This window comes from Sulfitobacter sp. UBA1132, from assembly GCF_002311545.1.
GTDB lineage: Bacteria > Pseudomonadota > Alphaproteobacteria > Rhodobacterales > Rhodobacteraceae > Sulfitobacter > Sulfitobacter pontiacus.
In genome coordinates, this window is sequence record NZ_DCAN01000019.1 from 204,459 (window position 1) to 261,804 (window position 57,346).

Genomic DNA, 57,346 nt, shown 5'->3' on the forward strand with positions numbered 1-57,346 from the left:
GCGCCACCCCCCCGCCGGCATCGCCGTAGATACAAACGCGACGGGCCCCTATGCCGCCCGGGCGTCTGTGCAGGGGGTTGTCACGGGGGATGCGCCCGCGCTGGATTATGATGTCACGATCCCCAATCTGGGGGCCGTGGTGCCAAAACTGTCCGGCCCGCTGAATGTGACCGGTACCGCACAGCAGGAAAGCGCTGGTTGGCGGGTCAATACGAACGCCACCGGACCAGCGGGCACCCGTGCCACGATCGCGGGGCTTGTGGGCAGCGATGGCAATCTGAACCTTGACGTGAACGGGAACGCGCCATTGGGGCTGTCCGCCCCGTTCATTGCGCCGCGGAGCTTGCAAGGTCAGGCACGGTTCGATTTGACGGTGAACGGCCCGCCGGCACTTGGGTCGGTCAACGGGAGCATTCAAACCTCTAACGCGTCGCTGTCCGCCCCCAACCTTCGGGTGACACTTCAGGACATCGCAGCGGATATCCGGCTGGCCAATAATCGCGCGCAAATCGACCTTTCTGCGCGCAGCGCTGATGGCGGGCAGATCAAGGCGGGCGGGGCGGTGACCCTGACCGGATCACTGCCCGCCGATATCCAGATCGGATTGAACAACCTCGTGCTGATCGATCCATCGCTGTATCGCACGTCGCTTGATGGCACCCTGCGTCTTGCGGGACCGCTTTCGGGGGGGGCGAATATCAGCGGTCAGATCGACGTGGGCGAGACCGAGGTAAGCGTGCCGTCAACAGGTATGACCAGCATCGGCGATATTCCACAGATCGATTTCATCGGCGCGCCAGCAGACGTAGTTGCGACCCGTCGCAAGGCCGGTTTGACCGGTGCCGACGCGGGCACGGATCCCGCGGCAAGTAGCGACAGTGGGCCGGGGTTTGGCCTGAACGTCCGCATCAACGCGCCACGGCGGATTTTCGTGCGCGGCCGTGGTCTGGATGCGGAACTGGGCGGTAGCCTTTTGCTGACGGGATCGACCAATCGCATCATCTCGGCCGGTCGCTTCGACCTGATCCGTGGTCGTCTGGATATTCTTGGCAAACGGTTCGAGCTGGACGAGGGGGCCGTGCGCTTCCAAGGCGATCTGGTGCCCTATCTGAGGTTTGTAACCTCGACGACCACCAACACAGGCGAGGTTCGTATCGTGATCGAGGGCAAAGCCACATCGCCCGAGGTTTCCTTTGAATCGACACCCGATGCACCGCAGGACGAGGTGCTGGCGCAGCTTCTGTTTGGGCGAAACATCTCTGAAATCTCGGCGTTTCAGGCGCTGCAACTCGCCAGCGCGGTGGCGACACTTGCCGGACGCGGTGGCGCGGGGGTGATCTCTAACCTGCGCACAGGGTTCGGGCTGGACGATCTGGATGTGACCACCACAGACAGCGGTGCCACGGCTGTCCGCGCGGGTAAATACATTTCTGAGAATGTCTACACCGATGTGACCGCCGCCTCTGACGGGACAGCGGATGTGTCTATCAACCTTGATCTGACCAAGAACCTGACGGCGAAGGGGACGGTCGGGTCCGATGGGAACACCGGGATCGGTATCTTCTTTGAGAAGGACTATTGATCCGCTATTGAGCGCTTTGTTCTGCGGTTCAGCTCGGCGGGGGGGCAGCCCCCGTCCCGGCGATGCCGGGACATCCCCGGGATTTTGACCATTTGGAACGGCTTACGGGCTATTCCGTCAGCGGTGTAAAACGGCCATAGCGGCCTTGGTCATACATCAGGCCCGCAACGCTGTCATCTGGGTCATAAGCGGCGTGCGTGACCTGCCCGAGGATAATGGAATGGTCGCCCGCCGGATGCACGCCGTAGGTGTCACAGTGGAAGCTGGCGAGGCAGCCTGCCAGTGTCGGTGCGCCATTGGGGCCAACCGTCCAGTCGAATTGGTCGAACGCGTCGCCAGAGACAGCAAAGGCATCTGCCAGTGCCCGCTGACCGCTACCCAGAATATGCACAGCGAACTGCGCCGCGTTGGTAAATGCGTCATGACGTTTGGAACTGAGCGCGGGGGACCACTGCACCAGGGGCGGGTCCAGCGAAACCGAGGAAAAGGAGTTCGCGGTCATCCCCAATGGGCCATTCGCGGTCTGCACCGTCACAATCGTGACCCCTGTGCCAAAACGGCCAAAGGCGCGGCGTAGCTCGACTGTGGCATCGGGCAGGGGGATGAAGTGGTGCAAAGGATCAGCCATGCCGCAGCGGTGCCACGGGGAGCCGGATTTGTCCAGACAGCAAACCCCGGCCCGTTGCGGCACGCCCTCTGCGAGTGGCGATGGTGGCTGATAAAATCCGCTGTGTGGAACCGAATAGCGCCTGCCGTGTTGTTCCCCCACTGAGAGGCATGACTTCGAGATTTCGGACTGCCTGTCGGAGAAGGGGTGTTGGGATATGAGGTTCCAGCTACCGCCAACAGGCACCCGAATGCCGACGCTCACGACTGTTATTGGCGGGTTTCCCGCCGGAAGGATTAACTATGACACTGAACCGTTTTGCCCCCATCAAGTTGACTGTCGCAGCCCTTGTCACCGGCGCTGCTTTGTCCACGCCTGCACTTGCCGACGACGGCGAGACTGTGGACCACACCGAGGTCGGCTCGCTGAGCTGTGACGTTGGTGATGGCACGGGCTTCATCTTCGGGTCTACCCGTGAACTGACCTGCACCTTCAATCCCGTGCAAGAGGGTCTGGCTGACGAGACCTACATCGGCGACATCAAACGCTACGGCATTGATATCGGTAAGACCCAGAATGGTCAGATGTCGTGGTTGGTGCTGGCACCAACTGAATCCGAATATTACGAAGGCGGGTTGAACGGCGACTATCAAGGTGTTTCTGCTGAAGCCACTTTTGGTGTGGGCCTAGGTGCAAACGTCATGGTCGGCGGTTCCGAGGACACGCTGGCGCTGCAACCAGTGAGCGTCAACACGCAGAACGGCGTAAACTTTGCCATCGGCGTGGGTGAAATTACACTGCAGCGCGTCGAAGGCTAATTCAGGCCAATAGAGCGATATGCAGAAGGGGCACCATTTGGTGCCCCTTTCGCGTTATGTGGTCCTAGCGGTTCATCCGGTTCGCGATCAGATCGTCGACAACCTCGGGCTCTGCCAGGGTGGATGTATCGCCAAGCGTGCCATAGTCATTCTCTGCGATCTTGCGCAGGATGCGGCGCATGATCTTGCCTGAGCGGGTTTTGGGCAAGCCGGGGGCCCATTGGATCATATCGGGCGAAGCGATCGGGCCAATCTCCGAGCGGACCCAGTTGCGCAGCTCGGCCCGCAGGTCCTCGCTCGGGCTTTCACCGCTCATCAAAGAGACATAGCAATAGATGCCCTGTCCCTTGATATCATGGGGAAACCCGACGACCGCGGCCTCTGCCACCTTAGGGTGCGCGACCAAAGCGCTTTCGACTTCGGCCGTGCCCATCCGGTGACCGGAGACGTTGATCACGTCATCCACGCGGCCCGTGATCCAGTAATCGCCATCCGCGTCCCGGCGGCACCCGTCACCGGTGAAGTAGTAGCCCTTGTAGTCGCTGAAATAGGTCTGCTCGAACCGCTCGTGATCGCCCCAGACCGTGCGCATCTGGCCTGGCCAACTGTCAGCGATACATAGAACCCCCTCCACGTCATTGCCCTCGATCTCGGCACCGGTGGTGGGTTCAAGTACGACCGGTTTGATCCCAAAGAAGGGCTTCATCGCGGCGCCGGGTTTGGTGGCGTGGGCACCGGGCAGCGGCGTCATCAGGTGACCGCCGGTTTCCGTCTGCCACCATGTGTCAACGATGGGGCAGTTTCCTTTGCCCACAACGTCATTGTACCAATTCCAGGCTTCGGGGTTGATCGGCTCGCCCACGGTGCCAAGCAGTTTCAGGCTGCTCAGATCGCAACCGTCCACAAAGGCCCGCCCCTTGCCCATCAGCGCGCGAATGGCGGTCGGGGCGGTGTAGAATTGATTTACCTTGTGTTTTTCACAGATCTGCCAAAAGCGGCTGGCGTCGGGGTAGGTGGGCACGCCTTCGAACATGAGCGTTGTCGCCCCGTTGGCAAGCGGACCGTAGACGATATAGCTGTGGCCCGTCACCCAGCCCACATCGGCCGTGCACCAATAGACATCGCCATCGTGGTAATCAAACGTGACCTCGTGGGTCAGCGCGGCATAGACCAGATAGCCACCCGTCGTATGCACGACCCCTTTGGGCTGACCGGTCGAGCCAGAGGTATAAAGGATGAACAGCGGATCCTCGGCGTTCATCTCTTCCGGCGCGCAAGTGTCAGAAGCCTCTTTTTCAAGCGCGGTATAATCCACGTCGCGCGCATCATTCCATGCCACATCACCGCCAGTGCGCCGCACCACCAGACATTTGACCAATGGGTCGCAGCCTGCCAAAGCCTTGTCCGCGTTGGCCTTCAACGGTGTCGCTTTGCCCCCGCGGGGCGCATAATCTGCGGTGATTACAACCTTGGCGTCCGACCCCTGTACCCGTGCCGCCAGCGCATCCGGAGAGAACCCGGCGAAGACGATCGAATGGATCGCACCGATGCGCGCGCAGGCCAGCATGGCATAGGCGGCTTCGGGGATCATCGGCATGTAAATGATAACCCGGTCGCCTTTGCCGACGCCGATATCGCGCAGGATATTGGCCATTTTACAAGTCTGGGCATGCAGGGCGCGATAGCTGATGTGCTGCGCCTCTTCGTCCGGGCTGTCCGGCTCCCAGATGATCGCGGTCTGGTCGCCGCGCGTCTCAAGATGACGGTCGATGCAATTGGCGCTGACGTTCAGCGCACCGTCGGCAAACCAATTGATCTTGACCTGACCGAAAGTGAAATCGACGTCTTTGACCTTGGTAAACGGCTTTATCCAGTCGATGCGCTGCGCCTGCTCCAGCCAGAACCCTTCGGGGTCCGCGATAGAGGCATGATACATCGCGTCGTATTTCGCGGCGTTCACATGGGCATTGGCCGCCATGTCGTCGGATGGCGGATAGGTCTGTGTGGCGACGTTGGACATGGTTCCTCCCTCAGAACTCTGTTCGTTTTCTGCCGCTCGGACGCATAGGCGCGGCGGCTCTCCCTTGGCAGATCATAACGGGAAGTGAAAAGAAGGAAATAAGCATATGGAAACACGCGGTTTGTCTGTAAATATTTTTCCGTCTGCTGCGCGGACTAGTAAATTTCGCTGACAACCCTGCCAAAACCCTAGGAAACAGCACCGATTGCTTGTTAACGGGGCCGATCGCGCGCAGGGCATGGTTCCAAATGGTGAAAAATCCTCGCCGAAGGCTCCCACAGGGGCAATCAAGAGATATGTTCAGGGGTTGGCAGCAAGTTGCCCTAAGGATAGTATTTCGCCCAAGCGGGCCCCAAACAGCCCGCATAAGGGAGATATCAATGAACAATCTACTGAACGGCGCAGCTGTCTGCGCTTTGACTTTCGCTTTTGCCTCGCAAGCGGCCGCGACGGAATGGAACGCCTCTGTCTGGGGTAAACGTCGTGCCTTCACCGAGCATGTCGAAAAGATTGCCGAGCTTGTGTCCGAAAAGACCAATGGCGAATTCACCATCAATGTCAGCTATGGCGGTCTGTCCAAGAACTCCGACAACCTCGATGGTATTTCCATCGGTGCCTTCGAGATGGCGCAATTCTGTGCTGGTTACCACGCCGATAAGAACCGCGCGATCACCGTGCTAGAACTGCCCTTCCTTGGGGTTCAGAACCTTGAAGAAGAAGTTGCCGTATCCCGCGCTGTGTATGCACACCCCGCCGTGGCCAAAGAGATGGCACAGTGGAACGCCAAGATGCTGATGACCTCGCCAATGCCGCAGTACAATCTTGTTGGCACAGGCGAGCCTCGCGATACGCTGGAATCCTTTGACGGCATGCGCGTGCGTGCGACAGGTGGTCTGGGCAAAGCCTTCGAAACCGTGGGCGCTGTGCCGACCTCCGTGACCTCCTCCGAGGCATATAACGCAATGGAATCCGGTGTTGTGGATACCGTGGCGTTCGCGCAGCACGCACACCTGAGCTTTGGTACGATCAACAAGGCCGATTGGTGGACCGCGAACCTCAACCCCGGCACGGTGAACTGCCCTGTTGTGGTGAACATCGATGCCTATGAGGCCCTGTCGGACGCGGAAAAAGAAGCGCTGGACGGTTCTGTCGATGAGGCGCTGGATCACTATCTGGCGAACTATGGCGAGCTGCTGAACCGCTGGGACGCCGTGCTGGAAGAAAAAGGCGTCGAAAAAGTGATGTTCACGCCCGAAGTTCTGGCCGAGTTCAAATCCAAGGCAGCTGACCCTGCGCGTGAAGCCTGGATCAAGGACATGGAAGCCCAAGGCATCCCTGGCCAAGAGCTTTATGACCTGGTCGTCAAAACGCTTGAAGAAAAACGCGCGTCCAACTAATTGGCGCGAGGAGGGGGCTTGCCGATGCAGGCCCCCTTTGTTTGTACGATCTCCCTCCCACTCATTTGAAAGGAAAGCATCATGGCCGGTTCCTCCGCCGTGCTCGAAGACGGCAGTCTGCTTAGCCGTATCGACAAAGGGCTTTTACGCCTTGAAACCGTGTTTGCTCTGGTCTCTGGTATTGCCGTTTTCATGCTGATGGTGCTTGCCGTTTGGTCCGTTGGTGGCCGCAAGTTCTTTGGCACGCCGCTGGCGGGGTATGTGGACTGGATTGAATTCGCCATGCCGTTGATCGCGATCATGGGCATTTCCTATACCCAGCGGAACGGCGGCCATGTGCGCATGGACATCCTGATCGGCCAGCTTAAAGGCCGCGCGCTATGGGCCGCCGAGACATTCTCGGTCGTGCTGATCTTTATCCTTATGCTGGCGCTGATCTGGGGCTCTTGGGCGCATTTCCAGCGCAGCTTTGACTTCGCCGCCCCGATGTGGAGCCGTGACAGCTCGATCGATATCGGTCTGCCGATCTGGCCTGCGAAACTGATCGTGCCAATGGCCTTTACGGTGCTGGCCCTGCGGTTGCTGCTGCAGATCTGGGGCTATGGCCGGGCCTTTGTTTTGGGGTTGGAAAACCCCGTTGCCGTACCCTTGGTACAATCCGCGGCCGAACAGGCGATGGCGGAAGCTGAACATCTAGACGGGCGGGACTGATTATGGATCCTATTGAAATTGGCCTATGGGTCTCGGGCGGGCTGCTGCTTATGGTGGTGCTCGGTATGCGTGTGGCTTTCGCCGCGGCAATGGCGGGTCTGGTCGGCCTGATCTGGATTTTCTGGTCCAAGAAAGGCATGCAGTGGTCCGAGCTGGACTGGGCGCTGACGGTCGCGATCAAGACCGCGGGGCAGGTGCCACACTCCAAAGTGTCGAGCCAGACGCTAAGCTTGATTCCCACCTTCATTCTGATCGGCTTTCTTGCCTATTATGCCGGTCTGACCCGCGCCTTGTTCGAGGCCGCAAAACGCTGGATTGCTTGGCTGCCAGGCGGTCTTGCTGTGTCGACCGTCTTTGCAACCGCGGGCTTTGCAGCGGTTTCCGGTGCTTCGGTCGCGACGGCAGCGGTGTTTGCCCGTATCGCCATCCCCGAGATGCTGGCGATCGGGTACAACAAGAAATTCGCGGCGGGCGTCGTGGCGGCCGGGGGCACTTTGGCCTCGTTGATCCCGCCATCGGCGATCCTTGTCATCTATGCGATCATCGTTGAACAAGACGTGGGCAAGCTGCTACTGGCGGGCTTTATCCCCGGTGCGTTTTCGGCCATCGTCTATGCCGTGCTGATCGTGGGCATTGCGACCATCTGGAAAAGCGTCGGCCCCCCTGTAAGCGGCTTTACCTGGAAGCAACGGTTCGCGTCTCTCCCTGCCGCCATGCCGATCTTTGCGGTTGTGATCATCATTATTTTCTTTGTTTACAACCCTTTCGGCGACGCATGGGGCACCCCGACCGAGGGCGGGGCCGTGGGCGCGTTTATCGTGTTCCTGATGGCGCTTTATCGCGGCATGCGGTGGGCCGAGCTTAAGGACGCGCTGCTTGAAACCGCGAAGCTGACGGTGATGATCTTTACCATCATTTGGGGTGTTCTGATTTATGTTCGGTTCCTGGGCTTCGCCGATCTGCCGGGCGCGTTCGCCGACTGGATTTCGGGGCTTGAGGCCTCGCCGATCCTGATCCTCGTGTGCATCCTGCTGGCCTATGCGGTGCTGGGGATGTTCATGGATGCGATTGGCATGCTGCTTCTGACACTTCCGGTGGTCTATCCTGCCGTCATGGCGCTGAACGGGGGCGAGTTCGTCTCTGCCGCGGATAGCGCCTTTGGCATGTCGGGGCCGATGTGTGCGATCTGGTTCGGAATCTTGGTGGTGAAGATGGCAGAGTTCTGTCTGATCACGCCTCCCATTGGCCTCAACTGCTTTGTGGTTGCAGGGGTACGCCCTGACCTGAGCGTTCAGGACGTGTTCAAGGGCGTGACACCGTTCTTTATCGCGGATGCCGTGACAATCGCATTGTTGGTGGCCTTCCCGTCTATCGTGTTGTGGCTGCCCTCACTCGCTGGCTGACATGACTTCCTGATCCTTCATATCATCGGGTTTAACCTGCTCTGCGGACAGGAAATTCCCGATGGTATGGAGCGGTTCAAAGTTCTCGCAAACGACTTTGAACACCACAAGAAAGGGCACCGCGACCAATGCGCCGGGGATGCCCCATAGCCACCCCCAAAACACGACCGTTAGAAATACCGCGACGGTATTCATTTCCAATCGGCGACCGACCAGCCACGGGGTGATAATCTGCCCCTCTAAGAGGGTCAGCGTCAGGTAACCGATCGGGGCCAACATCGCATAACCGATGGTATCAAACGTCACGAGAGAGAATCCCGCGACCAAGAGCACCCCCGCAAACCCGCCGATATAAGGCAGGAAGTTCAGCATGAACGCCGCGATCCCCCAGATATAGGCCGACGGCAAGCCCAGCACTGTCAGATAGGTCCCGACTAATATGCCGAGCACGGCATTGATCGTGGCAATCGTCAGCAGGTAGCGCGACACCCGCTTCTCCACGTCATAGACCGTATGCAGCGCACGTTTCTTTTCCGTTAACGTCGGCATGGATTGCACAAGTTTTAAGTAAAACAGCTCGCCAGAGCCAAGTAAGAACAGCGCCAGAATCAGGATCACCGCCAGCGACGCCCCAGTTTTGCTCACCGTATCCATCGCGGTGTCGAGCAAGCCAGGTTGGCGCACGACAACCTCTTGCGGTTTGCCGCCGGTTTCGGTGCCCAGTTTCTCTACCTCTTCCGAGGCAGATCGCATCGTTTCAACCGCATTGCTCACGCCGCTCAGCTTTATCTGGATCTCGCGTCCCATTTCCGGAATCTCGTCGCTCCAGATCGCCACGGTGCCCGCGGACAGTAAAACCACGGCAGCAATCACCAAGCTCGTCGCGGTCACCAGCAAAAAGGCCGACACAGGATGCGGCACGCCGATGCGATAAAGCGCACGGCCCACGGGCGACAGGGTCAGGGCAAGCAAAAAACCCAGAACAATGGGCAATATCAAGTCCTTGGCGAAATACGCGGTGACGAAAAGGGAAATCAGGACCAGCAACTGAAGCGAGCGCCGGATTGAGGGCAGATGTTCCAAATATGGCTCCAGCAGTTGAAGGATTTAAACCTCAACGCCTTAGCGCGTGGAAAAGTTCACGGGTGTGTGAGCTTATATTGCGGCAGTGTCCAAACGCCCCTCGAAGGTTGCGCGCAACTGTGATGAGACTAGGAGGGTCGGGGAGAAATTATGAGCGGAACGATGAGCATATCCATTCACCCAATGTTAAGTGTTGCGCCCTATGCAGTGGGGCAAATGAAGTGCCAATGTGCTCGGGTCGGCTACTGATGGGGCGGTCAGCAGTCCTGGTGCTTGGCCTCGGCAGCCTTGTGGGTGTGCTATTTATAGGGTCGCTGTTGATTGGCCCGTCCAGCGCATCCATGGGCGACAGTTTGAACGCGTTGGTCACCGGGCAGGGCGGCCCGCTGGCCACCGTCATGCGCGAGATAAGGCTCCCGCGTGCGCTATTGGGCGTGATGATCGGCGGTGCTTTGGGGCTTTCTGGCGCTGCGATGCAGGGCTATCTGCGCAACCCCTTGGCGGATCCGGGGTTAATCGGGGTATCTGGCTCTGCAGCGTTGGGGGCTGTGCTGGCGATACAGACCGGATTGGCCGCGCTTGCAGCACTCGCGCTTCCCACAATGGCGCTTGGCGGTGCCCTGCTGGGGGTGTTGTTGGTGTTGCTGTTGGCAGGCCCTCGGGGCACGTCACTGGCGCTGATCCTCGCTGGTATCGCAATATCGGCCTTTGCTGCGGCATTGACCTCGCTGGTGCTGAACCTGTCGCCGAACCCCTATGCGGCGAATGAGATCGTATTCTGGATGATGGGCTCTCTGGCGGACCGGTCCATGACCCATGTCTGGATCGCGATGCCCTTTCTGCTTGGGGGCGGTGTCCTGTTGGCGACCCTCGGGCGTGGGCTTGACGCGCTGACCTTGGGCGAAGACGCGGCAGAGGCGATGGGGATCAACCTATTCCGGCTTCGCCTCACGGTCATTATCGGTACGGCGGCGGTCGTTGGTGCCTCTACCGCCGTGGCGGGGGCGATCGGGTTTGTGGGGCTGGTCATGCCGCACCTGCTACGTGGCTTTGTTGGCGCGCGACCGGGGGCGTTGCTATGGGCTGCGACACTTGGCGGCGCGGCGATGATCCTCGCATCGGATATCCTTGTGCGCCTTGTGGTGCCCGACCGTGATCTCAAGCTTGGGGTTGTGACGGCATTGGTGGGCGCGCCGCTGTTTCTCCACCTGATCTATCGCACGCGGAGGGAAGGGCTATGACCCTGCTATCACTACAAAACCTCTCCGTTCATCGGGGGCGGAAAACCGTTTTATCCGACATCAACCTGACCTTACGTGAAGGCGAGGTCGTAGGCCTGGTCGGGCCGAATGGTGCCGGTAAGACGACCTTGATGCGCGCGGCCCTGGGCCTGATCCCCGCTGAGGGCCAAAGTTCAATCGCCGCACTTGCCCCGCGCATGCGCGGCCGTGCCGCCGCGTGGATGCCCCAATCGCGCGAGATTGCATGGCCGGTCACGGTTGAAACGATCATCCGACTGGGCCGCACACCCCATCTACGGGGCGGGCAGAAAATACAGGCAGAAGATCAGGCTGCCGTAGATCGCGCCATTGTGCAGATGGGTTTGGACACCTTCCGCAATCGTCCCGCCACACAGCTATCGGGTGGGGAGCAGGCGCGCGTGCTGATCGCCCGTAGCCTCGCGCAAGAGGCACCCTTGCTTATCTCAGACGAGCCCACCGCCGGGCTAGACCCCGCTCATCAAATCGCCGCGATGGAAAGCTTTTCCAAAGCAGCGGGCCAAGGGCGCGGGGTGCTCGTCTCGCTTCATGATCTGGGATTGGCAGCGCGGCATTGCACACGGTTGATCGTGTTGCACAACGGCGCAGTTGTCGCAGACGACTTGCCACAGGCGGCGCTGACGACAGAGATTGTCGAAGCTGTCTTCGGCGTCACTGCGTTCAGCGAAGTCACCGAAAAAGGTTTTGTTTTCCAACCGCTTGAGGTCGTTTCTTAACTGCTGCTGTCCCGAGAAACACCGGGGATGTCCACGGCGATGACACCCAATGATCGCGCGGTGGCCAGTGCAAGAACGGGGCTATCGGGCCCGCCAGTGCTGATCTGATACGCCCGCATTGCCCGCCGTGTCGCGTCGTCGAGCTCTGAATTAATGGCCCCGCCATAGAACCCTCGCGCCTCTAACGCGCGTTGCAGCGTTGCGATCACGTCGGGCGTAAGCGCGCTGGTGCAGGGGGTCTCGAACCAGTTGTCCACACGGGGAGAGACGATCTTTTGCCGTGTTTCCGTGCGGTAGATCGGCAGCGACTGGATCTCGCCGGTAGAGCTGATCTGCGCCGGCTGCACCTGTACCTGCTCCGTCACCGTTTCGATCACTGCAGGTGATACGGTCCGCCCCCAACAGCTGCCCGGTGCAGCCCCTGCCGGGCCCTTGGTTGTCGCCTCGCGAACGCCAGGCTCGGGTGCCTCTGCGTCTTGGGAGGGGGCGATACACGCTCCGAGCGAGACGAGAACCGTACATGCGCAGGCAAATTGAATAAAAGGTCGGGAAAAATACTGCACAGCCGGGCCTTGCGGGTCAAAGGGTCCGTCGCAGGCTAGCGGCTTTTCGCAGCAATGCCTAGATGATAGGCCTATCGGGATGTGAATAATGCCATCCCCTTGCATGAGCCGTGAAAAGGGGCTGGCGAAGCCGCGGGCTGCTGTTTACATATGTCGAAATTCTAAATTCGAAGGGGCATTCAGATGGCCAAGATCACTTATGTAGAACACAATGGCACCGAACATGTCGTCGATGTGGCCAATGGCCTGACCGTCATGGAAGGGGCTCGTGACAATAACATTCCCGGGATCGAGGCCGATTGCGGCGGTGCCTGCGCCTGCTCCACCTGCCACGTCTATGTGGATCCCGACTGGGTCGAAAAAGTGCCCGCCAAGGACGACATGGAAGAAGATATGCTCGACTTCGCGTTCGAGCCCGATCCCGCCACGTCCCGTCTGACCTGCCAGATCAAGGTCACAGATGCGCTGGACGGCCTGCGCGTGAAAATGCCCGAAAAGCAGATCTGATGCGACGGCTGGCGCGACATATCTCGTCGCGCCTTTTGCCGATCGTTGCGGCATGCGTGATCAATGCGCTGCCCGCTTCAGCGCAAGACATCGCCCGCGCCAGCTTTGGTGATCCGACCACACGTTATGATCACGGCGTATTGGGCGATGCGATCGAATGGGGCAGCCTGACGCTGGGGTTGGCTGACGGCACCAGCCGCCGCATAATCTTGCCCCAAGTCCTTGTATTCGAAGACACATCGCCCCGGATTGCGGATCTGGATGGTGATGGCCAACCCGAAGTGATCGTGGTTGAAAGCCATCAGTCCAAAGGTGCGCGGCTTGCGGTTTATGGCGCGTCCGGGCGCATCGCGCAGACGCCTTTTATCGGGCGGAAGAAACGCTGGCTTGCCCCGATTGGTGCTGCGGACTTCACCGGCAATGGGCGGCTCGAGATCGCAATCGTCGTCACCCCGCATCTGTCCGGTTCGGTGCAGCTGCTCGCTTACGATAACAGCGGCCTCACCGTCATTGCTACGGCAGAGGGGTTCACCAACCACCGCATCGGTGATCCGGAAATCGCGGGGGGTATCCGCAAATGCGGCCCACACCCCGAATTGATCCTTGCGCAGATGCCGTGGCAGCACAGTGCGCCATCGCAAATGGTGGCCCTTCAGCTTGACGGCAAAACACTAAGCCCGCGAAGCTTCGACGTGCCCTTCACCGCCAGCAATACCGCCGCCGCCAAAGCCTGTACGCTCAACCCAAGCTGAGCACAGACTTGCTTCCAATTGGTTAAAAATCCTGGGGGTCCGGGGGCGAGCCCCCGGTTCATCGCGTCAGACCAGCAGGCCGCGCCCTCAGGACAGCGCACGCCAGCCGATATCGCGGCGGTAGAACCCGCCCGGCCAGTCAATCGCCTCGACCATCTCATAGGCGCGTGCCTGTGCCTCGGCCAGGGTGTCGCCGCGCGCCGTGACGTTCAGAACCCGCCCGCCGATGGCCGTAATCGCCCCGTCTTTCTTGGCGGTGCCCGCATGGAACACCATGTTGCGGCTGTCTTCGGGGAGGGCATCCAACCCTTTGATAACGCTGCCCTTGTCATAGCTTCCGGGATAGCCTTGCGCGGCCATGACGACGGTGACAGCGTGATCGTCGGCCCAGTTCACGCGGGCCTCGTTCAGGCGCCCTTCGGCGGCGGCATGCATCAGGTCAAAAGCCTGCGCGCCAAGACGCATCATCAGGACCTGACACTCAGGGTCGCCAAAACGGGCGTTGTATTCGACCAGACGGGGGGCACCGTCCTTGATCATCAAACCGGCATAAAGCACCCCTTGGTAAGGCGTGCCGCGCTTGGCCATTTCGGCCATGGTCGGGCGGATGATTTCTGCCAACGCACGTTCGGCGATCTCGTCGGTCAGCACCGGCGCGGGCGAATAGGCCCCCATGCCGCCGGTGTTAGGGCCGGTATCGCCGTCGCCGACGCGTTTGTGGTCTTGGGCTGTGCCAATCGGCAGCACGGTGTCGCCGTCACACAAAACAAAGAAGGACGCTTCTTCGCCGTCCATAAACTCTTCGATCACCACCTCTGCGCCCGCGTCGCCGAAGGTGCCGTCGAACATCGTATCGACGGCGGCCAGCGCTTCGGCATCGGTTTCGGCGATGATCACGCCTTTGCCTGCTGCAAGGCCGTCGGCTTTGATCACGATCGGGGCAGGGTGGTCGGCCAGATAGGCCCGCGCAGCGTCTGCGTCGGTGAAATGCCCATAGGCGGCTGTGGGGGCGTTTGCGGCGTCGCAGATCTCTTTCGTAAAGGCTTTGGAGGCTTCCAGCGCCGCGGCCGCTTTTGACGGGCCAAACACCAATACGCCGGCAGCGCGCAGATCATCGCCAACGCCTGCAGCAAGGGGGGCTTCTGGCCCGATGATGACGAAATCGATGTTGTTTTCATCGACAAAACCGACCACCGCGGCCCCGTCGTTGATGTCGAAACTGGCGCAATCCGCGATGGCGGCGATTCCGGCATTGCCCGGTGCCACGATCAGCTTGTCGCATTTAGGATTTTGCAATACGGCCCAGGCCAGGCTGTGTTCGCGCCCGCCGCTGCCCAGAATGAGGATGTTCATGGTTGCACTCCCTTGGCCTTGGTTGCTGCGCGTTCTAAGCTGGGACTGAGCCCGACACAAGATAAACACGGAAAGACACCGCTGATGGATCTGATCGACGACCCGCGCGAGGGGCAGAACAGCCCGGAATTCACCGTGACCGAGCTTTCGGGCGCGATCAAACGGGTGATCGAGGGCGAATTCGGCCATGTGCGGATTCGCGGCGAGGTGGGGCGTGTCAGCCGGCCACGTTCGGGGCATATCTATCTTGACCTCAAGGACGACAGTTCAGTAATTTCCGGTGTGATCTGGAAAGGCGTGTCAGCACGGCTTGAAACCCAACCTGAAGAGGGGATGGAGGTGATTGCCACGGGCCGCATCACCACCTTTGGCGGGCAGTCGAAATACCAGATCGTGATCGAGGATATCAAACCCGCGGGCATGGGCGCGCTGATGGCGTTGCTGGAAAAACGCAAGGCGGCGCTGGCGGCCGAGGGGCTGTTCGCCCCTGAACGCAAACGCCCGCTGCCCTACCTGCCAGAGGTGATCGGCGTCGTGACCTCGCCCTCGGGGGCGGTGATCCGCGATATCCTGCACCGTCTGCGCGACCGGTTTCCGCGCAAGGTGCTGATCTGGCCCGTCGCCGTGCAGGGGGCGAAATGCGCGCCAGAAGTCGCGCGCGCCATTGCGGGGTTCAACGCGCTGACCCCGGGGGGTGCCCTTCCACGGCCTGATCTGTTGATTGTGGCGCGCGGCGGCGGTTCGGTCGAGGATCTATGGGGGTTCAATGAAGAGATCGTGGCGAGGGCTGCCGCAGCATCCGACATTCCGCTGATTTCGGCGGTGGGGCATGAAACCGATACCACGCTGATCGACTATGTCTCTGACAAGCGCGCGCCCACACCGACGGCGGCGGCCGAGCTTGCGGTGCCTGTGCGCCATGAACTTGTCGCCCTGCTTGATGGGCAGGAGGCACGGATGACCCAAGCGCTCAGTCAGGGCCTTGCGCGCCGCGACCAGCGGTTGCGCGACATGGCGCGCGCTTTGCCCCGGCCCGACAGCCTGCTTGATGGTCCGCGCCAACGGCTCGATATGCGCGGCGCCCGTCTGGGTCCGGCGCTGACCGCGGGTGTGCAGAAACGCAAGGTGCATCTCTCTGACATCTCTGGCGCGTTGCGCCCTGCCATCCTGCGCCGCAGCCTTCAGGCAGAGCAACGCAGGCTGGCCGCCCTGGCCGATCGCTTCCGCCCCGAGGCATTGGGCCGCGAGCAAAAGCGCCGTCTTGAGGGTTTGATCGCCCGTTTCCGCCCCGACGCGTTAGAGCAGGACCGCAAGCGGAAAGAGGAAGCCTTTCAATCGCTTGCGCGGCGACTTTCAGATGCCGGGCAACGGCAGACCCAAGGCTGGCACAAACAGATTGCAGGGCTTGACCGTCTGCATGAAATGTTGAGCTATAAATCGACGCTGGCACGGGGCTACGCCGTGGTGCGCGGCGACGGGGGCGTGGTGACAACCAAGCAGGCGGCGCAGGATGCCTCGGCGCTCGAGATTGAATTTATCGACGGCAAGATGAAGATCGGCGGCGGGGCGGCCCCCAAAAAGACCCCCAAGAAAGCGCCCGAACAAGGCAGCCTGTTCTAGGTCTTAGACCCCTACCTTCGGGCCGAGGCAGGTGAAATCCTGACCGCTGTTTTGCGCCTCGTAAAGCTCGGTGGTGGTCGGGTCGTTTTCGAACTGCGCGATCAACCCGGCCGCCCCTTCGCGAAAGCGCCAACACTGGGGGGTCGGATTCTCGTCATAGGTAAAGCAAATCTTTCCCGTATCTTCGTACCAGCGGCCTGACTTGCATTCACCGTCCAGAAAGGACCATTCGACGCGCCGGTTGCTCAGATACCGCTCGGCACCGTAGGTCTCTCCGTTTTGGGCGTAGAACAGGGTTTTGCCCCGTGTATAGGCGTCAAATTCTGCCGCCGACATCATGGATTGCGCGGCCAGAGGGGAGGCCTGTGTCAGGGCGAGGATCAGGGCAAGCTGTTTCATAGCCGCAGCGTGCCAGAAACCCGAGGCGTGATCTAGTCTTGATCGCGAACCGGCTGCCAACGCGCAACACGGCGGTCCATCACCCGGTGCCACAGCGGTGGGACCAGCGCCAGCACAGCCATCACCGGCAGGGACCGCGGCAGCATCGGCATGGTGCCCGGTGTCAGCTCCAGCGCCGGAAAGGCGCGCGAGGGGCGCATGTGATGGTCCGAATGGCGCGGCGCATTCAACATCATCGCCGAGGAATACCACGCAGGCGCATTCCAACTATGCTGCGGGCCCACGGGCTCGGGCTTGCCATTTTCGGATGTTTTGCGGCGCAGGCCGTAGTGTTGCACATAGTCGGAAAGCAACAGCTGCATTTGCGCATAGGCCGCCAGCGCCAGCATCGCAACGACCCCGCGTATTCCGGCCACTGCAAAGCTGGCGGCGAGGGTGATCAACGCACCGGTGACATAGGTGACATAAGGGTGTGACAACAGGTGCCGTTTTCCACGCCGCTGCCGCGTATCAGCCCGCAGCCCAGCCATAAACTCGCCTTTTAGGGCGCGCAGGGCATAGGTATAGAAGCCTTCGCCCAATCTGGCCGAATTCGGATCATGCTCCGTTGCGACGTAGATGTGATGCACGCGCAGGTGGGCCGACACGTGATGCCCGTGCAAGAGGCTGCAATAAATCGCGGTGCCGATCCGTCGGGGCCATTTCGATGCGGCATGGATCAGCTCATGCGCGTTGGAGTTCGAGATCTGGCCAAGAAACAGACCAAGCCCGATATAAATCAACAGCTTGTCGGTCACGTTCAACGTGTCGCTTGCGCCTAGCGCCCAGACCCCAAGGGGTAAAAGTGTGAAATGCACAACGCCCAGTGTCAGGCTTAGGGCACGACCCGAAGAGTTTCGCACTGGCAGCCGGCGAGATAGCCTATCAAGGAAAAACACGACCACAGTGATCGACAGCAGCGCGATCAGGGGCCAGGGGCCGCCGCGTAGACAGGCGAGCAACAGAAATATCGCTGGGGTCAGGCTGGCGATGCTGTACCAGAACATAGGGCGGCTCCGCTGGGGATGCGTGTTTCTTATACGCGAAACGGCGCGTGAAAAAGGGCCTAGGTCGCCGCAGCTACCGCGTAAACTGCTGCGGATTGGTCGCTTTTACTCTGCGCAAGCTTATGCGGCTTTGATAGCGTGATGCACAAGCGATACAAAAGGGCAGCCCGATGGCGTTGGATAATCATGATACCTCAGATGCAAACGCACCGCGCAAAGGTGTGTGGAAATCCGGCAGGGGTAAGGGGCGCAGCCACACCAAGGGTCGCCAGCTGCAAGAGGACGCGTGGGATGAGGTGCGCGCCCTATTGGCGGATAAACCGCGACGTGCCGATCTGCTAATTGAGCATTTGCATCTTATTCAAGATAAATTCGGGCATCTTTCTGCGGCGCACCTACGCGCTTTGGCCGAAGAAATGCGCATGAGCATGGCCGAAGTTTACGAAGTCGCAACGTTCTATGCCCATTTTGACGTGGTGAAAGAGGGGGAAACACCACCGCCCGCGTTGACCATACGGATCTGCGATTCTCTGTCCTGCGAATTGGCCGGTGCGCAGGCGTTGAAAGCCGCACTGGAAGACGGGTTGGACGCGTCAGAAGTGCGTGTCGTGCGTGCGCCTTGTATGGGGCGTTGTGATACGGCACCGGCGCTTGAGATCGGGCATAACTTTGTCGACCACGCAACGTTGGAAAAGGTGAAGCAGGTCATCGCGGCAGGCGATACCCATGTGCATGTGCCCGACTACGAAGCTTTCGACGCCTATGTCGCTGGCGGGGGGTATGAGGCGCTTAAGAAACTGCGCCGTGATGGCGATTGGGAGGACGTGCAGCAAAACTTGCTCGACGCTGGTTTGCGCGGTCTTGGCGGCGCCGGTTTCCCGTCGGGCAAGAAATGGGGGTTCGTGCGGGATAACGCGGGCCCGCGCTATATGGCGGTCAACGGCGATGAGGGGGAGCCCGGCACCTTCAAGGATCGCTGGTACCTGGAACGCGTACCACATCTTTTCCTAGAGGGGATGCTGATCGCCGCCTGGGCCGTAGAGGCAGAGAAAGTGTTTCTCTATATGCGGGACGAATACCCGCAGGTGCTCGCGCTCCTTCGGACAGAGATTGCGGCGCTCGAGGCTGCAGGCATTGTTCCCGCAGGATACATTGATCTGCGGCGCGGTGCGGGGGCTTATATTTGCGGTGAAGAATCCGCAATGATCGAAAGCATCGAGGGTAAGCGTGGGCTGCCGCGGCACCGTCCCCCCTATGTGGCGCAGGTGGGTATCTTTGGTCGGCCCACCTTGGTGCATAACGTTGAAACCCTGCATTGGGTGGCGCGCATCTGCCGCGAAGGGCCCGAGGTGCTGAACAGCACGGAAAAGAACGGGCGCAAGGGCCTGCGCAGCTATTCGGTATCCGGGCGCGTCGCCAAACCGGGGATGTATGAACTGCCTGCGGGATCCACGATCACCGATGTCATCGAGGCTGCGGGTGGCATGGCCGACGGGCACCGGTTCAAAGCCTATCAACCGGGTGGGCCATCCTCGGGGCTGCTGCCCGCTGCGATGGATGACATACCACTCGACTTTGATACGTTGCAGCCGCACGGGTCTTTCATCGGCTCTGCCGCTGTCGTGGTGCTGTCGGACCAAGACAGCGCCAAGGCCGCAGCGTTGAATATGCTACGTTTTTTTGAGGATGAAAGCTGCGGGCAATGCACCCCCTGTCGCGTGGGCTGCGAAAAAGCCGTCAAGCTGATGCAGGCGGACCGCTGGGATAAACCCCTGCTGGAAGAGCTCTCGACCGCTATGGTCGATGCCTCTATCTGCGGGCTGGGGCAGGCAGCGCCGAACCCGATCCGCCTGGTGATCAAACACTTCGCGGACGAGGTTTAGAACGGGATAGACGTCTCTTCAAAGTGGGAATTAGTTCTGCACCACCAAGCAGGTGCACCCGGTCGCGCGCATCCTGTCGCATAGGCGCTGGGCGTCGGTGCGGGTGTTGCTGCCGTATTGTCCAAAGTAGAATCCCTTGCGGCGCGACACGCGGTTTTTCTTGAACAGGAAATCCAGACGCCGTCCTTTCACCGCGCTGCGACAGCTTGCTGTCTGGGCATTGGCTTTATCCCGCGCGCGGTCCTTGCTGGTCCCGAAGGATACCTGAACACCCCAGGGTTTGATCACCGGGGCAGGGGGTGTCACCTTTAGGGCGGTCACCCGGCGATTGCGCGCCATCTCGTAGCAGGCGGGCAGGAAAGCTTGCGTTATTGATAGCCGGAAATCGGGCGTCTTGGGCGGGGCATCGCGCCATTGTTCGGCGTCCAGACCGGTGATGATGGGGACATAGGCGACCGTCTCGGGGGCGAGCCCTTTGCCGTCCAGAAACCCCTCTGCACGTCGTTCGCCGCCATTGTAGCCGATCGCGGCCAGCCCTTCGTTCCCGTATTTCTGCGTCATTTCAGCAAGATACTGGGCAGAGTGTTCCAGTGCATCAGCAGGATTATATGGGTCTTTCAGCCCGCGCAGCGCTGCGGTGGAGGGGATGAACTGCGCAATGCCGCGCGCATTGGCATGGCTCAAGGCGTTTTGGTCAAACCGGCTTTCTTGCCAGATGAGCCGCGCGAAAAATCCGCTATCCAGCCCGTGCCGCTCGGAAAAGACCTTGATCGCGTTGCACGTGTCATACACGAAATGCGCAGGGCGGATGCAGTGGGCATGGCCCCATTTGGTGCTGGAACAGTAGCGTCGGTCCGGCTCGGCCTGCGCCGCCCCTGCCATCAGTATCACCCAGAGCACCCATAAAAACCGCATGCAGACTTGGTGCGCGACGGGCCCCTTGCTGTCAATTGCTCTTGTCGCCCTTCCATCCCGCCGGTCGAGCCTATAGATCATAGAAAACGCCTGACAATTCGGAGAGCGCGCTTGGCCTTTTTTCAAAAGCTGAAATCCAAAATGTTCAAATCCTCGTCCAAGATCGACGAGGGGCTTGAGGCGATTGTCGAAGATGGTGGGGCGACGGATACCCCTGAAACGGTGGATGAAGTTCCCGTCGATCAGGTGATGGATGCGCCGCAGGCCGCGGCCCAAGCATTGCCCGAAGCGGTGGATGATGAACCCGCACCGATGCCAGCGGATGAAGAGGATACGCCCGCGCCCGTGCCGCTGCGCGAGACGATGACCCCCGTGGCCCCCGATCTGGTGCCCGCCCCCCCCGAGCCTGCACCGGCCAAGCCCGGTCTGATGGGCCGCTTGATGGGACGCAGCGCCGCGGCACCTGTTGTGCGGCGCGTGCTGGATGACGAGATGCTCGAACAGCTCGAAGAGCTGCTGATCTCGACCGATATGGGCGTGGATACGGCCCTGCGCGTCACCGCGAATATGGCCGAGGGGCGCTTTGGCAAGCGACTGTCTGTGGACGAGATCAAGCGCCTGATGGCGATAGAGGTCGCGCGGATCATGGACCCGATCGCCAAGCCCTTGCCGATCTATGCCAAGACACCGCAGGTGGTGCTTGTGGTGGGGGTAAACGGGTCGGGCAAGACGACCACAATCGGCAAGCTGGCCAGCCAGTTTAAAGCCGCGGGTAAGAACGTAGTGATCGCCGCCGGTGACACATTTCGTGCCGCTGCCGTCGAACAATTGCAGGTCTGGGGCGACCGTGCCGACGTGCCGGTACTGACCGCAGGGCAGGGGTCGGACCCGGCGAGCCTTGCGTTTGACGCCATGACACAGGCGGAGCGTGACGGTGCCGATCTACTGCTGATTGACACGGCCGGACGCTTGCAGAACCGCGGCGACCTGATGGAAGAACTGGCCAAGATCGTGCGGGTCATTCGCAAGAAAGACCCGAGCGCGCCGCATAACACACTGTTGGTGCTGGATGCGACGACAGGGCAGAATGCGCTGAACCAAGTGAAGGTTTTCCAAGAAATTTCAGACGTTTCCGGTCTGGTCATGACCAAGCTGGACGGCACGGCCAAGGGCGGTGTGCTGGTGGCGCTTGCGGATAAGTTCGGGCTGCCGATCCATGCCATCGGCGTGGGCGAACAGATTGACGATCTGCAGCCCTTTGACCCGCAGGAGTTTGCGGATGCCTTGTTGGGGCTGGACCCGCAGTGACGCAGTATAAAGGTCCGGCGACATGACCGAATGGATCGCCCAGATCGAGGGCACAGCCGCCGGTCACCAAGCGGCGCTTTGGTTGGCGCTGGCTGCGGCCTTTTTGCATGCCGTTTTCGGCGCGCTTCAGAAAGGGCGGCATGATCCGTGGCTGACCCGCGGGGCCATCGACTTTTCCTATTGCCTGATGGCTGCTCCCTTTGCGCTGTTTGTCGTGCCCTGGCCCGAACCCCATATGTGGGTCATCTTTGCCGGGGCTTGGGCGATCCATATTGTGTACAAGCTGTTGCAGGCCTGGGCCTATACCAAGGGGGCCTATACGGTCGTCTACCCTGTGGTGCGCGGCACGGGGCCCTTGTTCACCGTGATCGGTGCATACCTCATTTTTGAAGAGAGCTTTTCGGGCGTTCAATGGCTGGGTGTGGCGGTGCTGGTGGCCGGTATCTTCGGGTTGGCGCTGTATAACTTTGTCTACCTCGTGTCCGAACGCGATACGCTGAACGCGGCCCTCGGGCTGGCAGTGCTGACGGGGCTTTTCGTGGCGCTTTATACCACATTCGACGCCTATGGCATCCGCGCGACGGACAACCCGTTTACCTTTTTGGCGTGGTTTTTCATGATCGACGGGCTGGTTATGCCCGTGATCGCCGCGCGCCGCTGGCTGCGGATGGAAGATCGCCCCGACCTTGGCCCGTTGATGACTCGTGGCGTGGCGGGTGGTTTTGTCGCCTTTTTCAGCTTTGGCTCGATCATGCTGGCGACCCGTCTGGACAAAGTGGGCGAGGCCGCCGTGCTGCGTGAAACCTCGACCGTGTTTGCGGCGCTGATCGGATGGTTGGTGCTGAAAGAAACCGTAGGCCCGCGCCGTATTGCCCTGATGGCGCTGATCGCGCTTGGTGCGGTGATCGTCGAAATGGGCGGATAACTGGAGAGCAAGATGAGCACGACACGCGAGATAAACCCTTTCGTCAAATCGGCGCTGGAATACGGGCCGGTGCTGATATTCTTTGTCGCTTATCTGCGCTACAAGGACGAGACCTTCACCCTGTGGGGCACCGACTACAGCGGCTTTATCGTGGTGACGGCAGCTTTTGTGCCACTGTTGATCTTGTCGACAGGCGCGCTGTGGGCGCTGACGGGCAAGATCAGCCGCATGCAGGTTGCCACGGTCATTCTGGTGACATTGTTCGGGGGGCTGTCGGTTTGGTTGAATGACGAGAGGTTCTTTAAAATGAAGCCGACCGCCATCTACCTTTTGTTTGCAGTGCTGCTGGCGATTGGTCTGGCGCGGGGGCAATCCTATCTCAAGTTCGTGATGGAAGAGATGATGCCTCTGAATGACGCCGGCTGGATGATCCTGACCAAACGGCTGATGCTATGCTTTTTCGGTCTGGCGCTCGCAAACGAGCTGATCTGGCGCTTTGCCAGCACCGAGACTTGGGTATATTTCAAGACCTTTGGGCTGACGGCGGCGGTGTTTGTGTTTTTCATGACGCAAGGGCGGCTGTTCCAGACCTATGGTTTGGAAAAAGACGAAAGCTAGGACGGGGGCCAGCCCCCGCTGCCCCGTATGGGGCAGCACCCCCGGGATTTACGGCCATTTGGAAGGCGGCTTGCTGTTAGAGTTGACGCGAGCCGGCGAGGGGCGTAGCAGATGACACGTGGCGATTTGATACCGGATTGCGGGCCACGGGCAGAGTAACCTGCCAAATTCCGCTAAAAGGTCAGGATGAAAGCCCCCTTTCGCTTGACCGCGTCTGGGGTTTTTTTACGCCCGCTGCACGGCGGGACAGGAAGGATGAGAGAATGAGCGTTGATTGGAAACCACGGACCAAGGCTGTTCACAGTGGCACCCGCCGCAGCCAGTATAACGAAGTGTCCGAGGCCGTGTTCCTGACACAGGGTTTTGTCTATGACAGCGCCGAACAGGCCGAGGCGCGGTTCCAGTCGCTGGGGGATGACGAGTTTATCTATGCCCGCTATGGCAATCCCACGGTGCGCATGTTCGAGGACCGGATCTCGGGGCTTTTGGGGTATGAGGATTGTTTCGCCTGTACCTCTGGTATGGCGGCGGTCAGCGGCGCGCTGACATCGCTGCTGAAAGCAGGCGATCACGTGGTCGCCGCGCGCGCGCTTTTCGGGTCGTGCCTGTATGTTCTGGAGGATATCTTGGCGCGTTTCGGGGTCGAGGTGACCTTGATCGACGGCACGGATAACGCGGCCTGGGATGCGGCCATTCGCCCTGACACGACCATGGTCTTCTTTGAGAGCATTTCGAACCCTACCCTGGAAGTCGTTGACATGCGCCATGTGGTGAAAGCGGCCCATGCCGTCGGCGCGCTGGTGCTAGCGGATGACGCGATGGCGACGCCGGTATTTTCCTATGCCAAGGAATGTGGTGCGGATATCGCCATTATCTCGACCACGAAACATGTGGACGGGCAGGGGCGTATGCTGGGCGGGGCAATTTGCGGCCCCAAGGAACTGATCCGCGGCCCCGTCGAAGCCTATATGAAGCACACTGGCGGCGCGATGAACCCGTTTACCGCCTGGACCCACCTCAAGGCGCTTGAAACCATCGACCTGCGTGTCCGTGCCCAAGCGGATGCCGCCTATAAGATCGCAGATGCGCTGAACGGGCACCCCAAGCTGAGCGCTGTGCGCTATCCCACACACACCAGCCATCCGCAGCACGCGCTCGCCACGTCTCATGCGCCGTCGGCGGGGACTGTCTTGGCGGTAGAGGTCAAGGGCGGCAAGGACGCGTGTTTTGCATTCCTTAATGCGCTCGAGATTATCACCATCTCGAACAACTTTGCCGATGCGAAATCCATTGCGACCCATCCGGCGACCACCACGCACCAGCGTTTGCCGGATGACCAGAAAGCTACGCTGGGGATCAGCCCCGGCCTTGTGCGCTTGTCTGCGGGGCTTGAGGACGTGGATGATCTGATCGCCGATATCCGTCAGGCGCTGGACACATTGAAGTGATCACTCGGGGGCTTTGCCTGCTTGGCTGGACGGAGCATTGGTAAAGCCCCCGATATCGCCTATGTAGGGGGCAACTTGCGAAAGGGCCTTGCTATGAATATCGCCGCGACAGTGATACCGGACCGTGATGATGCGGTTGCGGCACTTGATACGTTGCGTGCCTGGGCGCGCAAGGCCAGCGCCGCGGAGATTGAGACGCTGGACCCGTCGCTGGCCCGTCTGCTGCAAAGCGCCGAAAGCTACCCGCAGTTCAGCCGCGATTATCCCAGTGATTTTGCTGTGGGAGATAACTACAAGGCCACGCTGCCCGATCTGCAAAACGGCCCGTCGAGCCTGATCCGTGGTGCGAAACAGCAGATCCAGCATGTGGGGATATCGAACTTTCGGTTGCCCATGCGGTTTCACACCCGCGAGGGCAGCGATCTGACGCTCGAGACATCGGTCACCGGATCGGTCAGCCTTGAGGCGGATAAGAAGGGCATCAACATGTCCCGCATCATGCGCAGTTTCTATAAACATGCCGATGAGGTGTTCAGCTTCGAGGTGATGGAAGCTGCGTTGGATGATTATAAGTCCGACCTTGAAAGTTATGATGCTCGCATCCAGATGCGGTTCTCTTTTCCGGTGCGCATCGACAGCTTACGGTCGGGGCTGTCGGGGTACCAGTATTACGACATCGCGCTTGAGCTGGTCGAGGCCGAAGGTGCGCGCAAGAAGATCATCCACCTTGATTACGTCTATTCCTCTACCTGTCCCTGTTCGCTGGAGCTGTCCGAACATGCCCGTGCGACACGGGGGCAGCTTGCCACGCCGCATTCGCAACGCTCTGTCGCGCGGATCTCGGTCGAGGTGAACTGCGAGGAAAGCTGCCTGTGGTTCGAAGACCTGATCGACGCGGCGCGGCGCGCGGTGCCGACAGAAACGCAGGTGATGGTCAAACGCGAGGACGAACAGGCGTTTGCCGAGCTGAACGCCGCTAACCCGATCTTTGTCGAAGACGCGGCGCGGCTGTTCTGCGAGCAGTTGCAAGCCGAACCGCGGGTGCGTGATTTTCGCGTTGTGGCCAGCCACCAAGAAAGCCTGCACAGTCATGATGCGATCTCTGTTCTGACGCAGGGCGATACCTTTGCGGCTCAAAGCATCGACCCCAGACTGTTCAGCACGCTGTTTCACGTCGGCTGATGTTCGCACGGTTTTAGGGCAGTTACTCTGACATGTTTTCATTCTGCGCATTTATTGCGCGGAGGTTTGTGGTGCTTGCTTGAAACATGCACAAAGCCATGCTGCGATGCGGCATCTTCGGGATGCTGCTATGCAGAAACGTCGGTTCTCATTGGGGATTGCTTCGTTATATTAAGAGGCAGAACAAGGTAACCGGCAGAAATGCCAAGATAAATCGAGAGTTTATTATGGCTTACAACAGCACAATTTCGCAAAGCAACGTCCCCACCATCAAAGCTCCCTTCGCCGTCATCGGCGGGTTTTTTGCTGCCATCTGGAACGGTTTGATCGCAGCGGGTGCGAACTCGGGCCGGATGCGTCAGGTGACATTCCTGCAGTCCAAGACCGACGAAGAGCTGGCCGCGATGGGTATCAAGCGTGATGACATCGTGCACCATGTTTTCCGCGACACATATTACGTCTGATCGGTTTACAGGTTGAGTATTGACGGCCCGGGTGTGTCTTGCCCGGGCCGTTTTGCGTTTTACCGCAGGGCGTGTCCTTGACACCGGCGCGCCGCCGCGCCAACGCTGCGCAGATGTTGGATTTGCGCCCAGTTGGATATGTCATCGGCCTGTTGGTGTCGGTGCTTGGCATCGCGATGATTGTGCCAATGTTGGTCGATATTGCCGAAGGGCGCGGCCATTGGCCCGTCTTCGTCGAGGCCGGGCTGATCACCATGCTGGGGGGCAGCATGATCGCGCTGGCCTGTGCCAACGGGGTCAGGGAAGGGCTGACGATCCAGCAGACCTTTTTGCTGACGACGGCCGTGTGGCTGATGCTGCCGTTGTTCGGCGCGCTTCCGTTCATGCTGGGCGCGACAGAGGCGCGTTTCGTCGATGCGGTGTTCGAGGCCATGTCGGGCATGACCACCACCGGATCTACGGTGTTTTCCGGGCTTGATGATCTGCCCAAGGGGCTGTTGTTGTGGCGTGCGATCCTGCAGTGGCTGGGCGGCATCGGTATCATTGTTGTGGCGATGGTGTTCCTGCCCGAACTGCGCGTCGGTGGTATGCAGATCTTCAAGTCGGAAGCTTTTGATACCTTTGGTAAAATCCTCCCGCGGGCCGGGCAGATCGCCAGCCAGATCTCGGTCATTTATGTCTGGCTGACCTTCGCCTGTGCGCTGACCTATCTGACCTTGGGGATGAACGTCTTTGACGCGACGGTCCACGCGCTGACCACCGTGTCTACGGGCGGGTTTTCAAATTATGACGCCTCTTTCGGTACCTTTAGCGGCAATGCGGAATATGCGGCGTCGATCTTCATGGTGCTCGCGGCGCTGCCTTTCGTGCGCTATGTGCAACTGCTGAACGGCAACCCTTTGGCCCTGCATCGTGATCCGCAGGTAAAGGGTTTCTTGCTGACGATTGCGGTGCTGGTGGGGCTGATCTTTATCTCTATTCAGTCGGTCTTTCCGCATCATTGGGAGCAATCCCTGCGCGAGGCGCTGTTCAACATCACTTCAATCATTTCGGGCACGGGCTTTGCCTCGGTCGATTATATGACCTGGGGGCCGTTTCCCGTGGCGCTGTTTTTCTTTACGGGGCTGATTGGCGGCTGCGCGGGGTCCACCGCCTGTTCGATCAAGATCTTCCGCTATCAGCTGTTGTTCGCATCCATCCGTGCGCAGTTGCAGCGAATCCGGTCACCCCACGGCATCTTTACCCCGCGCTATGACGGTCGCCCGATCAGCGGCGATGTCATGATCTCGGTCATGTCGTTTTTCATGTTCTTCACGCTGACACTAGGGCTGGTGGCCGTGGCGCTCAGCATGACGGGGCTGGATTTCGTGACCTCGATCTCGGGGGCGGGGGCGGCCTTGGGGAACATCGGGCCGGGTTTGGGCAAGATCATCGGGCCGGCGGGCAATTTCAGCACCCTTAACGACACAGCCAAATGGATCCTGACCGCCGCGATGCTGGTCGGGCGGCTGGAGCTTATGGCGGTATACGTCATTCTGACATTCAAATTCTGGAGAGCATAATGAGCGCAGTACAAACCCGTCCTTTGGGGGCACAGATTTCTCATATGCTCAAGTCTCGCGGGGTAGAGGTGATCTTTGGCATCCCCGGCGTGCATAACCAAGAGATGTACCGCGGGATCGAGGAAGCAGGGCTGACCCATGTGCTGGCGCGGCACGAACAGGGGGCGGGCTTTATGGCAGATGGCTATGCCCGGGCCACAGGCAAGCCGGGGGTCGCCTATGTGATCACCGGCCCGGGGCTGTGCAATGTGATGACGCCGATGGGACAGGCCTACAGCGATTCCGTGCCGGTGCTGGTGTTGTCCTCCTGTCTGGATGAAACGGCGGCGCGGAAGGGGCAGCTGCACCAGATGAACGATCAGCGCGCGGCGGCGGAAACCGTGTGCGATTGGTCCGAAATGGCGCTGACGGCACCGGCGGCCTACCAGTTGATCGACCGTGCCCTGACCGAATTTGCCACCAGCCGCCCGCGCTCCAAGCATATTTCTGTTCCCATTCACCTGCTGGAGGCGGAGGCCGCCCCCGCGCACGCCCTTGCCGTCAGCGCGACCTTGCCGGCGGTGCCTTCTGCGCAGATCGACCTTCTGGCGGAAAAGCTGGCCGCAGCGCAAAAGCCGCTGTTCATCTTTGGTGGTGGTGCCGTTGGCATTCAGAACGTTGACGCCCTGCTGGCCCGCTGGCAGGCAGCGAGCCTGACGACCTATGCCGGACGCGGCATCGTCTCGCCCGGAGCGCCGCTGCATTTAGGCGCCTATCTCGCGCGAGAAAGCAGCGTGGATGTGATCGCGCAGGCGGATCTTGTGATCGCCGTCGGGACCGAACTGGCAGAGGTGGACCTCTGGCGCGATCATCTGGGGCATTCAGGTGAACTGGTGCGCGTTGATATTGATCCGTCGGTTCTGGCGGACCCGCAAGCGGCACCCTTTGCCATCCTTGGGGATGCGGTACAGGTAATGGCCGCGCTTGACGCTGCCTTGCCGGACGAACGCACAGCAGCGGGTTGGAATGCAGCCGAGGTGGCAGGCTGGCGCAAGCGCTGGCGGTCAGAAGTGGACATGGAGCGTCCGGGCATCCTTGCCGTGGTGGACGCGGTGAAGGCTGCGACGCCCGAAGGCACGATGATCTACTCGGACATGACCCAATTCGCCTATGCCGCGACAGAAGTCTGGGAAATGGATCGCCCCGGATATTGGCATCATCCTTACGGGTTCGGCACGCTTGGCTACGCAACACCTGCTGCGATTGGTGGGGCCATTGGCCGCCCCGGACTGCCGACCATGGCGATCATCGGGGATTATGGCTTTCAGTACACGGTGCAGGAACTGGGGGCTGCGGTAGAGCTGGGGCTGCCCTTGCCGATCATCCTGTGGGACAATGGCAAACTAGGCGAAATCGAAGACAGCATGACCCGCGCGCAGATCGCGCCAAACGCGGTCATCGCTCATAATCCCGATTTTTGCAAACTGGCCGAAGCTTATGGAGCCTATGCTGCGGCACCGAAATCGCTGGAGGAGCTGCCAGAGGTCCTGGCGCAAGCCTTTAAGGCCGACCGCCCGACGTTGATCTATCTGACGCCCCAGACCGCAGTCTGATCAAGGGCGCTGCCCGAGGCGGTTCAAACGACTGACCCCGATCCCCCGTTAAACGGGGGATCGGGTTTTTTTTATTCCCAACAGCTGACCAATACGGTCATGCCCTTGGCTTTTTCACGCAGGTCCTGCGGCTTGATCGTGGTGCTGCTGGCCGTGGTATCAACGGTGACACCGGCCTTTTGCGCAAGCTCTGCGATGACCTTGGATTCAACCGCAAAGGCGACATCTTCGGGCAATTCGCGTGCGCCATTGGCACGGGGCAGCAACATGCCCAAGACCCGCCCGTCACGATCCAGAATCGGACCGCCCGCGTCCCCGCTGCGGGCTTCTAGCGCGAGGCGGGCGATGTTCTCTTCGCCTTGCAGCCCACGCACATCGGCCAGCGTGCCATAGGTCACCGTCGCAGATCCAAGCACGCCTTCATAGGGGAAACCCGCAACCGCGATTTCGGACTGCAAACGGGGGGGCACGGTGTTGAACGCCGCCACATCCAATGGCGAAAGCGCTGCGCGGGGTTTCAGCAGGCTGATCCCGCTGGCCGCATCATCAACAACCACATCAAGCTCTGTCTCGTCGTCCAGTGTCAGACGACCACAGCTTTGCACCGCCTCGGATGTGGTGGCAACAGTACCGCGCCCATCAATGAAGAAGCCCGAGCGCGAGATTTTCGGCGACCGGATTTGCAGACCCGACACCAGATCGACAGCCTGACGGTCGCCCCCCCCCGCTGCGGCATCCAGCGTACCGGGCAGGCGGGTGAAGGATTTCGTCATCTCGGCAATTACGCGGCGGCGGCGGTCTTCGTCCCCGGCGGGCCAGATGAGGGTGAAGCCCTTGATCTCGCCATTCTGCAGCGACACCTGCGTCTGGCTGACGATGCGGCCGTTCTCGCCGATCAGCTCGAAACTGTCGGACTTCCGCTCGCGCGGGCCTTCTTCGGGGACGATTTCAAGGGTCTGCATGATGTCATACAGGCCAAAGAGCGTATCCTGATCGCCCGCCTGACTGATCAGCAGAACCCGCGCGTCGATGTCGCCGGTGCCATTGTAATGAGCGAAGGGGGGCTCGAACCGGTCAAACCCCACGATCTTGGTCGGCATCACCATCTCGATCCCCGCGTCGGCGTTGCGCACGACCTGCAGGCCCAGACCTTCGAGCACGGCGTTATATTGTTTCAGAAGGGCGGCGCGTTGCAGCGTTGTCAGCACGCCGGTGGCGTCATAGCCGTTGGCCCCTTGCCAATCGGCCATAGACCCCCGCGTACCCCGCCCGAAGGCACCGTCGATCGCGGCATTGTAAAACCCGGCCCACTTCAGCGCGACCTGCAGCTGTTCGCGCGCTTCGCGGTCAAGATCCCGTTCGCTGGCGCGCGCTTCGGCCAGGGTTTCGTCACGTGGTGGTTCTGGCAGGACGGGGACTTGCGTGGTTTCTGCTTCTGCGGTGGCGGTGTTCTCTTGCTCCAGCGCTTCGCTGGCGGGGGGCAGGGTGGTTTGCGTGATCTCACTGTCTGTCTGCGTATCGGTGGGGGATGCAGGTTCAACCGGTGCGATCAGCGGAATGTTCAGGACGTTCGCGCCCACGGGCCAGAACTGCTGCTGGAACCGTTCAGAAAGCTGGATAAAGCTGTCGCGCGGAATCACCCCGTCCCGGCGGTAGCGGCGCAACAACAGCTCTGCGTCATCACGGCGATAGGGGCCGACCGCGATTCCATACCAGCTGCCGCCCAAGGCAAAGCCGTTCACATCCTCAAGATTGGCGCTATAGGCACGTGCGCGATCGGTCGCCGCGGCCAGATTGGGCTGGGCTTCGACCTGTATCCAAACCACATCATCGGCAGACTGTGCAAAGGCAAACGGGGCAATAAACAAGGCGGCGATCAGGGCCGCAAACAGTCGCGTCATAGGTATGGGTACTCTCAAGGATTTAAACTTGCAGTAGATAAGCAGGAACCTGTGCAAAATACCATGCTTGAGACAGCGCAAATCATCACAAAGCTGCCAATTGACCCTACCGCGACAGCACCTTAGGAAAGGCGCGCAGCAGCAAAGGCAAAATCTTATGTCCGACCCGGTCCAGCGCCCCCGTTCATTTCAGGAAATCATCCTCGCCCTACAGTCCTATTGGGCGCGTCAGGGCTGTGCGGTCCTGCAACCCTACGACATGGAAGTCGGTGCGGGTACGTTCCACCCGGCCACGACCCTGCGCGCGCTTGGCACCAACCCTTGGGCCGCCGCCTATGTGCAGCCCTCGCGCCGTCCGACCGACGGGCGTTATGGGGAAAACCCCAACCGTCTGCAGCATTACTACCAGTTTCAGGCGCTGATCAAACCCAGCCCGCCCAACCTGCAAGAGCTCTACCTCGGATCGCTTGAGGCGATCGGGATCGATATGGCGCTGCATGACATCCGCTTTGTCGAGGATGACTGGGAAAGCCCCACTTTGGGCGCGTGGGGACTGGGCTGGGAAGTCTGGTGTGATGGCATGGAAGTGTCGCAGTTTACCTATTTCCAGCAGGTCGGCGGCCATGATTGCCACCCTGTATCGGGCGAGCTGACCTACGGGCTCGAGCGTTTGGCAATGTATGTTCTGGGCGTCGATCACGTGATGGACATGCCCTTTAACAGCCCCGACGCGCCGATCCCGCTGACCTATGGTGATGTGTTCAAACAGACAGAGGAAGAATACGCCCGCTGGAACTTTGATGTCGCCAATACCGACGTGCTGCTGGACCACTTTGTCGAGGCCGAGAACGAGTGCAAGGCGATCCTTGCGCAAGACGCCGTGGACCCCAAGACCGGCAAGCGCATCGTGATGGCGCACCCCGCCTATGACCAATGCATCAAGGCAAGCCACATCTTCAACCTGCTGGACGCACGCGGTGTCATCTCGGTGACAGAGCGTCAGGCTTATATCGGGCGGGTGCGCACCCTTGCCAAAGCCTGCGCTGACGCCTTTGTTCAGACACGGGCCGGCGGTTGGTCGGAAAACGCGGCATGAACGGTAAAATTGTAGGAGGCGTCATCTTGGTTGCAGCAGCCATTGCGGGTCTCGCGCTTTATTATCTACAGGTCTACGGCTATTATCACGAGGCAGCGGCACCGGATGAGGGCGTCTCGCTGGTGTCGATCTCCAGCAATGCGTCCGAGCCGATCCTGACCGACAATTTCCGCGCCATCGACGCCGACAGCTCGCCCATCCGCTACCGCGCATGTTTCGACACCTCGCTCAGCCTCGCCATGCTGTCCGAAACCTATGTCGTCAGCGACGAGGTCACGCCGCGCAATGCACCGGGCTGGTTCGACTGTTTCGACGCCAAGGCCATCGCAGAAGAGATCGAGGCAGGCACGGCGCTGACCTTTCTGGGCCAGAAGAACGTGCATTTCGGCGTAGACCGTATCGTTGCGATCACTTCGGACGGGCGCGGCTATGTCTGGCACGAGCTGAACGATTGTGGCGACAAAGCCTATGATGGCACCGTGGTGGGCGAAGCTTGCCCGGAACGCCCCGCCGACTGATCCGACCCGGATCGACCGGCCCTTTGACATAAGCGCTGTTTGCGCGACACATATTTAACCGCACCCAAGCGACACGCGGCCCCGAAAGGTACGAACCCATGCCCGACCTCCTGATAGAGCTTTTCTCGGAAGAAATTCCCGCCCGCATGCAGGCGCGCGCGGCGGATGATCTAAAGAAACTGGTGACGAACGGTCTGGTGGATGCGGGGCTGACCTATGCCTCTGCCGCGGCCTTTTCGACGCCGCGTCGCCTGACCCTGACCGTCGAAGGGATGCTGGACGCCAGCCCGTCGCTGGTCGAGGAACGCAAAGGCCCCAAGGCCGACGCGCCGGAAAAAGCCATCGAAGGGTTTCTGCGCGGCGCAGGGCTGACCCGCGACCAGCTGGAAGAGCGCGACACGCCCAAGGGCAAGATCCTGTTTGCCATGATCAACAAGCCGGGCCGTCCCGCAGCCGAGATCGTGGCCGAGGTGCTGGAAACCACCATTCGCAACTTCCCATGGCCCAAATCCATGCGGTGGGGCAGTGGCAGCTTGCGGTGGGTGCGCCCGTTGCATTCGATCCTGTGTATCCTGTCGGCTGAAGATGGCGCGCAGACCGTGCCCTTGACCATCGACGGGATCACCGCAGGCGACACAACGCGCGGGCACCGCTTTCTGGCCACCGATACAATCACCGTCAGCAGCTTTGACGATTACAGCGCCAAGCTGAAACGCGCGTTTGTCGTGCTCGACCCGGCAGAGCGGCGCGATACGATCTGGAACGACGCGACCAATATGGCCTTTGCCAACGGGCTTGAGGTGGTCGAGGATGCGGGGCTGCTGGCCGAGGTCGCAGGGCTGGTGGAATATCCCGTCGTGCTGATGGGGCAGATTGGCGATGATTTCCTTGGTCTGCCGCCCGAGGTGCTGCAAACCTCGATGAAAGAGCACCAGAAGTTCTTTTCCGTGCGCAACCCCAAGTCGGGCCGCATCGAACGCTTTGTCACCGTCGCCAACCGCACCACCGCCGACGATGGCGCGACCATTCTGGCAGGCAATGAAAAAGTGCTCTCTGCACGTCTGTCGGACGCCAAATTCTTCTGGGAAAACGATCTGCGCATCGCGCAATCGGAGGCCGGAATGCAGACCTGGGTGGACCGTCTGTCCAACGTGACCTTCCACAACAAGCTGGGCACACAGGCAGAGCTGATCTCGCGCATGGAAGCACTGGCTGGTGAGCTCGCCCCGATGGTCGGGGCCGACGCAGACGAGGCCCGCGCCGCCGCCCGTTTCGCCAAGGCCGATCTGTCGTCCGAAATAGTCTATGAATTCCCCGAACTTCAGGGCCTTATGGGCAGCTACTATGCCAAAGCCGCCGGCAAGTCCGAGGCCATCGCCGCCGCCGCCCAAGACCACTATGCGCCGCTGGGTCCATCCGACGACGTGCCAACCGCGCCCGTGTCTATCGCCGTGGCGCTGGCAGAGAAAATCGACAAGCTGACCGGCTTCTGGGCGATTGATGAAAAGCCGACCGGGAGCAAAGATCCGTTTGCGCTGCGTAGGGCGGCCTTGGGCGTTATTCGGATTTTGGTTGAGAATGATTTGAGTTTGCCTGTACAGCGCGCCCTAGTTGATGGCCTTTCAAATAGAGTTGATCAAGATATCGAAAGTAGGGTGTCGAAGCTGGCAGTGGAGCTAACAGAGAATTTTTCTGAGGTCGGAAGTGTACTTGCTGAGTTGGAAGCAACCAAGTCTAAAGAACCAAAACACCTTTACGACATACTGGAACGTAGTGAAGAACTTCAGGCCCAGAACGAAATAACTTCCGAACAAGCGAGAGATTTGGCGGAAACCTACTTCTCCAGAGCATCGCAAGTTGAATACCAGACTCATGGTTTTGTTTCTGAAAACCTTCTCTCCTTCCTCCACGACCGTCTCAAAGTGTACCTCAAGGACCAAGGCGTCCGTCATGACATCATCGACGCTTGCATCGCCATGCCGCAGAACGACGACCTGACCCTGCTGGTCAAACGCGCCAAGGCGCTGAGCGAGACGTTGAAAACCGACGATGGGGAAAACCTGATCCAGGGGTTCAAGCGCGCCAACAACTTCCTGAGCCAAGCCGAGGATGCGGATGGGGTGGAATACTCCTTTGGCGCGGACATCAAGTTTGCCGAGACCGACGAAGAGCGCGCGTTGTTTGCCGCCCTTGATACCGCAGAGGCGCAGATCAAACCGGCGATGGAGGCACAGGATTTCGGCACAGCCATGTCCGCGATGGCGTCCTTGCGCGGGCCGATTGATGCCTTCTTTGACGCGGTGCAGGTGAACTCTGACAACGCAACAGTCCGGCGCAACCGGTTGAACCTGCTCAGCCGTATCCGCACGATCTGTAGCTCGGTCGCGGATCTGACAAAAATCGACGGGTAACGCAGCAGACCCGACACGTGGGCAAGGCGATCACGCCTTGCCACACCACGGCGAAAGCCTATGCTGCGCAGGAACCAAAAGGTGCCGCAGTGCAGAAAATCGCCATGACAACCCTTGTGACCCAAACCGCCCCCATCGCGAATGATACGCATGGGGGGCGTGCGAAATGTCTGCAACGTCTGGTCCGTCTCGATCTGCCGGTGCCGCGCACCGTGGCGCTGCCCTTTGATGTCGTGCTCGAGATTGCGCAGGGGCAGATCCCCGATCTGCAAGCGGTCGCCGATGAATTCCCCCAAGACGCGCTGCTATGCGTGCGCCCCTCTAGCCAGGACCCGGATTGGGGCGGGCCGGGGGCGGTGATGAACATCGGCATGAACGATGACCGCTATGCCGACTATTGCGAACGTATGGGCGAGGGGCCCGCATCGGCGCTTTATACCCGTTTCGTGCAATCCTATGCCGTCAATGTGGCGCGGCTGGACCCCGATATGTTCGACGACGTCGAAGGCGACGGGCGCGAGGCGCTGCTGCAATCCCTGCGCGCCTACGAGCTGGAGACCGAAGAAAGCTTTCCCCAGGACCGTGTGACCCAATTGACCGCCGTGCTCAGTTCCATGGCGCGGGCGTGGGAGGGCACCTCGGCGCGGCTGTTGCGCCAGGCCAAGGGGGCGCCTGCAGATGCGGGGCTGGGCCTGATCGTGCAGCAGATGGTGTTCGGTGTGGGCACGGGGATTTGCGGCTCGGGCGTGTTGCAACTGGTGGACAGCACTACCGGCCTGCCTCAGATCACCGGGCGGTACCTGAGCCAGTCGCAGGGGCGCGACGCCTTGCAGGACACGGCCGATGCGCTTTACCTGACGCGCGATCCACGCGGACCGTCGCTTGAGGAACACGCCCCCGAAGCTTTCGAGATGCTCAAACAGCACGCGGCGCTGATGCGGGTGCGGCTGCGCGCCGAGATGCAGGTGGAATTCGTCATCTCTGACGGAGAGTTGTTTATCCTTGATGGCGTGCGCGTGTCGCGGTCCTCGCGGGCGGCGGTGCGGATCGCGGTGGCGCTGGCAGACGAAGGGATCATCCCCCGTGAAGAGGCGCTGATGCGTGTCCAGCCCCGCACCCTGACAGAGCTGTTGCACCGGCAGGTTGACCCACGGGTGAAACGCGATGTGATCGGGCGCGGCATTGCCGCCAGCCCCGGTGCCGCCACCGGCCGGATCGTGTTCAACGCGAATGACGCGCAAGCCAGTGCCGCACGGGGCGAGAAATGTATTCTGGTGCGCCGCGAAACCTCGCCCGAGGATATTCGCGGGATGCATGCCGCCCAAGCCGTGCTGACCGAACGCGGTGGGATCACCAGCCACGCCGCGGTGATCGGGCGGGGCATGGGCTTGCCCTGCGTCGTCGGTGCCTCGTCGATGCGTTTCGATCTGGTCAAGGGGGTGATCACGGCCCCCGACGGGCGGATGTTCAAGGCAGGCGATGAAATTACCCTCGACGGCACCTCGGGAGAGGTGCTGTGCGGGGCCGCGGATATGCTTGAGCCGCTGCTGGACGCGACCTTCCAAAAGCTCATGTCCTGGGCCGAAGACGCGGCCGACATCGGGATACGTGCCAACGCCGACACCCCCGCCGACGCACAAACCGCGCGCAATTTTGACGCGCAGGGGATCGGGCTGTGCCGGACAGAGCATATGTTCTTTGACCCCAGCCGCCTGACCGTGATGCGCGAGATGATCTTTGCCGATACCAGCGAAGGCCGCCGCGCCGTGCTAGAACGCTTGCTGCCCATGCAACGCGATGATTTCATTCAGCTTTTCCGCATCATGCAGGGTCAGCCGGTGTGCATCCGTCTGTTCGATCCGCCCTTGCACGAATTCCTGCCCTCGACCCGCACTGGTCAACGCGATCTGGCCGAGGCGCTGGATTTGCCGCTGTCCAATGTGACCCGCCGGATCGAGGCGATGACCGAATATAACCCGATGCTCGGCCTGCGCGGCGTGCGTCTTGGCGTGACGGTGCCCGAAATCTACGAGATGCAGGCCCGTGCGATCTTTGAGGCTACGATCGAAGCCAGCCGCGATGGCGACCCCGTGGTGCCCGAGATCATGATCCCGCTTGTTTCGGCCAAACGCGAGGTTGAACTGATCAAAGCCAGCGTCGACAAGATCGCAACGGCGGTGAAATCCGAACGCGGCGCGAGCTTTACCTACCGTTTGGGCGTGATGGTCGAAACGCCCCGTGCCGCCCTGCGCGCCGGAGAGATTTCGCCCCATTGTTCCTTCCTCAGTTTCGGGACAAACGACCTGACGCAGATGACCTATGGGTTGAGCCGTGATGACGCGGGACGGTTCATGTCGACCTACGTGCAGCAGGGCGTTTTCCCCGAAGATCCGTTCCATATGCTGGACCGTGACGGCGTCGGAGAGCTGCTTCAGCTTGGTGCCGCGCGGGGGCGGGAAGCACAACCTGGGATTACCTTGTCGATCTGCGGAGAGCACGGCGGCAACCCCGAATCGATTGCTTTTTGCCGTGCAGCGGGTTTCGACTACGTTTCTTGCTCACCTTTCCGTGTTCCGGTGGCCAGATTGGCGGCGGCTCAACTCGCCATCGCGGACAAGATCGGGTAGTTTTGCGCGGCTGATCGCCTAGATGTTGTGTTCCTGTGCGGGTTCCCGCGCAGGCGGTTTCGGCAGGGTTTACGCTTGGTGCCAGTTTGGGTAGGGGGCGCTGTCCGAAACTAGTTGCGAGGCGCTCAATGCGTTCTTTTCAGAAATTCTCGTCCTGCGCCCTGCTGGCGCTGTCTTTGCTTGCTCCTGCCGTGGCGTCCGCCAGCCCGCAACAGGCCAAAGCACTGGCTGACATCGAAGCCAAAGGGCTGCGCTCTGTCGGGTCGGAACGTCTGGAAAGCATGATCGCATCGAACAACGCAAGCGAGGTGGAATTCACCCGCGCATGGCTGGCCGAACAGCCGAAAGCATCGGGCGGCGAACAATGGCGCTGTCTGGCAGAGGCGCTGTACTTTGAAGCGCGCGGCGAGACGGTGAAGGGCCAGTTCGCTGTGGCCGAAGTGATCATGAACCGTGTGAAATCCGCGCAGTTTCCCGGGTCTTTGTGCAGCGTGATCAATCAGGGAACGGGTCGTAAATATCAGTGCCAGTTCACCTACACCTGCGATGGCAATGCCGAAGTGATATCAGAGCCGCGCGCCTATGTGCAGGTCGGCAAGGTCGCGCGGGCGGTGCTGGACGGCAAGGCACCATCGCTGACAGGGGGGGCGACGTATTATCATACCACCGCCGTGAGCCCCCGTTGGTCGCGCGTCTTTACCCGCACCACCAAGATCGGCGTGCACATGTTCTATCGTGACGGCGTTCAGACCGCGTCGAACTAAGCGGCGTTTCTGTCGTCTTTGACGGCTGGCCAGCCGTGTCTGGCTTTGGTACATCCGCGCAAACGGTCTAGGATCGTTTGCGAGTGAGACAAGCAAAGGCCCAAACCCATGACAAGTGACACGCGGCTTGCCTTTGCGCACCCGTCCGAACGCGCTGCTGCGACGGCGGGGCCTGAACCTCTGGACCGGATTTCCCTACGCGATCATATCGTTGAGGTCGAGATCGGTGCCTTTCAGGCCGAACGTGGCGTAACGCAGCGCATCTGTTTCAATGTCGTCGTCGAGGTGCAGCCGCTGACCGGCCCCGTGGACGACGATGTGGACCGTATCCTGTCCTACGACCGCGTGACCGAAGCGATCGCCTACGAGCTGTCGGACGAACGGCTGAACCTGCTCGAGACGCTGGCCGAACGGGTCGCGGATCGTATCCTGCTGGAACGGCAAGCGATGCGGGTGTTTGTGCGCATCGAAAAGCTGGACCGTGGCCCCGGTGCTTTGGGCGTCGAGATCGTGCGCGCCCGCGATGATACCCCCGACAGTCAGGCCGAGGCGCGCGAGGTGCCACACCCCGAGCTGGTCTATCTGAGCAATGATGCCATCGCCTCGCCGCATCTGGCGGGGTGGCTGGACCAGTTGCACCAGATGGGGCGGCCCCTGATCCTATGTGTCGGCGCTTCGGACACCGCCGCGCCGCAGGTCGGGCATAAAATGGCGCAGCGCCGCATTGATCTGCTGGCGATTGAACAGAACGCCTGGGTGCTGGCCGCAAAGGATGATCGCTGTGTTGTGGTGGCGACGCGGACAGAGCTGGATTGGGCAATGAAGAACGGTCAGACGAGCGTTTGGGCCCCGTCGAAAATCGTGCTTGATAGCGTTGATACCCCGTCGGCGCAACCGCGCGATGCAGTGGCCTTGGCCGCGTGGTTCGCCGCCAGCTTCGACGCGACAGAGATGTTGGTGATCGGGGCGGACCTGCCGGCTGACGCCTCTGTTCCGCTGCGCGCCGTAGCGGTAGACCAAGGCAGTCTGTGAGACATGACCGATTATTTCCGACCTCTCGTCCAGATCGGCCCCGCGCGGCCTGATACTGCGCTGCCTCTCGCGGGGGGGTGGGGCTGGTTCACCCATGCCGAGGTCTTGTCGCGCAGCACGCCGCCCCGTGTTGTGCCCGCGGCCGATATCCCGGCAAGCGTGATGGCACGGCTGACCGCGCCCAGACCCGCGATGGCAGGGCTGACGCTGGATCGCCCGCGCATCATGGGCATTCTGAACACGACGCCCGATAGTTTCTCGGACGGGGGGCAGCATAATGCCGTGCCCGATGCGCTGCGCGTCGCACAAAAGATGGTGGCCGCCGGCGCGGATATTCTGGACATTGGCGGCGAGTCCACGCGCCCCGGCGCGGATTTTGTGCACGTCTCCGAAGAGATCACGCGCACCGCTCCCGTCATCGCCGCACTGCGGGGGGCTGGGCTGCACACGCCGATCTCTATCGATACCCGCAAGGCCGCCGTGGCCGAGGCGGCGGTCAGCGCTGGTGCCAATCTGGTAAACGACGTCTCGGGCTTCACCTTTGATCCCGCCCTCGGGCCCCTGTGTCAAAAACTGGCGCTGCCGGTTTGCGTTATGCATGCCCAAGGCGATCCCGCGACCATGCATCTGGACCCACAGTATGATAACGTGCTGCTTGATGTTTTTGACGCGCTGGAGCGGCAGATCAGCATCCTAGAGGCATCAGGCATCCCGCGGGGGGCCATTCTGGCGGACCCGGGCATCGGATTCGGCAAGACGCAGGATCACAATCTGGCTCTGCTGGCGCGGCTGAGCCTGTTTCACGCTTTGGGGACGCCTATCCTGCTGGGCGTGTCGCGCAAACGGTTTATCGGAACGATCGGCACCGCGCCGCAAGCACGGGACCGCGCGCCGGGGTCGATCGCCGTGGCGCTTGCAGGATTGGGGCAGGGTGTGCAAATGATCCGTGTGCATGACGTGGACGACACCCGCCAAGCGGTCGCTCTGTGGCATGCCGCATATTTTGGGAGCATTTTATGACAAAATTATTTGGAACAGACGGTATTCGCGGAAAGGCCAATGTGCATCCGATGACAGCCGAGGTCGCCCTGAAAATCGGGGCCGCTGTGGGGCGCTATTTTAGCGCGGGTCGTGACGGTGTGCACCGTGTGGTGATTGGTAAGGACACGCGGTTGTCGGGCTATATGTTCGAAAACGCGCTGACGGCGGGGCTGACGTCCTCGGGGATGAATGTGCTGCTGCTGGGGCCGGTGCCCACGCCTGCGGTCGGGCTGCTTACGCGGTCGATGCGGGCTGATCTGGGGGTCATGATCTCGGCCAGCCACAATCCGGCGACGGACAATGGCATCAAGTTCTTCGGCCCCGACGGGTTCAAGTTGAGCGACGCTGTGGAGGCCGAGATCGAGGCGTTGATCGAAGGCGGTGTGGAGTTGACCCCCGCCGATAAGATTGGCCGTGCCAAGCGGATCGATGACGGGCGGTTCCGCTATGTCGAGCGGGTGAAGTCGTCGTTCCCGCGCCAAATGCGTCTGGACGGGCTGAAGGTCGTGATCGACTGCGCCAATGGGGCCGCACACCGCGTCGCTCCCGAAACCCTATGGGAACTGGGGGCCGAGGTGATCGAGATTGGCGTGTCGCCGAACGGCTTTAATATCAACGAGAATTGCGGCTCGACCCACCCCGAACGCGCCGCAGCGGCGGTGGTAGAGCACGGTGCCCATGTGGGCATTTGTCTGGATGGCGACGCGGACCGCGTGATCCTGATTGACGAAACCGGCAAGGTCGGTGACGGGGATCAATTCATGGCCCTTATGGCGTCCCGTTGGGCGGCAGAAGACCGGCTGGCCAATGGCGCCTTGGTTGCCACCGTGATGAGCAACCTTGGCCTTGAACACTTCTTGCAGGGCAAGGGGCTACGGCTTGAGCGGACGTCCGTCGGCGACCGCTATGTGGTCGAGCGGATGCGCGAAGGCGGCTTCAATCTGGGCGGCGAGCAATCGGGCCATATCGTCATGACCGACCACGCCACCACGGGTGACGGTCTGATGGCGGGGCTGCAGTTTCTGGCAGAGATGATCCGGTCGGAGAAGACCTCCTCCGAGCTGCTGAATAACTTTGAACCCGTGCCGCAACTGCTTAAGAACGTGAGGTTTTCTACCGGTCAGGTGCCGTTGGAAGACGCGCAGGTGCAAGGGGCTATCGCACAGGCCGAGGCCGATCTGGCCGGTCAGGGGCGTTTGCTGATCCGCAAATCCGGCACCGAGCCGCTGGTGCGTGTGATGGCAGAACATGAAGACGCGCAGCTGATGGAACGCGCGGTCGATTCCGTCGTGGATGCGGTCACAGCGGCTGTCGCACCTTAAGCTGATCGCAGGGCTGCTGGCGGGGATGTCCTGCGCGGCGGCCCTGCCTTGCCCTCGCGGGACGCGCCGCCTGCGGTGGCTGTGGGATGCCTTCGGCGAGGATTTAGAGCCATTTGGAAGCTAGGCGGGCGTGCGGGTGAACAGCCGGCGGAACGCGCCATATTGGCTGAGTGCGACACCCGAGAGGATCAGCACCATCGCGTAGAGCAGGGATGGCGGCAGCGGTTCGTTCAACAAGAGCGCGCCGAGGCAGACGGACCAGAGGGGGACTTGGTAGTTCACCAGTGACATAAACACCGGGCCGGCGCTGCGGATCACCAGCACGCGCAGGAAATTTGCAGCGGCGGTGGGGATCAGGCCCAGAAACGCCAGCGCCGCGAAGATGGACGGCGAGGGGCGGGGCGGTAGACCTTCGATGATGATCGCCATGGGAAAAGTGATGCAGGTGGCAAAGATCAGCAGGATGGTCGCAAGGCCGATCGCGTCCACCGCGGGCAGGCGGCGCATGATGATCGAGCTGGTGGCGTAGCCCCCCGCCGCACCCAGGCAGGCCAGACGGCCTTGGGTTTCAAGCGCGGTGCCGCTGCTTTCAAAGGCTTGCGTGCCGATCAGGATGACAACGCCGACAAAGCCCAGGGCAAAACCGATCACCTTGCGCGGGCTCATCGCTTCGCCCGGAACGAAGAAATGCGCAAGCGGCAGGATGATCAGCGCCGTCGCAGCCATGGTCACCCCCGCAAAGCCCGAGGTGACATATTGCTGACCCCATGCGAGCAGGCTGAACGGCACGGCAGAGCTAGCGGCACCGATAAAGATAATGGCCGCGATATCGCCGCGGGTGGGGGATTGGGTAAAGAGCCGAAAGCCGCGCAGACCCCAGATAACGATCATCACGGTGGCCGCGAACCCGACACGTGTGGCCGCGATCCAGAAGGGTGGCATTTCAGTCAGGGCGATTTCGGTCACCAGAAACGTGCCTCCCCAGATGAAGGCAAGCAGCAGGATCATCAGCCAGCTGGATTTGGTGATCTGGGGCGCGTCCGGCATGACATATCCTGTGGGAAAACTCGGCCCGCCAGATGTGACAGCCGGTCGCGCAAAAGAAAAGGCCCGGTGCAGAACCGGGCCTTTCCACATCGCGGCAATGGCGATCAGTTCTTGGATTTGTCGACCATCTTGCCGGCAGAGATCCAGGGCATCATTTCGCGCAGCTTGCCGCCGACGACTTCGATCTGATGCTCGTCATTGGCGCGACGCGAGGATTTCAGCGTGGGCTGACCGACGGAGTTTTCCAGCATGAAGTCACGCACGAATTTGCCCGACTGGATGTCGCTGAGAACGGCTTTCATGCGCGCTTTGGTCTCGTCGTAGGGCAGGATGCGCGGGCCGGAGACGTATTGGCCGTATTCCGCTGTGTTCGAGATCGAGTAGTCCATGTTGGCGATGCCGCCTTCATAGATCAGGTCAACGATCAGCTTGGTTTCGTGCAGACATTCGAAATAGGCCATTTCGGGCTCGTAGCCGGCTTCGACCAGTGTTTCAAAGCCGCAGCGGATCAGTTCAACGATACCGCCGCACAGAACAGCCTGTTCGCCGAACAGATCGGTTTCACATTCTTCGCGGAAGTTGGTTTCGATGATGCCGGACCGGCCGCCACCGATGGCGGAGCAGTAGGACAGGCCGATTTCCAGCGCTTTGCCGGTGGCGTCGGTGTCTACCGCAACCAGGCAAGGCACGCCGCCGCCTTTGGTGTATTCGCCGCGCACAGTGTGGCCCGGGCCTTTGGGGGCCATCATGATCACATCAACGCCGGGTTTGGGTTCGATCAGGCCGAAGTGGACGTTCAACCCGTGGGCGAATGCGATTGCGGCCCCTTCGCGGATGTTGTCGTGCACGTATTTCTTGTAGGTTTCAGCCTGCAGTTCGTCGGGCATGGTGAACATGATCACATCGGCCCAAGCTGCTGCTTCGGCGATTTCCATGACTTTCAGGCCTTCGCCTTCGGCTTTCGCTTTCGAAGCGGAGCCTTCGCGCAGCGCAACGACGAGGTTTTTCGCACCGGAATCACGCAGGTTCAGCGCGTGGGCGTGGCCCTGGGAGCCGTAGCCGAGGATGGCGACTTTCTTGTCCTTGATCAGGTTCACATCGCAGTCACGGTCGTAATAAACGCGCATTGGGGCGTCCTTTCGGGTTCGTTGAAATCTAGGGAGACCATATCGAAGCTGGTGCGAGATGCTATTGCGGAATTGTGAGTTTATTTGGCAAAATGAAGATGGTAATGCGCGGTATACGGTAAAAATGGAAAAATCATGCTTGATGATATGGATCGACGACTTCTGCGCCACTGGCAAGCGGATGCGGGGTTGTCGCCGGCGGAGTTGGCCGACCTTACGGGGCTGACAGCGGGTAAGGTGTCGCGACGGATCACGCGCATGCAGGAAGCCGGTATCGTGCAGGGGGTGGCGGCTGTCGTCGATTGGGCGGCATTGGGCTACACGGTCGAAGTGTCCTTGCGGATCACCTTGGACAAGACGCAGGGCAATGCCTTCGACCGCTTTCTTGAAGAGGCACGCCAGCTGCCTGAGGTGATCGAGCTCCAGACCTTTCTAGGGCGGGTGGATGTGCGCCTATCGGTTATTGCGCGGGATATGGCGCATTATCAGCAGATTTACCGGGAGGGTATTCTGACCTTGCCGCATATTGCCGATATCGAGGCGCTGATGCATGTGGCGCGGATCAAGTCAGAGGAGGCGTTACCGCTATGATCCCGCTGGATGAGGTGGATCACCGGCTGATCCGGTCGCTTGCCCGGGATGCCACACAAAGCGCCGGTGCCCTGGGGCGTCATATGGGGCTGTCGCAGCCTGCCACTTGGCGGCGGATCAAACGGCTGGAGGAGGCAGGCATCCTGCGCGGCAAGAGGGTGCGTTTGAACCGCGAGGCATTGGGGTTTGGCGTCACCGTCTTTCTCGGCGTCAAGCTTGCGACCAAAGGGCGGGTTAGCCTGGAGGATTTCGAACGCGCCGTCAGTGCCATCCCCGAGGTCCAAACGGTGGAGCATGTTCTGGGGCTATATGACTACCGTTTACGGGTTGTTGCGCGGGATCTGGCGGATTTCGAACGGGTACTGCGGCGGCGGATCATGACCCTGCCGGGGGCGGGGGCGGTCGAGGCAAATGTGCTTCTAAGCGAGGAACGACTGACCGGACCTTTGGGCCTGTGACTTTACCACGCAAGCGGCTATGTTCGCGCGAAACCATCAGGAGGATATCATGCCCGCTTTGCTAAATTCAGTTGACCCGGAAGGGCTTGAAGAGTTTTCGGTCGTGTTCACCGACCGGTCCTTGAACCATATGAGCGCCGTGTTCCAAGAGGTCATGCGCGACATCAGCGCTTTGCTCAAGGACGTATACAAGGCCGATGCCGTGGCTGTCGTCCCCGGAGGCGGCACCTACGGGATGGAGGCAGTCGCCCGTCAGTTCGCACGGGGGGCCGAGGTGCTGGTCGTGCGCAACGGCTGGTTTTCCTATCGGTGGAGCCAGATCATCGAGAGCGGCGATCTGACCGGCAATGCCACCGTCATGAAGGCGCAGATGCAGGGCAACAGCACGCCCGCGCCCTTTGCCCCAAGCCCGATTGATGACGTTGTCAAAGCCATCGAGGCGCATAAGCCGCAGGTGGTTTTCGCGCCCCATGTGGAAACCAGCGCGGGGGTGATCCTGCCCGATGACTATATCAAGCAGATGGCAGAAGCGGCCCATGCCGTTGGCGCGCTGGTGGTGCTGGATTGCATCGCGTCGGGCTGCGCATGGGTGGATATGAAGGCGCTTGGCGTCGACGTATTGCTCTCTGCGCCGCAAAAAGGCTGGAGCGCTTCGCCCTCTGCCGGGCTGGTCATGATGTCGGACCGCGCTGTTGCACGCATGGGAGAGACAACTTCGGACAGTTTTGCCATCGATCTGGCCAAGTGGCATAGCATTATGAAAGCCTATGAAAATGGTGGCCACGCCTATCATGCGACCATGCCGACCGATGCGCTACGGCAATTCCGCGATACCATGCTTGAGACGAAATCCTACGGCTTTGACCGTCTGAAAGAGGCGCAGTGGCGTCTGGGGGATTCCGTGCGCAAGATGCTGGCGGAGAGGGGCGTTACCTCTGTCGCGGCGGAAGGTTTTGGCGCGCCGGGGGTGGTGGTGAGCTATACTGCGGATCCCTCCGTGCAAAACGGCAAGGCCTTTGCTGCCGAAGGGATGCAGATCGCCGCTGGTGTGCCCTTGATGTGTGACGAGCCGGAGGATTTCCAGACCTTCCGTCTGGGGCTCTTCGGATTGGACAAACTTTACGACGTCGATGCCACGCTCGCGCGGTTGGCAGCCGTGGTCGATAAGGTACTGTAAATAAAGGCGCGCGGCAGGTCAGCCCTGCCGCATGCCCAACCCCATCTCCATCAGCATGCGCCGTACGGGGGGCAGGGCATATAGCGCGCTGAGCCCCTTGGCACGGGCATCGCGGGCCAGCGGCGTTGTCGCCTGACTGGCGCGGTTCAAGAGGTCGATGCCGCGCAAGCGCAGCTGAATGTCGCCAAACCGCGCCTTGTGGTAGGCGTCCAGCATGTGCTGACTGCCCAGATCAGCGCCGTGCTTTTGCGCCAGTTCCAGCAGCGTTGCGATGTCTTGCAGCGACATGTTCAACCCCTGCGCGCCGATGGGGGGCATCACATGGGCGGCTTCTGCAATCAGGGCGACGCGTTCAGCCGCGAGGCGCGCGGCATGCTGGCTGATGATCGGCCAGATCGCCCGTTCGGAGGCCAGCGTCAACGGGCCGAGCACATGGGCGCTGCGGTCGGTCGCGGCTTGGGAAAACGCATCTGCGTCAAGCGCCATCCGCGCAAGGCAGGACGCGCCGTCATCCATCCACACCACGGCAGAGCAAGGCAGACCGTCGCGATCGGGCAGGGGTACAAGGGTGAAGGGGCCCCCGCTGCGGTGCACCTCGGTCGACACGTTTTCATGGGGGATCCGGTGTGTCACGGCAAAGGCAAGCGCCTTTTGGCCATAGCTTTGGCGGGTCACCTCAATCCCGGCGGCGTCGCGCATGGGGCTGTCGCGCCCGTCTGCGGCAATCACGAGCTTTGTCGAAATTTTCGTGCCATCGCTGAGGCTTACGCGTGCGCCGGTGGTGCGGGTGAACAAGCTTGTGGTTGCGGTGCCGGGGCGGAAATCGACGTTCGGCAAAGCCTCTAGCCGCTCCAGAAGCGCGCGCCTTAGCAGCCAGTTCGGGAAGTTCCAGCCGAAAGGTTGGTCCGAGATATCGGCAGCATCAAAGGCGCGGCTGGTCAGCGGGGCCACGCCGTCACCGCCCGCATCCACAATACGCATCACCTGCAAAGGTGCGGCGTGGTCTTCCAGATGGGCCCAGATGCCCGCTGCCTCAAGCACGCGGCGCGCCGGTTGCAGCATCGCGGTAGAGCGCATGTCGGCCCCTTTCGCCGCACCATCGGTGACGGGGGGCGTGGGGTCGACGCAGACCACGTTGAAACCCGCAGTGCCGAAAGCCGCTGCTGCCGTCAAACCGGCAATGCCGCCGCCCGAAATCAAGATATCACATGCCATGGTCATGCCCGTCAGTTAGCCCGTGATCTGTGCAAGAAAAGCCGAAAGATCATCGGTGTGGAAATGGATATGCGGCGCGGGGGCGGGGTGCTCGGCCACATGGACGGTGCCCATCCCCATGTCATGCGGGGCGATCAGGTTGCGGGGGTCGTCCTCGAACATCACGGCGGTGGTGGGGGTCAATGCGTCGGCGGCAAATATCAGGTCGTAGGCAGCGCGTTCGGGTTTGGGTAAAAATGACGCGTGTTCAACGCCGTAGATGGCATCGAACAGGCCCGAAAGCCCCCGTGCGGCAATGACTTTTTCGGCGTAGGGGGCAGTGCCGTTGGTATAGATGATCCGGCGCCCCGGCAGGGCGGCGATCCGCGCGGCAAGCAGAGGATCCGGGATCAGCGCGTCAAAGGAGATCTCGTGCACCTCGTGCAGATAGGGGCCGGGATCAAGGTCGTGTTCGCGCATCAGCCCGGCCAGCGTGGTGCCATAGGTGTGCCAATAATGTCTGCGCAGATAATCCGCGCGCTGCTCATCGACGTTCAAGGCGGTCATCACCCAATGCGTCATCCGCTGTTCAATCTGGTCAAACAGGCGGGCGGATGGCGGGTATAATGTGTTATCAAGGTCAAAGACCCACGTATTCACATGAGAGAAAGAGGCGTGTGGCATGGGGACTTGCTACGCTGACCAGATGATCTGCGCAAGATCACGGGGTTGCGCAATTGGACGCGGGGGCTAAGGTGCCGGAGCCTTTTGAAAGAGAACCAATGACGACGCCACGCTCCGGACCCACAGACGCCTATTCCATGATCCTGGACGCGATTGACGTGGGCACCTATCGCCCCGGTGATCGGTTGGTGGAAAGCGAATTGGCCGAACGCTTCGGTGTCTCGAGAACGCCGGTTCGTGAAGCATTACAACGGCTTGAGACGCAATCCTTGCTCGCGCGGGACGGGCGGAGCCTGATCGTTGCATCGTTGGACCACAATCAGGTGGCCGAACTTTACGTCGTACGCGGCGAGTTGGAGGGGTTGGCCGCGCGGCTTGCCGCCCGTCACGCCACCGCTGAAGAAGTCCGTGTATTGCGCGAAATGGTCGAGGAAGACGACGCTTTTCGCGACAATCCAGCGGCGCTGGCGCGTGCGAACCGCCGATTTCACAAACAAATTCATCTCGCGTCCCACAACCGGTATCTGGTGCAGCAACTTGATCTGGTGCACCGGTCCATGGCGCTGATGGCGACATCGTCACTGGCGGTGGATGGGCGCGGTGCGATCGCGCAGGATGAACATGACCGCATTGTTCAGATGATCGAACAGCGTGACGAAGATGGTGCGGATGAAGCATTGCGCACGCATATTTCTGTCGCCTTCATGACGCGGCTCAAGCAAGAAGCGGCACAGCGCAAAGACGAAGGCTAGGGTGGACGAAGTGGTGGCACCTTAGAACCGATGGGGCTGGATCTATGTGGTACGCCATGTTCGGTCTTGTCCCAATAGAACGGGGTGACCACGAATTCGTATAGCGCCTTATAGGCCGCGAAAGAGCCGAGTATAAAGTAAAATGGCAGGGTGATTGCCCAGGGTATAAGGTGGCGATGCTGCGGACCCGAAACCGCCGTCATCGCGACAGATATATTGAGGATTTCCGCAAAGAGAAAATATCCGAAAAGCCCGTAGAACACATCAGCGCCCAGTGTTGTCTGGACAGGATGCGCCGCGCCGAACAGCGGTAGGCAAAAGGACCAGAGCATGGGGGCAAAGATAAACTGGCAGAACGTCGCGAGGAACAATACCTGCACGCCCATAAACCGAATAAGCCCGACATCACGGATCAGTTGGAAGGGGGCACGGCTGTGCACGACCCATGTGATCAAGAAGCCTTTCAGCCATCGTGACCTTTGTTTGATCCACGGCCACGCACGAAAATTGGCCTCTTCGTAAGTGACAGTCGGCAGCAGGTCGGTTTTATAGCCATGCCGTGCGAGGCGGACGCCAAGATCTGCATCTTCGGTGACGTTATGGGCGTCCCAGCCCCGCAGTTTCTCCAAAGCGGCGCGGCGGAAAAATAATGTGGTGCCCCCAAGGGGAATGATCAGCCCCAGATGCGCGACACCGGGTAGGATCACGCGCCACCAAGTCGCATATTCTAGGGTGAAACAGCGCGAGATCCAGTTGGTGCGCGCATTGTAAAAATCCAGAACGCCCTGTACACAAGCGACGTTTTTATGCGCAGTATCAAAGTGTTGTACAACGCGGTTGATCTGCTCGGCCTCCGGCGCGTCCTCGGCATCCCACACGCCGATAATACTGCCACTACAAAATTCCAGCGCGTAGTTCAGGGCACGGGGTTTGGTGCGCAGTTTGCCTGCTTGGGGCACTTCGATCACGTCGAACCAGAAGGGCAGTTCGGTTCGCGCGATGGTGTCGCGGGTCATTTGATCGCCTTCCTCCAGCACCAGCACGACCTGCAGCAGCGCCTTGGGATAGCTGAGCTGCGACAGGCGTGCGATCAAGGCGCTGGCAATCTCCTCCTCATGAAGAAGCGGGACAAGAACCGATACCTTTGGCCATCGTGTCGGGGCCGATGGCGCGGCGGGGTCTGAGGGCAGTGGTGTGTTCCCCCACAGGCAGCGCGCCAGAAAAGCCGACAGACGCAGCGTCATGATCATCGTACTGCAGAACAATGCCCATAGAACAAACGCCGTAAACGTCACCGCGGGGAGTAACGCGAACAGCATGCTCGCGACAAAAATGACACCGGCGGCCCAAATACGCCGACGTGGACCGGCAACCCGCCATGTTCGGCAGCTTTCATGATGGGGAACACGCTCTGCCGCGCGTTTGGCAAGGTCGGTCCCGTAAAGCGCGGTGATCTGACGGTTGATCTGCGCGGGTTCTGCCAGCACCGGTACGATGTCCAGTTCGCTGTTGCCGAAGGCCTCATGCGCAAGGGTATGAAGGGCATCCGGCCGGCTGGTCGCGACAAACAGCGTTTGTCCCATCCGCCGCCACGGCACAATCTTATGGTGCAAGCTGGCTTCGGCAGACAGATGGCGCGCAAGCACCGGTTTGGGCGGGTCTGCGTCAAGGTCGACCTGCTGGATCTGATGTTGCAGTGCCAGTGCTTTGGTCACTTCACTGCGCGAGACAAGCCCTTGAGCCACAAGGATTTCCCCAAGCGGTGCATCCAGATCGCGCTGCGCTTCAAGTGCGTGAACCAGATCGGCCTGATCGATCAACCCTGCGTCGACCAATATGCGCCCCAAGGGACGATAGCGCCCGCGCGCACGCGCGGGACTGGGTGCTTTCAGCTCTAATCCAAGGTTGCTCAACGGGCGAATCCCTTCCTGTCGGAATAGGACCACCTTGGGAGAGATGCCTTAATGGGGCGTTAATTGCGGATGAAGAGAACGCCCGCAACTGTCAGGTTTAGCTGGCCCGCTCTGCCATCGCCGCGGCAAAGCGTTCAAACAGATAGAAACTGTCTTGCGGGCCGGGGCTCGCTTCGGGGTGGTGCTGAACGGACCAGACGGGCCGCCCCTCCATCCGGATGCCGCAGTTGGAGCCGTCAAACAACGACTGATGGGTTTCAACCACTCCGCTTGGCAGGCTTTGCGCATCGACGGCAAACCCATGGTTCATCGAGGTGATTTCGACCTTGCCGGTATCAATGTCCTTAACGGGGTGGTTCGCGCCGTGGTGACCGTGACCCATTTTGACCGTCTGCCCGCCAAGAGCCAGCGCAAGCATCTGGTGGCCAAGGCAAATGCCGAAAACCGGAAGCTCTGTCTTTTCGATGACATCCTTGATCATCGGCACAGCATACACGCCGGTCGCCGCCGGATCGCCGGGGCCGTTCGACAAGAAAACCCCGTCAGGATTATGCGCCATCACATCTTCATACGTGGCAGAGGCGGGCAGCACCGTGACGTCGCAGCCGGCCGAGGCAAGGCAGCGCAGGATGTTGCGCTTGGCACCGTAGTCGATCGCGACCACTTTATGAGGTGCATTTTCCTGCGCAGTATAGCCGTCGGGCCAAGCCCACCGCATTTCATTCCAGCGGTAGGATTGTTTGCAGCTGACATCTTTCGCCAGATCCATGCCTTCCAGGCCCGCGAAACCGCGTGCCGCAGTGACCAGCGCTTCGACGTCGAAAACGCCGTCAGGATTATGCGCCAATGCCGCGTGTGGGGCCCCTTGCTGCCGGATGGCGCGGGTCAGGCGGCGGGTATCAATACCACCAATCGCGATGCGCCCGCGCGAAGCCAGCCATTCGGACAACGGCTGGACCGAACGCCAGTTGCTCGGGTCGGTGGGCATCCATTTGACAACCATCCCCGCTGCGACCGGATCGCCGGTTTCGTCATCTTCGGGGTTCGTGCCGGTGTTACCGATGTGGGGGAAGGTAAAGGTCACGATCTGCCCCGCGTAGGACGGGTCGGTCATGATTTCCTGATAGCCCGTCATCGCTGTATTAAAGCAAAGCTCGGCCACGGTCTCTCCCGTTGCGCCAAAGCCCATGCCGTAGAAAATCGATCCGTCCGCTAGCGCCAGGCAGGCAGTCGGACGAGGTGATGTGGTCGCGGTCATGTCGGGGGCCTCCAGCGGCAGGTATATGGAGCTAAACGGTGGCAACCTAAAGCCGCAGTTCGTCGGGGTCAATAGCAGGTTGAAAATGAAATATCGTTAATTTCCAGTGGGTTGCGCGAGGCTTGTGGCATTGCCTGCGCCGCGCAATATCTCTATGTTGCACGGCTTAATACCCCCTAGGGTCAAAAGGACGATGGTAATGGTACTGCGCACTCGCATCTCGGATGCACTGAAACAGGCAATGAAAGACAAGGCGGCGGACCGGCTGTCGACCCTGCGGCTGATCAATGCGGCGATCAAGGATAAAGACATCGCGGCGCGTGCTGATGAGGGCGACACGGGTGTTGGCGATGCCGAAGTGCTCGCGATTTTAGGTAAAATGGCGAAACAACGTATGGAATCCGTACGCGCCTATGAAGAGGGCGGGCGGCTTGATCTTGCGGATCGCGAGCGTGAAGAGATTGCCGTGATCGAAGAGTTTCTGCCCCGTCAGCTGACCGAAGAAGAAACCGCCAAGGCCGTCGATGCCGCCATTGCCGAAGTGGGTGCGACATCGATCCGTGACATGGGTAAGGTGATCGGCCTGCTTAAAGGTAAGTACACGGGGCAAATGGATTTTGGCGCGGTCGGCCCCAAGGTGAAAGAGCGGCTGAGCTAAGGCTCAGCGCATCAGCGAACGGTTCAGCTCGTCATAGAGGGCGATCCGTTCTTCTTCGCTCAGGAAGGTCCCGATTTCGACCTCGCGGCCCATGCCGCGCAGGGTCACGTAATGGGGTACGGGGCCGTCTTTTTCATATTTCGTCACGACGGCCCAATGCCGGTTGCACTGCCATTCTTTGACCTCTCCGCGCGCGGTGCGATGGGATAAATGTGCTGTATTGTGGTCGAGCGTAAACACTTCTTCAATCTGTCTGGCCTTATGGTTGCGCTGTAGCGCCCAATACATCGCCGCGACGGCGGCCAGCATGAAAGGAAGAAGCCCCCACAGCAGAACAGTCCCCAACAGTGGCAGAACGGGGATCAGAATTAGGACAAACGTGACAAGGATAAAACTGGCGAATCCCTTTGCCGGCAGGGATTGGTGCGGCCGCAGGCAAAGAACCTGCGTCGAGGCGTCGGGTCGTGTTTTCCATTCATAGGGCATGGGAGGTGTCCATCTGTCGTGCCAAGCCTGAACGTAGCAGCAGAACGGGCCTGATCAATGCGGCAGAATGCATCCGGCCCCAAGTGTCGGGGCCGATGTTTTTTCTAGGGGGTCGTGCGCGGTTCAATCAGATCCCAGCGATGGCCGAAAACGTCGCGGAACACGGCGACAGTGCCATAGGGTTCATGGCGAGGGGCTTCTTCGAATGTCACGCCCCCAGCCAAAAGTCGGGCATGGTCGCGGGCAAAATCCTCGGTCTCTAGAAACAACCAGACACGCCCCGCACCTTGGTTCCCAATCGCGGCACGTTGAACATCGTCGCCCGGTTCGGCGAGGATAAAGCCGGTGCCGCCACCCGAAGGGGTGACGCGCACCCAGCGTTTATGCCCCTGGTCCTCGTCCTGTGTCAGGTCGAACCCCATCGTACCACAGTAAAAGGATATTCCTTCGTCGTAGCTGGGAACGATCAGGGTCAGGGCAGAAAGGCGCATGGGATCACTCCAACTCGACCAGCAGATCCTTGGCGTCGATCTGGCCCCCGGGCGTGACATGCACCGCTTTGACGACAGCATCGCGGTCCGAGTGGATACCGGTTTCCATTTTCATCGCCTCGATGGTCAGAAGCAGGTCGCCGGATTTGACCTTTTGACCCACCGTCGCCCCGACCGAGGCCACAACACCCGGCATCGGCGCTCCGATGTGATTGACGTTACCAATCTCGGCCTTGGGACGCTGTGCAGTCGTCGCTTTGACCATCCGGTTGGGCACGCGCACGACGCGCGGCTGGCCATTCAGTTCAAAAAAGACCTTAACGTCGCCGTCTTCATTGGTCTCGCTCAAGGCTTGCAGACGAATTTCCAGCGTCTTGCCCGGGTCGATTTCCGCGGTGATCTCTTCGCCCGGTTCCATCCCGTAGAAGAAGGTGCGGGTCGGCAATACACGGACAGGGCCATAGGTCCGGTGACGACCCATGTAATCCAGGAAAACCTTGGGGTACATCAGGTACCCTGACAGGTCATCGTCTTCAACCTGAGCCCCTTCCAGAAGGTCGCGCAATTCCTTGCGTGTCGCTTCAAGATCGGCAGGGGGCAAATGGGCACCGGGGCGTTCCGTGTTCGGTTTTTCGCCTTTCAGGATTTTGTCGACAATCGCGTCAGGGAACCCGCCCGGAGGCTGGCCCAGATTGCCGCGCATCATGTCGATCACGCTGTCAGGAAAGGACATTTCCGCCTTCGGGTCTTCGACCTGCGCGCGGGTTAACCCTTGGGATACCATCATCAGAGCCATGTCGCCGACCACTTTGGACGACGGCGTCACCTTGACGATATCACCAAACATCTGGTTCACCTCGGCATAGGTTTTGGCGACCTCGGGCCAACGATCATCCAGCCCCATCGACGCGGCCTGCGCCTTGAGGTTGGTGAACTGCCCGCCGGGCATCTCGTGCAGATAGACTTCGGAGGAAGGGGCCTGCATGCCGGTCTCGAACGCGGCATATTCGCCACGCACGTCTTCCCAGTAGTTAGAGATTTCGCGTACCGCGTCCATCGACAGGCCCGTGTCGCGATCCGTGTGTTTCAGCGCTTCGACCACGGACCCGAGCGTCGCCTGAGACGTGTTGCCCGATAGCGCGTCCATGGCGCAATCTACCGCGTCCACGCCCGCCTCGGAGGCTGCCATGATCGTCGCGGTCGCCGTGCCTGCGGTATCATGCGTGTGGAAATGGATCGGCAGGCCGACTTCGGATTTCAGCGCTTTGATCAATACTTTGGCCGCATTCGGCTTGAGCACGCCGGCCATGTCTTTCAGACCCAGAACATGGGCACCGGCCGCTTTCAGTTCCTTGCCCATAGCAACATAGTATTTCAGGTCGTATTTGGATCGGTCCGGATCAAAAATGTCGCCGGTATAGCAAACGGTACCTTCGCAAATCTTACCGTTTTCAATCACCGCATCCATGGCGACACGCATGTTTTCAACCCAGTTCAGGCTGTCAAACACGCGGAAAACATCGACACCCTCGGTCGCGGCCACGCGGACGAATTCCTGCACCACATTGTCCGAATAATTGGTATAGCCCACGCCATTCGACCCGCGCAGCAGCATTTGCGTCATCACGTTTGGCAGGGCAGCGCGTAGGTCGCGCAGGCGTTGCCACGGACATTCTTGCAAGAACCGGTAGGCCACATCAAAGGTCGCACCGCCCCAGCACTCCATCGAGAAAAGCTGTGGAAGATTAGCGGCATAGGCGGGTGCAACCTTGATCATGTCATGGCTGCGCATCCGCGTCGCAAGCAATGACTGGTGACCGTCGCGCATGGTGGTGTCGGTGATCAACAGCTGCCGCTGCTGCCCCATCCAATCGGCAACAGCCTGCGGCCCTTTTTGTTCAAGCAAGTTACGGGTGCCCATCATCGGCTCGGCTCGGGCGGCGGGCGGCTGCGGCGCGCGGACGGCCGCCGCAGGGCGTTCGAACCCCTTGGTTTCAGGGTGCCCGTTCACCGTAATATCAGCGATATATGTTAATACTTTGGTCGCCCGATCGCGGCGCTTTTCAAAGGTAAAAAGCTCGGGTGTCTGGTCGATAAATTTGGTGTGGTAGCTATTATCGAGGAAGGTCGGGTGTTTCAGCAGATTTTCGACAAAGGCGATGTTTGTCGACACGCCCCGGATGCGGAACTCGCGCAGGGCGCGGTCCATGCGGGCGATCGCTTGCTCGGGCGTTTGAGCTTTCGCCGTCACCTTGACCAAAAGACTGTCATAATAGCGCGTGATCACCCCACCTGAATAGGCGGTACCGCCGTCCAAGCGGATGCCCATGCCGGTGGCCTCACGAAAGGCGGTGATGCGGCCATAATCAGGAATGAAGTTGTTTTGGGGGTCTTCGGTGGTAATCCGAGTTTGCAACGCATGGCCGTTCAGCTGCACATCTGCCTGCGAGGCCTTGCCCGTCGCCTCGGCGATGGTCTTGCCTTCGGCAATTAAGATTTGCGCCTGGACGATATCGATGCCGGTGACCTCTTCGGTGACCGTGTGTTCGACCTGAACCCTTGGATTTACCTCGATAAAATAAAACTTGCCGTCGTCCATATCCATCAGGAATTCGACCGTACCGGCACATTCATAGTTAACATGTGCACAGATTTTGCGGCCCAATTCGCAAATCTCGGCGCGTTGTTCTTCGGTAAGATAGGGGGCAGGCGCGCGTTCGACGACCTTTTGGTTGCGACGCTGAACGGAACAATCTCTTTCAAATAGATGGTAGATTTCGCCGTGACTGTCGCCCAAAATCTGCACCTCGACATGGCGCGCCTTCAGGATCATCTTTTCCAGATAGCCTTCGCCATTGCCAAAGGCCGCTTCTGCCTCGCGCCGGCCTTCCATCACTTTTTCTTTAAGTTCTTCTTCATTCGCGATGGGGCGCATGCCACGACCCCCGCCACCCCAGGACGCCTTGAGCATCAGCGGGTAGCCAACCTCTGCCGCCTGCTTGCGGACGACCTCCATATCATCGCCTAGAACGTCTGTGGCGGGG

The 57,346-nt window shown here is 60.4% G+C and carries 50 protein-coding genes (1 of these 50 running past the window's edge); 32 read left to right on the forward strand and 18 right to left on the reverse strand.

Annotated features, from left to right (window positions below):
* Nucleotides 1-1,582, forward strand: a 1,582-nt coding sequence (locus B4F27_RS14800; RefSeq protein WP_286760002.1) for a translocation/assembly module TamB domain-containing protein, incomplete at its 5' end; no start/stop codon positions are given.
* Nucleotides 1,583-1,691: 109 nt separating this feature from the next.
* Here the strand turns inward: B4F27_RS14800 and B4F27_RS14805 are convergent.
* A complete protein-coding gene (locus B4F27_RS14805) occupies nt 1,692-2,210 on the reverse strand; it encodes a flavin reductase family protein (protein WP_286760003.1) in 519 nt (172 codons plus the stop codon).
* 281 nt (nt 2,211-2,491) lie between these two features.
* Between B4F27_RS14805 and B4F27_RS14810 the strand changes: the two genes are divergently transcribed.
* Nucleotides 2,492-3,007 (forward strand): DUF992 domain-containing protein, encoded by a 516-nt coding sequence (locus B4F27_RS14810; protein ID WP_286760004.1) that lies wholly within the window; start codon nt 2,492-2,494, stop codon nt 3,005-3,007.
* Nucleotides 3,008-3,071: 64 nt separating this feature from the next.
* On the opposite strand, the gene acs is transcribed toward B4F27_RS14810, so the two are convergent.
* The gene (gene acs, locus B4F27_RS14815) at nt 3,072-5,027 is read right to left on the reverse strand and encodes an acetate--CoA ligase (RefSeq protein WP_286760005.1); all 1,956 of its coding nucleotides are present in this window, start codon (nt 5,025-5,027) and stop codon (nt 3,072-3,074) included.
* A gap of 380 nt (nt 5,028-5,407) precedes the next feature.
* On the opposite strand from acs, the gene dctP reads away from it, so the two are divergent.
* The 3 genes from dctP to B4F27_RS14830 all read left to right on the forward strand — a co-directional run bounded on the left by dctP (nt 5,408) and on the right by B4F27_RS14830 (nt 8,538).
* Nucleotides 5,408-6,424 carry a TRAP transporter substrate-binding protein DctP gene (gene dctP, locus B4F27_RS14820; protein ID WP_005854249.1) on the forward strand — a complete coding sequence of 339 codons (1,017 nt, stop codon included), beginning with the start codon at nt 5,408-5,410 and terminating at the stop codon, nt 6,422-6,424.
* 81 nt (nt 6,425-6,505) lie between these two features.
* Nucleotides 6,506-7,135 (forward strand): TRAP transporter small permease subunit, encoded by a 630-nt coding sequence (locus B4F27_RS14825; RefSeq protein WP_005854247.1) that lies wholly within the window; start codon nt 6,506-6,508, stop codon nt 7,133-7,135.
* Between the two features lie 2 nt (nt 7,136-7,137).
* On the forward strand, nt 7,138-8,538 hold the full coding sequence (locus B4F27_RS14830; protein WP_005854245.1) for a TRAP transporter large permease: 1,401 nt from the start codon (nt 7,138-7,140) through the stop codon (nt 8,536-8,538).
* On the opposite strand, the gene B4F27_RS14835 is transcribed toward B4F27_RS14830, so the two are convergent.
* Nucleotides 8,524-9,621: an AI-2E family transporter gene (locus tag B4F27_RS14835; RefSeq protein WP_005854243.1), complete on the reverse strand. Its 1,098-nt coding sequence runs from the start codon at nt 9,619-9,621 to the stop codon at nt 8,524-8,526. The genes B4F27_RS14830 and B4F27_RS14835 overlap by 15 nt on opposite strands.
* Nucleotides 9,622-9,869: 248 nt before the next feature.
* On the opposite strand from B4F27_RS14835, the gene B4F27_RS14840 reads away from it, so the two are divergent.
* Together B4F27_RS14840 and B4F27_RS14845 are read left to right on the forward strand one after the other, a co-directional pair.
* Nucleotides 9,870-10,862: a FecCD family ABC transporter permease gene (locus B4F27_RS14840; protein WP_286760006.1), complete on the forward strand. Its 993-nt coding sequence runs from the start codon at nt 9,870-9,872 to the stop codon at nt 10,860-10,862.
* Nucleotides 10,859-11,617, forward strand: a complete 759-nt coding sequence (locus B4F27_RS14845) for an ABC transporter ATP-binding protein (RefSeq protein WP_286760007.1) — start codon at nt 10,859-10,861, stop codon at nt 11,615-11,617. The genes B4F27_RS14840 and B4F27_RS14845 overlap by 4 nt, the downstream gene beginning before the upstream one ends.
* Here B4F27_RS14845 and B4F27_RS14850 read toward each other — a convergent pair.
* Nucleotides 11,614-11,982: a peptidoglycan-binding domain-containing protein gene (locus B4F27_RS14850; protein ID WP_240790820.1), complete on the reverse strand. Its 369-nt coding sequence runs from the start codon at nt 11,980-11,982 to the stop codon at nt 11,614-11,616. The two genes, B4F27_RS14845 and B4F27_RS14850, sit on opposite strands and share 4 nt — an antisense overlap.
* A 381-nt stretch (nt 11,983-12,363) precedes the next feature.
* Here B4F27_RS14850 and B4F27_RS14855 point away from each other — a divergent pair, with 381 nt between their 5' ends.
* Together B4F27_RS14855 and B4F27_RS14860 are read left to right on the forward strand one after the other, a co-directional pair.
* Entirely contained in the window at nt 12,364-12,687 is a 324-nt protein-coding gene (locus B4F27_RS14855; protein ID WP_005854231.1) for a 2Fe-2S iron-sulfur cluster-binding protein, read from the forward strand.
* Entirely contained in the window at nt 12,687-13,439 is a 753-nt protein-coding gene (locus B4F27_RS14860; protein WP_286760008.1) for an FG-GAP repeat domain-containing protein, read from the forward strand. The genes B4F27_RS14855 and B4F27_RS14860 overlap by 1 nt, the downstream gene beginning before the upstream one ends.
* A gap of 87 nt (nt 13,440-13,526) precedes the next feature.
* Here the strand turns inward: B4F27_RS14860 and purD are convergent, their stop codons facing one another.
* Nucleotides 13,527-14,792: a phosphoribosylamine--glycine ligase gene (gene purD, locus B4F27_RS14865; RefSeq protein WP_005854217.1), complete on the reverse strand. Its 1,266-nt coding sequence runs from the start codon at nt 14,790-14,792 to the stop codon at nt 13,527-13,529.
* A gap of 84 nt (nt 14,793-14,876) precedes the next feature.
* Between purD and xseA the strand changes: the two genes are divergently transcribed.
* Complete coding sequence (gene xseA, locus B4F27_RS14870) at nt 14,877-16,412, forward strand: exodeoxyribonuclease VII large subunit (RefSeq protein ID WP_286760009.1); 1,536 nt, start codon at nt 14,877-14,879, stop codon at nt 16,410-16,412.
* A gap of 3 nt (nt 16,413-16,415) precedes the next feature.
* Here the strand turns inward: xseA and B4F27_RS14875 are convergent, their stop codons facing one another.
* Both B4F27_RS14875 and B4F27_RS14880 read right to left on the reverse strand, forming a co-directional pair.
* Nucleotides 16,416-16,811, reverse strand: a complete 396-nt coding sequence (locus tag B4F27_RS14875) for a hypothetical protein (RefSeq protein ID WP_286760010.1) — start codon at nt 16,809-16,811, stop codon at nt 16,416-16,418.
* Between the two features lie 32 nt (nt 16,812-16,843).
* A complete protein-coding gene (locus tag B4F27_RS14880; protein WP_286760011.1) occupies nt 16,844-17,857 on the reverse strand; it encodes an alkane 1-monooxygenase in 1,014 nt (337 codons plus the stop codon).
* Between the two features lie 170 nt (nt 17,858-18,027).
* Between B4F27_RS14880 and B4F27_RS14885 the strand changes: the two genes are divergently transcribed.
* Nucleotides 18,028-19,740 carry an NAD(P)H-dependent oxidoreductase subunit E gene (locus B4F27_RS14885; RefSeq protein ID WP_286760012.1) on the forward strand — a complete coding sequence of 571 codons (1,713 nt, stop codon included), beginning with the start codon at nt 18,028-18,030 and terminating at the stop codon, nt 19,738-19,740.
* A 30-nt stretch (nt 19,741-19,770) separates the two neighbouring features.
* On the opposite strand, the gene B4F27_RS14890 is transcribed toward B4F27_RS14885, so the two are convergent.
* On the reverse strand, nt 19,771-20,622 hold the full coding sequence (locus B4F27_RS14890; protein WP_286760130.1) for a lytic transglycosylase domain-containing protein: 852 nt from the start codon (nt 20,620-20,622) through the stop codon (nt 19,771-19,773).
* 144 nt (nt 20,623-20,766) lie between these two features.
* Here B4F27_RS14890 and ftsY point away from each other — a divergent pair, with 144 nt between their 5' ends.
* From ftsY to B4F27_RS14930, 8 genes are all read left to right on the forward strand, one after another.
* A complete protein-coding gene (ftsY, locus tag B4F27_RS14895) occupies nt 20,767-21,963 on the forward strand; it encodes a signal recognition particle-docking protein FtsY (RefSeq protein WP_286760013.1) in 1,197 nt (398 codons plus the stop codon).
* 22 nt (nt 21,964-21,985) lie between these two features.
* Nucleotides 21,986-22,888 (forward strand): DMT family transporter, encoded by a 903-nt coding sequence (locus B4F27_RS14900; RefSeq protein WP_286760014.1) that lies wholly within the window; start codon nt 21,986-21,988, stop codon nt 22,886-22,888.
* Nucleotides 22,889-22,900: 12 nt separating this feature from the next.
* A complete protein-coding gene (locus tag B4F27_RS14905; protein ID WP_286760015.1) occupies nt 22,901-23,506 on the forward strand; it encodes an inner membrane-spanning protein YciB in 606 nt (201 codons plus the stop codon).
* 263 nt (nt 23,507-23,769) lie between these two features.
* The gene (locus B4F27_RS14910) at nt 23,770-24,954 is read left to right on the forward strand and encodes an aminotransferase class V-fold PLP-dependent enzyme (protein WP_009824969.1); all 1,185 of its coding nucleotides are present in this window, start codon (nt 23,770-23,772) and stop codon (nt 24,952-24,954) included.
* Nucleotides 24,955-25,047: 93 nt separating this feature from the next.
* Entirely contained in the window at nt 25,048-26,136 is a 1,089-nt protein-coding gene (gene folE2 / locus B4F27_RS14915) for a GTP cyclohydrolase FolE2 (protein WP_074634518.1), read from the forward strand.
* Nucleotides 26,137-26,363: 227 nt separating this feature from the next.
* Nucleotides 26,364-26,600 carry a hypothetical protein gene (locus tag B4F27_RS14920; protein ID WP_005854202.1) on the forward strand — a complete coding sequence of 79 codons (237 nt, stop codon included), beginning with the start codon at nt 26,364-26,366 and terminating at the stop codon, nt 26,598-26,600.
* A 113-nt stretch (nt 26,601-26,713) separates the two neighbouring features.
* Nucleotides 26,714-28,162 (forward strand): TrkH family potassium uptake protein, encoded by a 1,449-nt coding sequence (locus tag B4F27_RS14925; RefSeq protein ID WP_037945061.1) that lies wholly within the window; start codon nt 26,714-26,716, stop codon nt 28,160-28,162.
* A gap of 44 nt (nt 28,163-28,206) precedes the next feature.
* Nucleotides 28,207-29,754, forward strand: a complete 1,548-nt coding sequence (locus B4F27_RS14930) for a 5-guanidino-2-oxopentanoate decarboxylase (RefSeq protein ID WP_414717707.1) — start codon at nt 28,207-28,209, stop codon at nt 29,752-29,754.
* Nucleotides 29,755-29,825: 71 nt separating this feature from the next.
* Here B4F27_RS14930 and B4F27_RS14935 read toward each other — a convergent pair whose 3' ends face one another.
* The gene (locus tag B4F27_RS14935; RefSeq protein WP_286760017.1) at nt 29,826-31,655 is read right to left on the reverse strand and encodes a serine protease; all 1,830 of its coding nucleotides are present in this window, start codon (nt 31,653-31,655) and stop codon (nt 29,826-29,828) included.
* Between the two features lie 157 nt (nt 31,656-31,812).
* Here B4F27_RS14935 and B4F27_RS14940 point away from each other — a divergent pair, with 157 nt between their 5' ends.
* The 8 genes from B4F27_RS14940 (at nt 31,813) to glmM (ending at nt 42,466) form a co-directional block, all read left to right on the forward strand.
* On the forward strand, nt 31,813-32,751 hold the full coding sequence (locus tag B4F27_RS14940; protein WP_005854198.1) for a glycine--tRNA ligase subunit alpha: 939 nt from the start codon (nt 31,813-31,815) through the stop codon (nt 32,749-32,751).
* Nucleotides 32,748-33,269, forward strand: coding sequence for a DUF6446 family protein (locus tag B4F27_RS14945; RefSeq protein ID WP_074634515.1), 522 nt, complete (start codon nt 32,748-32,750; stop codon nt 33,267-33,269). The genes B4F27_RS14940 and B4F27_RS14945 overlap by 4 nt, the downstream gene beginning before the upstream one ends.
* A 98-nt stretch (nt 33,270-33,367) precedes the next feature.
* Nucleotides 33,368-35,680: a glycine--tRNA ligase subunit beta gene (gene glyS, locus B4F27_RS14950; protein ID WP_286760018.1), complete on the forward strand. Its 2,313-nt coding sequence runs from the start codon at nt 33,368-33,370 to the stop codon at nt 35,678-35,680.
* 104 nt (nt 35,681-35,784) lie between these two features.
* Nucleotides 35,785-38,307, forward strand: coding sequence for a putative PEP-binding protein (locus B4F27_RS14955; RefSeq protein ID WP_180829350.1), 2,523 nt, complete (start codon nt 35,785-35,787; stop codon nt 38,305-38,307).
* A 128-nt stretch (nt 38,308-38,435) separates the two neighbouring features.
* Complete coding sequence (locus B4F27_RS14960) at nt 38,436-39,071, forward strand: cell wall hydrolase (RefSeq protein WP_286760019.1); 636 nt, start codon at nt 38,436-38,438, stop codon at nt 39,069-39,071.
* Between the two features lie 108 nt (nt 39,072-39,179).
* Nucleotides 39,180-40,103, forward strand: coding sequence for a dihydroneopterin aldolase (locus B4F27_RS14965; protein WP_037963988.1), 924 nt, complete (start codon nt 39,180-39,182; stop codon nt 40,101-40,103).
* A gap of 3 nt (nt 40,104-40,106) precedes the next feature.
* On the forward strand, nt 40,107-41,123 hold the full coding sequence (gene folP, locus B4F27_RS14970) for a dihydropteroate synthase (RefSeq protein ID WP_286760020.1): 1,017 nt from the start codon (nt 40,107-40,109) through the stop codon (nt 41,121-41,123).
* Nucleotides 41,120-42,466, forward strand: coding sequence for a phosphoglucosamine mutase (gene glmM, locus B4F27_RS14975; protein WP_286760021.1), 1,347 nt, complete (start codon nt 41,120-41,122; stop codon nt 42,464-42,466). Before folP ends, glmM begins: the two co-directional genes overlap by 4 nt.
* A 120-nt stretch (nt 42,467-42,586) precedes the next feature.
* On the opposite strand, the gene B4F27_RS14980 is transcribed toward glmM, so the two are convergent.
* The gene (locus B4F27_RS14980; protein WP_286760022.1) at nt 42,587-43,513 is read right to left on the reverse strand and encodes a DMT family transporter; all 927 of its coding nucleotides are present in this window, start codon (nt 43,511-43,513) and stop codon (nt 42,587-42,589) included.
* A 104-nt stretch (nt 43,514-43,617) separates the two neighbouring features.
* Entirely contained in the window at nt 43,618-44,640 is a 1,023-nt protein-coding gene (gene ilvC, locus B4F27_RS14985) for a ketol-acid reductoisomerase (protein WP_009824953.1), read from the reverse strand.
* Between the two features lie 135 nt (nt 44,641-44,775).
* On the opposite strand from ilvC, the gene B4F27_RS14990 reads away from it, so the two are divergent.
* The 3 genes from B4F27_RS14990 to B4F27_RS15000 are packed head-to-tail and all read left to right on the forward strand — an operon-like array spanning nt 44,776 to nt 46,866.
* Entirely contained in the window at nt 44,776-45,231 is a 456-nt protein-coding gene (locus B4F27_RS14990) for an Lrp/AsnC family transcriptional regulator (RefSeq protein WP_037944539.1), read from the forward strand.
* Nucleotides 45,228-45,689, forward strand: a complete 462-nt coding sequence (locus tag B4F27_RS14995; protein WP_286760023.1) for an Lrp/AsnC family transcriptional regulator — start codon at nt 45,228-45,230, stop codon at nt 45,687-45,689. The genes B4F27_RS14990 and B4F27_RS14995 overlap by 4 nt, the downstream gene beginning before the upstream one ends.
* 49 nt (nt 45,690-45,738) lie before the next feature.
* Nucleotides 45,739-46,866 carry an aminotransferase class V-fold PLP-dependent enzyme gene (locus B4F27_RS15000; protein ID WP_286760024.1) on the forward strand — a complete coding sequence of 376 codons (1,128 nt, stop codon included), beginning with the start codon at nt 45,739-45,741 and terminating at the stop codon, nt 46,864-46,866.
* A gap of 18 nt (nt 46,867-46,884) precedes the next feature.
* Here the strand turns inward: B4F27_RS15000 and B4F27_RS15005 are convergent, their stop codons facing one another.
* Together B4F27_RS15005 and B4F27_RS15010 are read right to left on the reverse strand one after the other, a co-directional pair.
* On the reverse strand, nt 46,885-48,087 hold the full coding sequence (locus B4F27_RS15005; protein WP_286760025.1) for a UbiH/UbiF family hydroxylase: 1,203 nt from the start codon (nt 48,085-48,087) through the stop codon (nt 46,885-46,887).
* Between the two features lie 9 nt (nt 48,088-48,096).
* Complete coding sequence (locus B4F27_RS15010; RefSeq protein WP_005854183.1) at nt 48,097-48,744, reverse strand: pyrimidine 5'-nucleotidase; 648 nt, start codon at nt 48,742-48,744, stop codon at nt 48,097-48,099.
* A gap of 98 nt (nt 48,745-48,842) precedes the next feature.
* On the opposite strand from B4F27_RS15010, the gene B4F27_RS15015 reads away from it, so the two are divergent.
* A complete protein-coding gene (locus tag B4F27_RS15015) occupies nt 48,843-49,496 on the forward strand; it encodes a GntR family transcriptional regulator (protein ID WP_005854182.1) in 654 nt (217 codons plus the stop codon).
* Here the strand turns inward: B4F27_RS15015 and B4F27_RS15020 are convergent.
* A complete protein-coding gene (locus tag B4F27_RS15020) occupies nt 49,493-51,409 on the reverse strand; it encodes a glycosyltransferase (RefSeq protein WP_286760026.1) in 1,917 nt (638 codons plus the stop codon). The genes B4F27_RS15015 and B4F27_RS15020 overlap by 4 nt on opposite strands.
* A 97-nt stretch (nt 51,410-51,506) precedes the next feature.
* Nucleotides 51,507-52,667, reverse strand: coding sequence for a glutamine-hydrolyzing carbamoyl-phosphate synthase small subunit (gene carA, locus B4F27_RS15025; RefSeq protein WP_286760027.1), 1,161 nt, complete (start codon nt 52,665-52,667; stop codon nt 51,507-51,509).
* Nucleotides 52,668-52,866: 199 nt separating this feature from the next.
* On the opposite strand from carA, the gene B4F27_RS15030 reads away from it, so the two are divergent.
* Entirely contained in the window at nt 52,867-53,325 is a 459-nt protein-coding gene (locus B4F27_RS15030) for a GatB/YqeY domain-containing protein (RefSeq protein ID WP_005854179.1), read from the forward strand.
* Between the two features lie 3 nt (nt 53,326-53,328).
* Here the strand turns inward: B4F27_RS15030 and B4F27_RS15035 are convergent, their stop codons facing one another.
* From B4F27_RS15035 to B4F27_RS15045, 3 genes are all read right to left on the reverse strand, one after another.
* Nucleotides 53,329-53,811, reverse strand: coding sequence for a DUF2244 domain-containing protein (locus B4F27_RS15035; RefSeq protein ID WP_005854177.1), 483 nt, complete (start codon nt 53,809-53,811; stop codon nt 53,329-53,331).
* Nucleotides 53,812-53,915: 104 nt separating this feature from the next.
* Nucleotides 53,916-54,302 (reverse strand): VOC family protein, encoded by a 387-nt coding sequence (locus B4F27_RS15040; protein WP_286760028.1) that lies wholly within the window; start codon nt 54,300-54,302, stop codon nt 53,916-53,918.
* A gap of 4 nt (nt 54,303-54,306) precedes the next feature.
* A protein-coding gene (locus B4F27_RS15045; RefSeq protein ID WP_286760029.1) for a pyruvate carboxylase crosses the window boundary here: on the reverse strand, nt 54,307-57,346 show its 3' portion. The gene runs 401 nt beyond the window's last position; the window shows 3,040 of its 3,441 coding nt (coding positions 402-3,441); its start codon lies off the right edge, out of view — the gene reads right to left on this strand; it ends in the stop codon at nt 54,307-54,309.

What these genes read in the sequence shown, in the direction of transcription:
- B4F27_RS14885 (WP_286760012.1), top strand. Translation starts at nt 18,028, where the DNA reads ATGGCGTTGGATAATCATGATACCTCAGATGCAAACGCACCGCGCAAA.
- xseA (WP_286760009.1), top strand. Translation starts at nt 14,877, where the DNA reads ATGGATCTGATCGACGACCCGCGCGAGGGGCAGAACAGCCCGGAATTC.
- B4F27_RS14990 (WP_037944539.1), top strand. Translation starts at nt 44,776, where the DNA reads ATGCTTGATGATATGGATCGACGACTTCTGCGCCACTGGCAAGCGGAT.
- B4F27_RS14830 (WP_005854245.1), top strand. Translation starts at nt 7,138, where the DNA reads ATGGATCCTATTGAAATTGGCCTATGGGTCTCGGGCGGGCTGCTGCTT.
- glmM (WP_286760021.1), top strand. Translation starts at nt 41,120, where the DNA reads ATGACAAAATTATTTGGAACAGACGGTATTCGCGGAAAGGCCAATGTG.
- B4F27_RS14845 (WP_286760007.1), top strand. Translation starts at nt 10,859, where the DNA reads ATGACCCTGCTATCACTACAAAACCTCTCCGTTCATCGGGGGCGGAAA.
- B4F27_RS14965 (WP_037963988.1), top strand. Translation starts at nt 39,180, where the DNA reads ATGACAAGTGACACGCGGCTTGCCTTTGCGCACCCGTCCGAACGCGCT.
- B4F27_RS14880 (WP_286760011.1), bottom strand. Translation starts at nt 17,857, where the DNA reads ATGTTCTGGTACAGCATCGCCAGCCTGACCCCAGCGATATTTCTGTTG.
- acs (WP_286760005.1), bottom strand. Translation starts at nt 5,027, where the DNA reads ATGTCCAACGTCGCCACACAGACCTATCCGCCATCCGACGACATGGCG.
- B4F27_RS15000 (WP_286760024.1), top strand. Translation starts at nt 45,739, where the DNA reads ATGCCCGCTTTGCTAAATTCAGTTGACCCGGAAGGGCTTGAAGAGTTT.
- B4F27_RS15035 (WP_005854177.1), bottom strand. Translation starts at nt 53,811, where the DNA reads ATGCCCTATGAATGGAAAACACGACCCGACGCCTCGACGCAGGTTCTT.
- B4F27_RS15040 (WP_286760028.1), bottom strand. Translation starts at nt 54,302, where the DNA reads ATGCGCCTTTCTGCCCTGACCCTGATCGTTCCCAGCTACGACGAAGGA.
- B4F27_RS14955 (WP_180829350.1), top strand. Translation starts at nt 35,785, where the DNA reads ATGACAACCCTTGTGACCCAAACCGCCCCCATCGCGAATGATACGCAT.
- carA (WP_286760027.1), bottom strand. Translation starts at nt 52,667, where the DNA reads ATGACCGCGACCACATCACCTCGTCCGACTGCCTGCCTGGCGCTAGCG.
- B4F27_RS14930 (WP_414717707.1), top strand. Translation starts at nt 28,207, where the DNA reads ATGCTCAAGTCTCGCGGGGTAGAGGTGATCTTTGGCATCCCCGGCGTG.
- B4F27_RS15005 (WP_286760025.1), bottom strand. Translation starts at nt 48,087, where the DNA reads ATGACCATGGCATGTGATATCTTGATTTCGGGCGGCGGCATTGCCGGT.
- B4F27_RS14940 (WP_005854198.1), top strand. Translation starts at nt 31,813, where the DNA reads ATGTCCGACCCGGTCCAGCGCCCCCGTTCATTTCAGGAAATCATCCTC.
- ilvC (WP_009824953.1), bottom strand. Translation starts at nt 44,640, where the DNA reads ATGCGCGTTTATTACGACCGTGACTGCGATGTGAACCTGATCAAGGAC.
- B4F27_RS14980 (WP_286760022.1), bottom strand. Translation starts at nt 43,513, where the DNA reads ATGCCGGACGCGCCCCAGATCACCAAATCCAGCTGGCTGATGATCCTG.
- B4F27_RS14925 (WP_037945061.1), top strand. Translation starts at nt 26,714, where the DNA reads ATGTTGGATTTGCGCCCAGTTGGATATGTCATCGGCCTGTTGGTGTCG.
- B4F27_RS14890 (WP_286760130.1), bottom strand. Translation starts at nt 20,622, where the DNA reads ATGGCAGGGGCGGCGCAGGCCGAGCCGGACCGACGCTACTGTTCCAGC.
- folP (WP_286760020.1), top strand. Translation starts at nt 40,107, where the DNA reads ATGACCGATTATTTCCGACCTCTCGTCCAGATCGGCCCCGCGCGGCCT.
- B4F27_RS14960 (WP_286760019.1), top strand. Translation starts at nt 38,436, where the DNA reads ATGCGTTCTTTTCAGAAATTCTCGTCCTGCGCCCTGCTGGCGCTGTCT.
- B4F27_RS15015 (WP_005854182.1), top strand. Translation starts at nt 48,843, where the DNA reads ATGACGACGCCACGCTCCGGACCCACAGACGCCTATTCCATGATCCTG.
- dctP (WP_005854249.1), top strand. Translation starts at nt 5,408, where the DNA reads ATGAACAATCTACTGAACGGCGCAGCTGTCTGCGCTTTGACTTTCGCT.
- glyS (WP_286760018.1), top strand. Translation starts at nt 33,368, where the DNA reads ATGCCCGACCTCCTGATAGAGCTTTTCTCGGAAGAAATTCCCGCCCGC.
- B4F27_RS14900 (WP_286760014.1), top strand. Translation starts at nt 21,986, where the DNA reads ATGACCGAATGGATCGCCCAGATCGAGGGCACAGCCGCCGGTCACCAA.
- B4F27_RS14935 (WP_286760017.1), bottom strand. Translation starts at nt 31,655, where the DNA reads ATGACGCGACTGTTTGCGGCCCTGATCGCCGCCTTGTTTATTGCCCCG.
- B4F27_RS15010 (WP_005854183.1), bottom strand. Translation starts at nt 48,744, where the DNA reads ATGCCACACGCCTCTTTCTCTCATGTGAATACGTGGGTCTTTGACCTT.
- B4F27_RS14875 (WP_286760010.1), bottom strand. Translation starts at nt 16,811, where the DNA reads ATGAAACAGCTTGCCCTGATCCTCGCCCTGACACAGGCCTCCCCTCTG.
- B4F27_RS14840 (WP_286760006.1), top strand. Translation starts at nt 9,870, where the DNA reads ATGGGGCGGTCAGCAGTCCTGGTGCTTGGCCTCGGCAGCCTTGTGGGT.
- B4F27_RS14920 (WP_005854202.1), top strand. Translation starts at nt 26,364, where the DNA reads ATGGCTTACAACAGCACAATTTCGCAAAGCAACGTCCCCACCATCAAA.
- B4F27_RS14825 (WP_005854247.1), top strand. Translation starts at nt 6,506, where the DNA reads ATGGCCGGTTCCTCCGCCGTGCTCGAAGACGGCAGTCTGCTTAGCCGT.
- B4F27_RS14995 (WP_286760023.1), top strand. Translation starts at nt 45,228, where the DNA reads ATGATCCCGCTGGATGAGGTGGATCACCGGCTGATCCGGTCGCTTGCC.
- B4F27_RS14860 (WP_286760008.1), top strand. Translation starts at nt 12,687, where the DNA reads ATGCGACGGCTGGCGCGACATATCTCGTCGCGCCTTTTGCCGATCGTT.
- B4F27_RS14805 (WP_286760003.1), bottom strand. Translation starts at nt 2,210, where the DNA reads ATGGCTGATCCTTTGCACCACTTCATCCCCCTGCCCGATGCCACAGTC.
- B4F27_RS14910 (WP_009824969.1), top strand. Translation starts at nt 23,770, where the DNA reads ATGAGCGTTGATTGGAAACCACGGACCAAGGCTGTTCACAGTGGCACC.
- B4F27_RS15030 (WP_005854179.1), top strand. Translation starts at nt 52,867, where the DNA reads ATGGTACTGCGCACTCGCATCTCGGATGCACTGAAACAGGCAATGAAA.
- folE2 (WP_074634518.1), top strand. Translation starts at nt 25,048, where the DNA reads ATGAATATCGCCGCGACAGTGATACCGGACCGTGATGATGCGGTTGCG.
- purD (WP_005854217.1), bottom strand. Translation starts at nt 14,792, where the DNA reads ATGAACATCCTCATTCTGGGCAGCGGCGGGCGCGAACACAGCCTGGCC.
- B4F27_RS14810 (WP_286760004.1), top strand. Translation starts at nt 2,492, where the DNA reads ATGACACTGAACCGTTTTGCCCCCATCAAGTTGACTGTCGCAGCCCTT.
- B4F27_RS14945 (WP_074634515.1), top strand. Translation starts at nt 32,748, where the DNA reads ATGAACGGTAAAATTGTAGGAGGCGTCATCTTGGTTGCAGCAGCCATT.
- B4F27_RS14905 (WP_286760015.1), top strand. Translation starts at nt 22,901, where the DNA reads ATGAGCACGACACGCGAGATAAACCCTTTCGTCAAATCGGCGCTGGAA.
- B4F27_RS14855 (WP_005854231.1), top strand. Translation starts at nt 12,364, where the DNA reads ATGGCCAAGATCACTTATGTAGAACACAATGGCACCGAACATGTCGTC.